Here is a 56,344-nt window from a genome sequence, read left to right as displayed (position 1 = left end):
TCGACATTCATCACCATCGCGCCGACGCCGTCGTCGAGCCGCACCGGCTGGAGTCCGAGGCCGAGATATCCGCGCGCGATGCGGCCGCGCGCCTCGAGCTGCGGCGCGACGCGCTCGATGGTCGCCGTCGGAATGACGAGCACCCGCCGCGGTCCGAGCACCGCCATGCCGAAGGCGTCGCCCGATGCATCGAGCGCGAGGCCGCCCTCCTGGCTGGGACGCAGGCGAATGTCGAGCTCGATCCGCGCATCGATGTCGCCGCCGCGCAGGGAACGCCAGCCCTTGCCGGATGCTGACACCATCCCGAGCGCGGCGCTCGGCGTCTCGCGGTTGGTGGCAACGACGACCGACAACGTGCCGAGCGGCGGGACCGTTTCGGCGAGCTTGACCGGCGCGACGGCGGCCTCGGTACGCAGCAGCGCGATGTCGGTGGTGTGGTCACGGCCGACGATCGTGGCGGCCACACGGCTGCCGTCGGGAAGGCCGACCTCGACCTGGCCCTCGTCGGCCAGCGCTTCGTCGGCGGTGACGATCAGGCCGTCCTTCCAGACGAAGCCGGTTGAGCGGGCGCGATGCGAGTGCACGGAGACGACGGACGGCGCGGCGCGCGCCACGACGTCCACGAGCGCGGACGACAATGAGGACAGGGCGGTCAAATCGGGCATGGCAGGCTCCTGTAAGCTGTCCTCAATCTGGGATGTTGCAGGCGATTGCGAAACTGGCCGGGTGGCCAGGACAAGCCAAAGGGACGGCCGGCCCCCGTAGGACCACGGCCGACGAACATGTGATTGGGAGCCGCTCACGGGAACGTGTAGCAATCCCGAAATTGCGCCCCATGGCCTCAAGGATTTCAGCGAGACCCGACCGATGACCATCGACCTCACCCGCCGCACCCTGCTGCAACTCGCCGGCGCGACGTCGCTTGCGATGGCGGCGGCTGCCGCCGCGCGCGCCGAGGGTATTCCGCAAGGCGGCGGGCCCACCTATGCCAGCCGGACACCGATGCATGTCGGCATGGTGACGCTCCGGGTCAAGAACCTCGACACGGTGGCGGACTACTACCGCGACGTGATCGGGCTCACCGTGATGGAGCGTTCGGCCACCGCCGCAAAGCTCGGCACGGCCGGCATCACGCTGCTGGTGCTCGAGGCGCGCCCCGATGCCGCGATCGAGCCGCGCAATGCCGCCGGCCTCTATCATACCGCCTTCCTGATGCCGACCCGCAAGGATCTCGCGCGCTGGCTGGTCCATGCCGCCTCACATCGCGTGAAGCTGTCAGGCTTTGCCGACCACCTCGTCAGCGAGTCCGTCTATCTCGATGACCCCGAAGGCAACGGCATCGAGGTCTATGCCGACCGCGCCCCCTCGCAATGGCAGTGGAGCGAGGGCAGCGTGAAGATGGCGAGCGACGAGCTCAACATCCCCGATCTGCTGTCGCTGACCAATACGCGCGTCGCCGATTATGCCAGGGCGCCGGACGGACTACGCATCGGTCACATGCATCTGCGCGTCGGTGATCTCTCGGAAGCCGAGCGCTTCTATCACGGCACGGTCGGCCTCGACCCGACCCGCAAGCGCAATGGCGCCGCGTTCCTGTCGTCGGGCCGCTATCACCATCACCTCGGCATGAATATCTGGCAGAGCGAGGGCGCCGGCCAGCGCGACGACCAGGCCACGGGTCTCGCCTGGTTCTCGCTGGTGACGGAGAAGCAGGACATTCTCGCCGCCCAGGAGGAGCGCCTGCGCAAGGGCGGCGCGAAGGTCACGGCGCTCGCGGACGGCGTCGAGGCGATCGATCCCTGGGGAACGCGGGTGCGGCTGCTCAAGGTTTGATCGCCGGCGCAGGCATTGCTAAGACCTGTCGGGCTAGCCAGTCTCGGGGGACACCTGACATGACCGACTTCCACGGCGTCTTCCCTTATCTCGTCTCGCCCGTCGATGCCGACGGCGCGGTGCGCACGAACGTGCTTGCCAAGCTCTGCGACGATCTGATCGGCGCCGGCGTGCATGGTCTAACCCCGCTTGGCTCGACCGGCGAGTTTGCCTATCTCAGCGCCGCGCAACGCATGGCGATCGTGCAGACCACCATCGAGGCCGCGAAGGGCCGCGTGCCGGTCGTAGCCGGCGTCGCCTCGACCTCGACGGCGGATGCGGTGGCGCAGGCGAGGGCCTATCAGAAGTGTGGTGCCAACGGCATCCTGGCGATCCTGGAGGCGTACTTTCCGCTCGCCGATGCCCAGATCGAATCCTTTTTCCGCAGCATCGCGGACGCGGTGGACATTCCCGTCGTCATCTACACCAACCCGCAATTCCAGCGCTCCGATCTCACCCTTGACGTGATCGCGCGCCTCGCCGAACATCCGCGCATCGGCTACATCAAGGATGCCTCGACCAACACCGGCCGGCTGCTCTCGATCATGAACCGCTGCGGCGATGCCTTGCGCGTGTTCTCGGCCTCCGCCCATATCCCGGCCGCGGTGATGCTGATTGGCGGCCAAGGCTGGATGGCGGGGCCCGCCTGCATCATTCCGCGCCAGAGCGTCGCGCTCTACGATCTCTGCAAGGCCGGCCGCTGGGACGAGGCCGTGGTGCTCCAGCGCAGGCTGTGGCGCATCAACGAAGCCTTCGCCCGCTTCAATCTCGCCGCTTGCATCAAGGCGGGGCTGGCCATCCAGGGCTACGACGTCGGCGATCCCGTCCCGCCGCAGGCCCCACTGACGGCCGATGGGCGCAAGGTCGTGGAGGCGGCGCTAAGGGAGCTCGCTCCGTAGTCGTCATGGCCGGCTTGACCCGGCCATCCACGTCTTATCGCGCAGAAGCAAGTGCCGTAGGGTGGGCAAAGCGTAGCGTGCCCACCATCCTGAGCGCGTCCGTTGAGCGATGGTGGGCACGGCGCAAGCGCGCCTTTGCCCACCCTGCGGAATCACGGATTTGCGGGACGGCATGCCGAAATCGTGGATATACCGCCCAAATCCGCGGCTGGCCTCGCATGCCTCGATCCGCTAAAAGGCTGCCCGCACTTTGAGGCTTAGAGGACCCCACGGAATGAACATTCTTCCCGGCAATTTGCGTTTCGGAGCGGGCCAGCCCGTCAAGCGTTTGGAAGACCAGCGGCTGCTGACCGGGAAGGGGCAATTCATCGACGACAAACCGCAAGACGGCGCGCTGTGGTTGCACGTGCTGCGCTCGCCGCACGCCCACGCGAAGATCGTCTCGATCGACACCAGCGCGGCAGCCGCGATGCCGGGCGTCACTGCGATCTACACCGGCGCGGACCTCGTCAAGGACGATATCGGGACCATTCCGACGCTGAGCATTTTCAAGCGCCCCGACGGCAAGCCGATGACAGTGCCGCCGCGCCGCCTGCTTGCCCATGAGATCGTGCGCTACACCGGCGAGGCGGTGGCGGCGGTGGTGGCGTCCTCGCGTGCAGAGGCCCAGAGCGCAGCCGAAGCGATCGTGGTCGAATACGACGTGCAGCCCGCGGTGGTCGATCCTGTCGAAGCCGTCAAGCCCGGCGCGCCCGTGGTGTGGCCTGAGGCGCCCGACAACATCGTCGGCGCGATGGCTTACGGTGATGCCGCCAAGGTCGACGAGGCCTTTGCCAAGGCCGCGCATACGGTCGAGCTCGACATCGTCAGCCAGCGTCTGGTGCCCTCCGCGATGGAGCCGCGCTCGACCATTGCCGAGATCGATAAGGCGACCGGCCGTCTCCTCCTGCATGTGCAGTCGCAGACCCCGGCCTCCACCCGCGACGTGCTGGCGGAAGCCGTTCTCAAGCGCCCCAAGGACAGCGTGCGCGTGCTGGTCGGCGACATCGGCGGCGGCTTTGGCCAGAAGACCAACCTCTATCCGGAAGATGGTATCGTCGCTTACGCGGCAACCAAGCTGAACAAGAAGATCCGCTGGCGCGGCGATCGCACCGACGAGTTCGTCGGCGGGACCCATGGCCGCGATCTGACCTCGACGGCGTCCTTCGCGCTGGACGAGAAAGGCAAGGTGCTGGCCTATCGCGTCAAGTCGATCGGCTGCACGGGTGCGTACTCCTCGGGTGCTGCCAACATCATCCCGCTGGTGCTCGGGCCATTCGTGCAGACCGGCGTCTACGATTTGCCGCTGGTGCATTTCGAGGTCAAGTCGGTGATGACCCACACCGCGCCGGTCGGCGCCTATCGCGGCGCAGGCCGTCCTGAGGCCGTCTTCATCGTCGAGCGCCTGTTCGACGCTGCCGCGCGAAAAATCGGCATGGATCCGCGCGCAATCCGCAAAGCCAACTACATCAAGCCCGCGCAGCTGCCCTACACCAACGCCGCGGGGCAAGTTTACGATTCCGGCGCGTTCGCCCACATGCTCGATCGCGCCGTGAAGCTTGCCGACTGGGACGGCTTTGCCGCGCGCAAGAAGGCGGCGAAGAAGAAGGGCCTGCTCTACGGACGCGGGCTCACCTCCTACATCGAATGGACCGGCGGCCGCGCCCACACCGAGAAGGTCAGCCTGCACGCGACCTCGCAGGGCCGCGTCGTTCTGCATTCCGGCACCATGGCGATGGGCCAGGGGCTGCAGACCACCTATACGCAGATGATCTCCGATACGCTCGGTATTGCCATGGACAAGATCGACGTCGTCCAGGGCGACACGGATCTCGCTATGGGCTTTGGCAGCGTCGGTTCGCGCTCGCTGTTCGTCGGCGGGACGGCGGTCGCGGTCTCCTCTAACGATTTGATCCAGAAAGCTCGTGAGAAAGCCGCGAACGTGCTGGAGACCTCGGTCGAGGACATCGAATATCAGGGCGGCATGCTCACCGTGGTCGGCACCGATCGCCGCATCAGCCTGTTCGACATCGCCGAGAAGGAAGGCGGCTCCAAGCTCAGCGTCGATTCCGAAGGCGAGGTCGACGGCCCGAGCTGGCCGAACGGCACGCATATCTGCGAGGTCGAGATTGATCCCGAGACCGGCGTCTCCAAGGTCGTGCGCTACACCACCGTCGACGACGTCGGCGTCGCCGTGAACCCGATGCTGGTCACGGGCCAGATCCATGGCGGTGTCGCGCAGGGCATTGGCCAGGCGCTGTATGAAGGCGTCTCCTACGATGCTGACGGCCAGCTTCTCACCGCGAGCTACCAGGACTATTGCATCCCGCGTGCCGACGACGTGCCGCCGATCGTGGTGACGCTGGATGATTCCGCGCCCTGCCGCACCAATCCGCTGGGCGCCAAGGGCTGCGGCGAATCCGGCGCCATCGGCGGCCCGCCCTGCGTCACCAACGGCGTGATGGACGCACTCGCCGAGCTCGGCATCACCCAGCTGAATACGCCGCTGACGCCGCAGAAGATATGGCAGGCGATCAGGGATGCGAAGGTGGGCTAAGGCATTCAGTCGCGCCGTCATTGCGAGCGTAGCGAAGCAATCCAGAATCTCTCCGCGGAGGCAGCCTGGATTGCTTCGTCGCAAGGGCTCCTCGCAATGACGGCTGAGAGAGCCGCCGCTAAATCCCCAGCATCATCTTCGCAATGATGTCGCGCTGGATCTCCGAAGTGCCGCCGAAGATCGTGTAGGCACGCCCGTTGAGATATTCCGGCACCACCGTCAGCACGTCCTCAGGCAGCGCCGGCTCGTGGTTGAGCTTGTAGAGCGGCCGCATCGGTTCGACGGCAAGCGCATCGTGGCCGATCACGTCGACGCCGAGCCGCGTCACGGCCTGCCGGATCTCGCTGTTGCGCAGCTTCAGGATCGACGACACCGCGCCGGGATTTTGTCCGGTCTGCAGCGCGGAGAGCACGCGCAGCTCGGTCATCTCCAGCGCGTCGATGTCAACCTCGACCTCGGAGATGCGCGTCGCGATGTCAGGGCTGTCGATGGCGCGGCCGGTCAAGTCGGACTCGGCGAGCTCGGCGATCGCCTTCAATCCCTCGCGCAGCTTGGCTGACGCGATCCCCGAGCCACGCTCGAATTCGAGCAGATATTTGCCGTAGGTCCAGCCCTTGCCTTCGTCGCCGACACGGTTGGCCACGGGCACGCGGACATCGTCGAAGAACACCTGGTTGACCTCGTGGTCGCCGCCGATGGTGAGGATCGGGCGCGTGGTGATGCCCGGCGTTGTCATGTCGATCAGCACAAAACTGATGCCGTCCTGCTGCCGCGGCCCGTCACTGGTGCGCACCAGCGCGAACATGCGGTTGGCGTGATGGGCATGCGTGGTCCAGATTTTGGTGCCGTTGATGATGTAATCGTCACCGTCACGCACCGCGCGCGTCTTCAGCGAGGACAGGTCGGAGCCGGAGCCCGGCTCGGAATAACCCTGGCACCAATAGTCTTCGCCGGAGAGAATGCGCGGCAGGTAAAAATTCTTCTGCTCAAGGCTGCCGAAGCCGATGATGACGGGGCCGACCATCTTCACGCCCATCACGTTGACATTGGGCACGCCGGCCCGCGCGCTTTCGGTCTCGAAAATCCAGCGCTGCGCCGGCGTCCAGTCCGGGCCGCCGTGCTCGACCGGCCAGCCCGGCGCGCCCCAGCCCTGCCGGTGCAGTACGCGCTGCCAGGCCATGCCGATATCGGGGTCGGAGAACACCGACGGCGTCAGCGCGGTGGCGCGCTTCATTTCCTCGGTGAGGTTCTTGGCGATGAAGCCGCGCACCTCGTCCTGGAAGGCACGCTCCTCGGCATTGAACGACAGGTCCATGATGCGCTCCCTTCAGGCTGAAACGGCGGTGCGGCCAAGCCGGGCGTGGCGGGCATAGTGATGCGCGCTGCCGCCGAACAACGTGTCGAAGGCGACCAGCCGCTTGAAATAGGCGCCGACCTCGAGCTCCTCGGTGACACCCATGCCGCCGTGCAGCTGGATCGATTGCTCGCCGACGAAGCGCGCGCATTTGCCGATCTTTGCTTTCGCGCCCGAAGCAGCGCGTGCGCGCTCGACCCGCATGCTATCCACCTTCAGTGCGGCGCGCAGCGCCATCGAGCGTGACTCGTCGACCTGCATCGCCATGTCGGCGAGGCGATGGCGGATCACCTGGTTGGCGGAGAGCGGCCGACCGAATTGCTTGCGGATCTTGGTGTATTCCAGCGTGGTGTCGAGCAGCGTCTGCATGATGCCGACGGCTTCTGCACCGAGCGCAGCCATGGCGCGATCGACGGCCCATTCGATCGTGGGCAGCGCGTCGCTGCCGTCACCAAGGATAGCGTCCTCCGGCAGCTCTACGCCTGACAGCTCGATGTTGCAGGCCCGTCCGCCGCCGAGGCGCTCATAGTCACTGATCGCAACGCTCGGCGTCTTCACCGGCATCAAAAACAGGCCGATCCGTCCCGATGGCCCCTGATGATCATGAATATGCGCGGAGACGATGATCTCGTCGGCAGCGTGGCCGTCGAGCACTGCGATCTTGCTGCCGGCGAGGCGCCATCCCTCCGCCGTCTTATGAGCGACGGTCGCGACCTTGGCGAGATCGAACCGCGCCGCACGCTCGGAATGCGCGAACGCGAGTTTTAGCGATCCGTTCGCAACCTTCGGCAGCCGCGCCTGCTTCTGCGCCGTAGTGCCGCTCTTCTCGATCAGCCCAGTTCCGAGCACCACGGTCGCGACATACGGCTCGGACACCAGCCCGCGGCCAAAGGCTTCCATCAAGATCCCGGTCTCGACCGCGCCGCCGCCGAGCCCGTCAAACTCTTCCGGGATCGGCAGCGCCAGCCAGCCGAGCTCGGCGAACTGCTTCCACACATCAGGGCTGAAGCCGAGCGGATCCTTCGCCATCTTGCGGCGATGGTCGGCATCATAGCTTTCGGCCACGAAACGTTCCGCGCTTTCGCGGAGCAGTCGTTGCTCGTCACTGAGATTGAGATCCATGCTATTGCTCCGCGGCCGCCGGCGGCTTGCGCACGGAGGGATGCAGCCCGGAGGGATCGACCACCATGCCGAACTCCTGAAGGTTATGGGCGTGACACAATTGATGCAGCGCAAAGGCCTGGTCGATCGCGGCCGGCTGGCCCATCACGTCGACCGAGCGGTTCACCGCCTCCTTGGTCAGTTTTAACGCAAACGACGGCTTTGATGCGATCCGGCGTGCCAGCTCCATCACGGACGCCGAGAGTTCAGTGCGCGGTACGACGCGATTGACCATGCCAAGCTGATGCGCCTCTTGCGCGCTCCAGCTATCGGCGGTGAACAGAAACTCCTTGGCCTTGCGCGGCCCGAGCTCCCAGGGATGCACGAACCATTCGACGCCGCAGACGCCCATCGTCACCACGGGATCGCAAAATTGCGCATCGTCGCTGGCGACGATGAGGTCGCAGGCCCAGGCCAGCATCAGCCCGCCCGCGATGCACTTGCCGTGCACCTCGGCGATCATGGGCTTGGCGAGGTTGCGCCAGCGCCGCGTGATCTGGAGATATATTTCCTGTTCGCGCGCGAAACGGCCATGCGCGTTGGGTTCGGCAAAACCGCCCCAATTTCCAATCGGCGGAAAATCAACGCCGGCCGCATTCTTGCCACCGGGGCGCAGGTCATGGCCCGAAGAAAAGTGCGGCCCGTTGCCGGCGAGGATGATGACCTTGACCGTGTCGTCCTGCACCGCCGCATCGAAGGCGGTGTTGAGGTCGTAGGTCATTTGCAGGTTTTGCGCGTTGCGCGCATCGGGCCGGTTCATCACGATCCGGACAATCGCCGGCTCGGGCCGCTCCACGAGGATGGTCTCGAACGAGGACATCGCGCTCCCCCTGGCGTTTCCAGTTTGATCTTGTTATTTGGCCAAGTTGACTATGTCGGCCAGGGATAGGCAAGAGGCTTGCGTAAATCGGCTGCTTTTCGCGCGCAATCTGATAGTTTCCGCACGATTCCACCGGGAGAAATTTGATGCGCAAGATCCTGACCGTGCTGGCGGCGCTGGCCTCGCTGAGCCTGACCAATTGCGGCTATAACGCGATCCAGGGCGAGGACGAGCAGATCAAGGCCAATTGGTCCGAGGTCGTCAACCAGTATCAGCGCCGCGCCGATCTCGTGCCCAATCTCGTCAACTCGGTGAAGGGCTTTGCGCAGCAGGAAAAGGACGTGCTGCTCGGGGTCACCAATGCCCGCGCCAAGGTCGGCAGCATCCAGGCGACGCCGGAGGTGCTGAACGATCCGGCTGCCTTCCAGAAATTTCAGGCCGCCCAGGGCGAGCTCTCCAGCGCGCTGTCACGGTTGCTCGTCGTCACCGAAAACTACCCGCAGCTCAAGTCGGATGCGTTGTTCAAGGATTTGATGTCGCAGCTCGAAGGCACCGAGAACCGCATCACGGTGGCGCGCAAGCGTTACATCGAGGCGGTGCAGGCGTACAACGTCACCATCCGCTCGTTCCCGAGCAACCTCACCGCGATGATGTTTGGCTACAAGGAGAAGCCGAATTTCACGGTCGAGAACGAGAAGGAAATCTCGACCGCGCCGAAGGTCGATTTCAACCCGGCGCCGTCGAAGTAAGCGCGCGTCGTTTTGCGAATGCGCTCTATTGCACGCACCACTGTCATTCCCCGCGAAGGCGGGGAATCCAGCACGCCGCGGCTTCTCCGCATCTCGTTGGCGTCTCTGGAATACTGGATCGCCCGGTCAAGCCGGGCGATGACACTGAGTGTGTGGTGTGCAGCCATCATTGCAGCGCTCGTCCTAGCCTTCGTCGTTCCCGCCTCAGCCGACGTCGCCATCCCGCAACTCACCGGCCGCGTGGTCGACCAGACCGGCACGCTCTCCAGCGGCGACATCGCCGCGCTCACGCAAAAGCTGCGCGACTTCGAGGCGCGCAAGGGCAGCCAGATCGCCGTGCTGATCGTGCCGACCACGCAGCCGGAGACGATCGAGCAGTTCTCGATCCGCGTCGCGGAGGCCTGGAAGATCGGGCGCAAGAAGGTTGACGACGGCGCGATCCTGGTCGTTGCCAAGAACGACCGGCATCTGCGCGTCGAGGTCGGCTACGGCCTCGAAGGCGCGCTCACCGACGTAACCTCGCGCCGGATCATCGACGAGGTCATCACGCCGAAATTCAGGGACGGCGATTTCGCCGGCGGCATATCCGCCGGCGTCGACCGGATCATCCGCATCATCGACGGCGAGCCGCTGCCGGTGCCCTCGCGCAGCGTGAATTTTGGCAGTCTCGACGACATCGGCCCGCTGCTCCCGGTCACGCTGTTCGGCTCGCTGATCATCGGCGGCTTCCTGCGCACGCTGCTGGGGCGGTTGCTGGGCTCGGCCGCGACCGGCGGCCTGATCGCCATCCTGGCCTTGCTGTTGATCGGATCGGCGGGGATCGCCTTGCTCGCAGGAGCGATCGGCTTTGTCCTCGCCTTCATCGCCGACCTGTTTCCGGCCTCGACGGGACGATCAGGCGGCGGCTCATGGTCGAGCGGCTCCTCGTCCGGCGGCTGGAGCAGCGGCTCGTCGTCCAGCGACAGCGGCAGTTTTAGCGGCGGTGGCGGTAGCTTTGGTGGCGGCGGCGCCTCGGGGAGCTGGTAGTCATGAGCCTCAAACGCATCACCCGGCATCTCCTGCAACATCATTGGCGCGCGAAGCGCGTGTTTCCGCAAAGCGTGCTTGACCGCATCGAGCAGGCGATCCGGCAAGGCGAGGCCACGCATTCGGGCCAGGTCCGCTTCGTCGTCGAAGGCGCGCTCGATGGCCGTCCGCTGTTCAGCGATCAGCATGCCCGCGAGCGCGCGCTCGACGTGTTTTCGCATCTGCGCATCTGGGACACCGCGCACAACAACGGCGTCCTGATCTATCTGCTGCTCGCCGACCGCGACGTCGAGATCATCGCCGACCGCGGCATCAATGCGAAGGTGGGGGCGGAAGGCTGGGAGACGATCTGCCGCGCGATGGAGGCCGAATTCAGGTCGGGCCGATTCGAGCACGGCGCAATCTCCGGGATCACGGCAGTGTCGCGCGAGCTGGCCAAGCACTTCCCGCCGGGTGGGGAGCATCCGAATGAGCTGCCGGATGCGCCGGTGGTGATGTAGCCTCGCTAGTGCCACCGACTCCGTCATTGCTTCGCTGCGCTCGCAATGACGATGTTGAGGCAACGAGCCCAGCTGTCTCGCCGTCACCCTGAGGTGGCCGCTTCTTCAGCGGCCCTCGAAGGGCGACGGCCCGGCTGCAGCAACGCGGCCGCTCATCCTTCGAGGCTCCCGGCGCGATGCTTTGCATCGCGCCACTCGCGCCTCAGGATGACGGGTTTGATAGAGGCGTGCCCTGCGCCCTCAATCATCCAGCTTGTTCAAATCCCTTACCGACTGCATGATCGGCTCGAAGTTCGAACGCGCATCCAGCGCGTCGAACAATTGCGCGGTGTCCTCCAGCAGGCCATGCGACCGCGCAATGGCGGTGCGGACGTCCTCCTGCGGCGTGTCCGACAGCCGCCCGTGGCCAGACAGCAGGATCTTCGCCTCCAGCCCCTTCAGGCGCTCGAGCGACTGGATGTAGTCGGAGATGCTGCCCGAGCCGAACACGCCGCCCATCACGCCGCCGGGCATCAAGGTGTCAGCGGCGAACAGCAGGCCCTTGTCCTGCTCGAACAGCGTGATGCAGGCCGAGGTGTGGCCCGGCGTGTACATCACGTTGAGACGGAAATTGCCGAGATCGATCAGATTGCCTTCCTCCAACCAGATGTCGATATTGATGGGCACGTTCGGCTCGTTGAACATCTTTCGCAGCATCGAGAAATCGTCGCGCAGCATGATCTTGTTGGCGGCGAGGCGATGGGCGGCGACGAAGGTGCGGCGCTCGTTGAAGTGCCAGGCGGCGCCGATATGGTCGAGATGCTCGTGGCTCAGCACCACCATGTCGATCTTTTCCGGCGGACAGTCCGCGAAGTTCAGGCACTCCACCATCGCCGGATAGTTCGAGGACAGCCCGACATCGATCAGGATCGTGCGCGCCGAGCCGCGCACGAGATAGGCGTTGGCGGCGCGGTTGGCGAAGCGGAGCTGGTAGACGTCATCGGCCGCCTGGATCAGCGAGCAGGTGTCGTTCTTCATCAGGACCGGAAACGAAGTCGGCTTGCGGTCGCTCATGATTGCGCCGCCCGGTAGGTGACGGCGTTGGAGGCGCGCAGGCGTTTCGAGAGCGCGTCCATCACCATCAGCGCGAACGCCGGCTGCTGGCTGACGAGATAGACGAAGCGGGCATGGTTGATCCGCATCACCTTGGTGTCCGGCGCCGCGGCGATCGCGGTTGCCGAGCGTGCCGAGCCGTCGATCACGGCCATCTCGCCGAAGAACTCGCCCTTGCCGAGCTTGATGATGCTGGTCTTGCTGGCGCCGTTCATCTTGGCGATCTCGACCTCGCCGTCGAGCACGACGAACAGCTCGCGGCCGGTCGAACCCTCCTCGAAGATGACGTCATCGACACCAAATTCGTTGATGCACTTCTCGATCGTCATGGCACCCCCAAACGCCTTCTGGCTGACGGGATGGGTCATGTTAGCCGGGGAACGGTGACGGGCAAACAGCCGGTTTGTCCGGCCGTTGCTCCGCCGTTCATCTTCACCCGGTTACGAATTGTTTCACGCCCGCCACGCCGGTTCCACTTTCCCGACCCAATTCGGCCCCGGATGACTTCCTAAAATTTCGGTAAGCGGGACCAAGGGTAAGGATTTCGCAAGCAATGAAAGTTACCAAAAAGTCAACCGAGACTGGAGTATTTGAGCCGTGAGCGAACCAATGGCTGAGCAGCCTACGCAGGATACTGGCGTCGTTGACGCCGCAGCGACCGCGCCGCAGGCCGTCGAGGCCACCGGCATCGAGGCCCCCTCGATTGCCCCCGACCACGAGACGCTGCCCAAGCCTGATCCGGTGAAAGCAGAGGCCCCCAAGGTCGAGCCGTCCTCGATCGCGGTGCCGAAGTTTGAAACCAAGGCCGAGACAAAGGCTGAGACCAAGCCTGAGCCGAAGCTCGGCAAGCTCATCGTCATGGCGCCGTCAGAGCGCGCCTGGGACCGCGAGGAGTTTGCCCCGCATGTGAAGGCGGACGAGCCGCGCGAGACCGGCAGCAAGCGCCGCCTGTCGGCGATGGCCGCGGTGGTGGCGATTGCGGCCAGCGTCGGCGCCATCAGCGGCGCGCTTGCGACCGCGGGCATGATGCATTTCGCTAGCCCGGCTGCCGCGCCGGCGCAGGTCGCTGACACCAGCGCACTGGATGCCTCCGTCGCCCGGATCGATGCCGATCTGGTCGCGCTCAAGGCGAATGTCGAGCACACCTCCAAGACCGGGCTCAGCCAGTCCAACCGCGCCAACGACCGTCTCGACAAGCTCGAGAAGGCGCAGGCCGAGCCGATGGCCAAAATCGCAAAGCTGTCCGAGACCGTGGACAAGCTCCGCACCACGCCGCCCGCCGCTGCCGTGCAGGCCGCGGCAGCGCCCGCGCCCGCCAAGGAGACCACCGGCTCGATCGCACCGACCCAGGTTGCGACCGCTGCGGCCGTGCCGGCTCCCGCGCCCGCCGCGCCGAAGACCGAAATTGGCCGTCTGCCGACGATCGATGGCTGGCGGCTGCGCAATGCGGCCAATGGCGGCGCGCTGATCGAGGGTCGCGACGGCCTCTACGAGGTCTATCCCGGCGATCCCATCCCGGGCCTCGGCCGTGTCGATGCCATCCGCCGCCAGGACGGCCGCTGGGTGGTCGTCACCAGCAAGGGCCTGATCGTCTCGCGCTGAGCGTTCGATATCCGACTTCCAAAGAGGCGCTTCACCACCATGTGAAGCGCCTTTTTGCTTGAATAGGTGTCGCCGCGCGGTGTTACCTCAGGCATGAGCCGCGTATTGCGAATTCTCCTAGCTGTCGTCGTATTGTTTGGCGTCGTCGTGTCGCCTTTGGCCGCGGAGAACGCACAGCTGGCGCGCGGCGCCGCCATCACCGATCCCGATGTTCTCGGCAAGCTCGACCGGAACGACACGCTGACGATCTCGCGGTTGCTATGGCCGGAGCGCAACGCGAATTTTCCCCTGACGACCGATATGCTGTTCTCACAGCTGCCGCAGCTTGCGCCAATTCCACCGGCGATCGAGGCGGAGTTCGATCGCTACATCTTACAGCAGAAGGCGGCCTGGCCGACCGAGACCATCGGCGTCGGCGAAGGCTTTGACGTGCAGCTGTTCGATCGGGCCAATCTAAATTCCCCCAACACGCGCTTTGTGCTCGCCGGCATCGTCAATCGCATGGACCGGGCCTATGTGTCCGAAGAGTCCTGCGGCGAGATCCGGCTGATCTACCGTCTCGCGCGTTTCGAGACCAGGCCCGATGGCAGCACGAGCGCGACGCGCCTGCCAATGACCTTCAATCTGGTGATGAAAGCCAGAGATGCGCGCCAGGCGGATGCGAGCGCCAAGCCGGTCACCTGCGCCGATATCGCGCGGCGCTGGCTCGACAATGGCGACTGGCAGGGGCTGATCGGCGGCGGCCTCTCCCCTCACGATGCGATGCTCGACCGCATCGAGACCAACATCCAGATCTCCATCGCGCCGAAATCGGCACTGCACGATTTTCGTTCCGATTATCTGCTCAAGGTGTTCAAGTATAATGGCGCCACCAAGCAGTTCGAGGAATCGACGCTGGAGAACCAGATCGACAGTAACAGGATCTTTGCGGACAATGATCTCCGGCGCGACTTCAAGGCGTGGCTGCTTGCGCCGGAAAATCTTCGCGAGTTCGATCGCGGCACGGTGCTGATCCCCGAGAAGTTTCTCGCCAAGGCCGCGGTGGTGCCCACGCCCGCCGGCCTCGATGCTTCCTCCTTGCAGCCGGAGTTCGGCATGATGCAAGGGGAGGGGAAGGGCGATCCCGTCTTCACCGACAGTGACGTAGTCGGCGCGCTGAAGCAGGCCGCGGCGCGCGGTGATATGCAGAACATCCGCTCGGTCGCGGGCTTCCAGCGCCGTCTCAACGACGTCACCTGTGCCGGCTGCCACCAGACCCGCGGCATTGGCGGCTTCCATTTCCCGGGCGTCGACTGGCTGGCCGACAAGCCGTCGAATTCCACCATCGTGCCGGCCTCGCCGCATTTCCTCGGCGACCAGGTCCGCCGCCGCGACATCCTGACGGCGTTCGCCGCCGGCAAACGCCCTGATTTCTCACGCGGATTTGCCAGCCGGCCGCAGACCCGCGGCAGCGAGGAACTCGCCGGCACCGAATATCAGGATGGCTGGGGCGCACATTGTTCCCTGCAAAATGCGGGATCGGGAACGCCGGACAGGAGTTTTACGTCATGGAGCTGTGCTAAAGGTCTGACCTGTCAGGCTGCCGCGGCCTCGAGCCGCATCGGCATGTGCTTCATCAAGACGCGTTAGCGTGTGATCCGGAAAGTTTTCCGAAGAGATCATGTGCAAGATAAGACTGATAGCGATTTGGATGACCCATGACGGACACGAGCGAAGCCGACAATGAGCGCAATCGCGAGATCGCGCGCAATGAGGAAGACAAGCAGATCACCGGCAGCATCCGCGTCAGCACCTGGGCGGTCGCGGTGGTCGTCATCGTCGGCGGGATCTTGTTCACGCTGGGATGGCTGGCGCTGCGGTAGCAGGCGCCCTCACTTCGCGTAATTCGTCATCCTTTTTCCCGGCAGCAGCTCGTACGCCGGCTTCCAACCGGGCAGTGCGGCCATGCGGCCGAGCCAGGCGTGGATGGCGGGGTGGCTCTGCGCGAAATCAAAGCCGTGCTCGTCGCTCGGATAGTGCAGATAGGCCATCATCGAGATATCGGCGACGGTCGGCCTCGTGCCGATCGCAAAAGCATCGTGCTGGAGATGGCGATCGAGAATGCCGAGAAAATCCTCGAGCCGCCGGCGGAAATGCTTCAGCACCTGCGGATCATTCTTTTCAGTGAAGGCCCGCATGAAGCGGTAGGTAGCCATGTAGCCGGTGAGCTTGTGGTTGTCCCAGAACAGCCAGCGCAGCAGTTCGAATTTTTCCTCCTCCGTCTCGGCGCCAAAACGCTTGTACTGATCGGCAAGCTTGAGCAGGAGCGGCGCGGTCTGCGTCATCTTCACGCCGTCGACCTCGAGCACCGGAATCTCGCCCATCTCGTTGACGGCCTTGCGCCATTCCGCCGTGCGCGTGAGGCCGCCGCCAAAGTCGGTCCAGACCGGCTCGAATCTCTCGCCGCAAAGCGTGAGCATCAGCGCCAGCTTGTAGCTGTTGCCGGATTCGGGGAAGTAGTGCAGGCGGTAGCTGGGCATGGGACCTCACGAGACGCGATGTTGCTGTGAGCTTATAGCGAGATCGCTCCGCGTCGTCATTGCGAGCGTAGCGAAGCAATCCAGCAATGCATCCGCGGTGGGATTCTGGATTGCTTCGCTGCGCTCGCAATGACGGGGTTAGAGCGGTGCGCTCCTAACCAACCGCCCCCGACGACTTCAACTGCTTGATCGCGGCCTCGTCGTATCCCGCGCCACGCAAAATCTCGTCACTGTGCTCGCCCACGCCCGGCGGCTTGCGCGGCTGGACCTTCTTGGCGCCGTCGATCCAGATCGGGCTGGAGATGGTGAGCATGGTGTCGTTCTCGAACGGCACCAGTACCTCGTTGTCGAGCATCTGCTTGTCGTTCGGGATGTCGTCCAAAATGCCGACGATACCGAACACGAGGCCGTTGCCGTCGAGAATCTTGCGCCATTCGGCAAGGTCCCTCGTGGCAAACGTCTCGTCAAAGATCTTGATCAGCTCGATTGAGCGGGCGTGCCGGTCGGGCTTGGTGGCGAAGCGCGGGTCGGTGATGAGGTCCTCGCGTCCAAGGCACTTGGCCAGTGTCGGAAACTGCTTCTCCTCGCTCAGCAGCGACAGGATCAGCCAGCGGCCGTCCTTGCACTGGTAGTGGTTGGCGACCGCATTCAGCGCGCGTTCGCGCGGCCGTCGCTCGGCGAACTTGGCGCCGCAGAGTTTGGCCTGTGCCAGCACGCTCGCCGCCCACACGCCGTTCGCCATCAGATTGGAGGCGACATGCGAGCCCTTGCCGGTCTTCTCGCGCTGATACAGCGCGGTGACGATGGCGCCGTAGAACGCCATGGCACAGGGATGATCGCCCATGCCGGCGACCGAGCGGGCCGGCGTGGTGTCGGTGTCGGCGCGGACGAGGTCCATCAGGCCCGAGCGCGCCCAATAGGCATTGCTGTCGAAGCCGGGCTTGTTGGCTTCCTCGCCCTTTTCGCCGTAGCCGGTGAAGGAGGCGTAGATCAGGCGGTCGTTGAGATGGGCGAGATGGTCATAGGTGATGCCGAGCTTGTTGCGCACCGGTGGCGGCATGTTGGTGATGAAGACGTCGGCCTCTTCCACCAGCTTGTAGAGCACGGCCTGCGCCTCGGGTTTTGCGAGGTCGAGCGCGATGCTCTTCTTGTTGCGGGCCTCCAGCAGCCAGGCGAAATTGTGCTCGCTGGTCGGATAGCCCGGAATGTTGGGCAGATTGCGGTAGGGATCGCCGGCGCCGGGCGGCTCGATCTTGATGACATCGGCGCCGAAATCCGACAGCACGGTCGCGGCGGCAGGGGCGGCGATGAAGCTCGCGCAGTCCAGAACCTTGAGCCCTGCAAAAATGCCTTTTTCCATCGCGGCGTTGCTCCCTCGCTCTTGTTGTTTCCGTTGACTGGAACTTCATAATCCCTGACGGCACAACCATTTGACCGATGTTTTGCCGGGATGCAACGGCTTCCACCCGGCGCTTTCCCGGGGGCGGCATGCCAGACGGTTATGGCAATCCGCTCGCCCCGGTTGTACAGCTTCTCCGCCTGCCAGATCGTCCCGGGCCGGCGCATTTTCGCCTCAAGGATCTGCCGGTCATGTCGATGCCGTTCGTCCGCCTGATGGCAGCAGCCGCGTTCATGATGTCATGCGGCGTGCCAGGTTCGGCCCGGGCGGGCGACCTCGAAGATTGCAATGGCCCGCTGCCTGCGAAGATAGAGCCCGCCTGCACCGCCATCATCAACGACCAGTCGCGTCCCGCCGATGAACGGCTGCGCGCTCATGTGAGCAGATCGCGCCTGTTCATGAGCCGGTCCAATCTCGACGCTGGTCTGGCCGATGCGGATGCGGCCGTGCAGCTCGACCCAACATCCGTGCCGGCCCTGGTGGCGCGCGGCTATGCGCGGCAGCGCAAGGGAAATTTCGACGGCGGGCTGGCTGACATGAACCAGGCGATCGAGCTCGATCCCAACAGTCCGAACGCCTATGCGGCGCGGGGCGGGCTGAAGCTCGACCGGAAGCAATGGACGGATGCGACCGCGGATTTCACCAAGGCGATCGGGCTGAAGCAGGATTATGCCATGGCCTATGTCGGGCGCGCGCGAGCCTCCATCGAGACCTCGCAGCTCGATCCGGCCATGAGCGACGTCAACACCGCGATCTCGCTGAATGCGAGCCTGCCCGGCGCCTTTTTCTGGCGCGGCCAGGTCTATCGCCGCAAGGGCGACCTCGACCACGCCATCGAGGACTTTTCGCGCGCGATCGCGCAGTCGCCGCAACCCGATCGCGGCGCCTATTTCGCGCGCGGGCAGAGCTTCAGCTCCAAGGGCGACTATGCGCGTGCGATCGCGGATTTCGACAAGGTGCTGTCGATCGCTCCGAACGACCAGATGGCCCAGCAGCAGCGGCACGCTGCGGTTGCGATGCAGGCCGAGCTTGCGAAAGTGCAGGGCACACCGACGCCTGCGCCTGTCGCGCCCAAGCAGGCCGTCGCAGCGCCGCCGCCGGTAGCTCCGGCACCTGCGATCCCGCCGGCCGCGGTGCCGATGGCGACGATACCGCAAGGGACATTCCCGGCGCCGCCTCCGGGCCTGAGCGAGGCGCAGCAATTGGTGGCACAGAAGAAGTACGCCGAAGCGATCCCGAAGCTGAACACCATCCTGTCGGGCAATCCGCGTAACGAGACCGCACTCAAGCTGCGCGTCGCCGCACTGCTGTCGACGGCCCGGTTCGCGGAGGCGCGCAACGACCTCGATGCGCTGCTCAGGATGAAGCCGAACGACTCGCAATTGCTGGCCTCGCGCTCCGTCGCCTCCACCGGCATGAGGCAGTTTGACCAGGGCTTGATCGACGCCAATCAGGCCATCCGCGCCAATCCGAACAATGCGGGGGCCTATGTCTGCCGCGGCATGGCGAACCGCCTGACCGGCAAATTCCAGGACGCGATCGCCGATCTCGACCGCGCGATCTCGCTCAACGACAAGGATTTCATGGCGTATTCCGAGCGCGGTCAGGCCTATATGGGCCTGAACCAGAACGACAAGGCCGTCGTCGATTTCGACCGGTCGCTGGTGCTCAATCCCGTCAACGACGCGGCGCGCGCCTCGCGCGGGCTCGTATTGCTGCTGAAGGGGAATAGCGCGGAAGGCCTGGTCGACGTCAAGAACGCGCTCGATCGCAATCCCAACAACCAGGTCGCCGAGCTCGGTCAGGGCTTGGCGATGCTGCTGTCAGGACAATATGATCGCGCGATCGTGGCGCTCGATCAGCTCGTCGGCAAGACGCCCGCCTCCGACGGGTTCGTGCGCACGCTGCGTGCGCGCGCCTATCTCGGCAAGAAGGACGCGGCCGGCGCCATGACCGACCTCAATCTGGTGCTGGAGGCGCGGCCGAACGATCCGGATGCGCTCAGCCTGCGCGGGATCGCCTACACCTCGATGAAGCAATACGACAAGGCGCTGGACGATCTCGGCAAGGCGATCGCGCAGAAGCCGATGATCGAGCGCTATTTCGCGCGCGCGGGCGTCTACGAGGCCAAGGGCGATGTGGACAAGGCCGCGGACGATTATCGCAGCGCGATCCAGATGACGCCGGCGAACGTGTTCGATATCGCGGCCCAGACCCAATCCAAGCTGAAGATCCAGCAGCTCTCGAAGCGCACGCCCTGCGGCAGCTCCGGGCGCGGCGACAAGGACGACACCTGTCTGTGAGCTATTCCTCGCCCGCGAGCAGCGCGGCGTTACCGCCGGCTGCGGCCGTGTTGATCGTCACGGTCTGCTCGGTCGCAAACCGCGCGAGGTAATGCGGGCCGCCGGCCTTAGGGCCGGTTCCGGACAGGCCGTGACCGCCGAACGGCTGCACGCCGACCACGGCGCCGATCATGTTGCGGTTGACATAGATGTTGCCGACCTGGACGCGGTCGATGATGGCCTCGACGGTGTCGTCGATGCGGGAGTGGATTCCGAGCGTGAGCCCGTAGCCGGTGCGCTCGATCGCTTGCAGCACGCGTTCGAGAGTCTCGGCACGATAGCGCACCACATGCAGGATCGGGCCAAACACCTCTTCGGTGAGCTCTGCGGTATCCCTGAGCTCGAAGATATGCGGCGCGACGAAGCAGCCCTCCGGCGCGGTGCCCGCAAAGTGCAGCCGCGCCTCGCTCTTCATCCGCGCGATATGCGCATCGAGCCGTTGCTTGGCCTCAACGTCGATCACAGGCCCGACATGGGTTGCGACATCGGAGGGATCGCCAATCTTCAACTCGCGGGCCGCGCCCGCGATCATCTCGATCATGCGGTCCGCAACGTCCTCCTGCACGAACAGCAGCCGCAGCGCCGAGCAACGCTGGCCGGCGGAGCGGAAAGCCGACATCACGACATCATCGGCGACCTGCTCGGGCAGCGCGGTCGCATCCGCGATCATGGCGTTGATGCCGCCGGTCTCCGCGATCAGCGGCACGATCGGCCCGTCCTTGGCGGCAAGCGTCCGGTTGATCAGGCGCGCAACCTCGGTCGAGCCGGTAAAGACGACGCCGGCAATGTGCTCGTGCGCGGTCAGGACAGCGCCGATGCGGCCGTCGCCGGTGACGAGATGCAGCGCGCTTGTGGGGATGCCGGCCTCGTGCAGCAGGGCCACCGCTTCGCGCGCGATGCGCGGCGTCTGCTCGGCGGGTTTTGCCACGACACTATTGCCGGCCATCAGCGCCGCCGTGACCTGGCCGAGGAAGATCGCCAGTGGAAAATTCCACGGCGAGATCGCCACGAATACGCCGCGGCCGCGCATGGCGAGCGCATTGCTCTCGCCGGTCGGACCCGGCATCGCCGTCTCGCTGCCGAACAGTCTTCGGCCTTGTGCGGCATAATAGCGGCAGAAATCGGCGGCCTCGCGCAGCTCCGAGAGCGCGTCGTCGAGCGTCTTGCCGCCCTCGGATTGCAGCAGCGCGATGAAATGCGCACCACGGCTCTCCAGCAGATGCGCGGCCTGCTCCAGCGCCGCGGCGCGGATAGCTGCCGGCGTCCGGCTCCAGGCGGCAAAGCCCGCGCGTGCAGCAGCCACTGCCGCATTGGCCTGATCCGGCGTTGCGTCGGCGATGAGTTTGAGGCTGGGCGTCGCGGCCTTGACGTCCGTCAGCAACTGTTCGAGCGCGGCGCGTGCGCCGAATTCAACGCCGCGTGAATTGCGACGCTCCGGCGCGAACAGATCGCCCGGCAGCGGGATCTTGGGATGCGCCGCCGCTTGCGGCCGGACGATGGCATCCGCCGGACGCTGCAACAGCGCCGTAACAGGTACCCGATAATCGGCGGCCTGCGCCACGAACGATGAATTGGCGCCGTTCTCCAGCAGACGCCGCACCAGATAAGCGAGCAAATCGCGATGGCTGCCGACCGGCGCATAGGTGCGGTAGGCGATCTCAGGATGATCCTTGGCGAGCTGCTCGTAGAGCGCCTCGCCCATGCCGTGCAGGCGCTGGAATTCGAAACCGCCGCTATTCCCGGCCAGCTCCAGCACGGTCGCGACCGTCAGTGCGTTGTGAGTGGCGAATTGCGGGAAGATGCGCGGCCGCAGACTCAAGAGCTTCGAGGCGCAGGCGACGTAGTTCAGATCCGTCATCGCTTTGCGCGTGAACACGGGATAGCCGTCGAGCCCGCGCTCCTGCGCGCGCTTGATCTCGGTGTCCCAATAGGCGCCCTTGACCAGCCGCACCATCAGCTTGCGGTCATGCGCGCGCGCGAGCGCATCGACATGGTCGATCACCGCGCTCGCGCGCTTCTGATAGGCCTGGATCGCCAGGCCAAATCCGTCCCAGCCGGCAAGCGATGGATCGGCGAGCGTTGCCGCGATCACGTCGAGCGACAGCTCCAGCCGGTCGGCCTCCTCGGCATCGACGGTGAAGTTGAGGTCATGGGCCTTGGCGCGCTGTGCGAGGTCCAGCAATTGCGGCACCAGCTCGGCCACCACGCGCGCGTGGCTGATCGCCTCGAAGCGCGGATGCAGTGCCGAGAGCTTTACGGAGATGCCGGGCCGGTCGGGCAGGGGATGGTTGCCTGCCGCCTTGCCGATGGTTTCGATCGCGCTGGCATAGGCATCGAAATAGCGTTTTGCATCCGCGGCCGTGCGCGCGCCTTCGCCGAGCATGTCGAAGGAGTAGCGCGGCCTTTCACCGGAGCGCGGCTTGCCCCGCTCCAGTGCCTGCTCGATGGTCTCGCCCAGTACGAAATGATTGCCCATCAGCCGCATCGCCTGCCGCGTGGCGGTGCGCACTGCGGGTGCCCCAAGCCGCTTCACGAGGCGGCCGATGGTGCCATCAGGCGTCTCGCCCGGCTGAATCACCCGCGCCGACAGTCCGAGCGCCCAGGCCGAGGCGTTGACCAGGAAGGCGGTGGACTTGGTCTCGTGGCGGATGAAGTCGCCCTCGCCGAGCTTGTCCTCGATGAACTGGTCGGCGGTGCGGGCATCAGGCACGCGCAGCAGCGCCTCGGCCAGCACCATCAGTGCCAGTCCTTCCTTGGTCGAGAGTGCGAACTCCCGCAGCATGTCCTCGACCCCGCCGAAGCGGTCGTCGCGCTTGCGGATCGCCTCGATCAGCCGCGTCGCGGTCTTGTCGATCCGCGCCTCCTGCGGCGGGGCGAGATGCGAGGCCGGCAACAGGCGCGCGGCAATCTCGGCATCATCGGGCGCGTAAGGTGCCGTGAAGGGCGGCGGGATGTTCGACATGGCGTGTCCTGTGGCTGAAATCCACGATAAAGCCCGCGTGACCGTAGTTCGATAGACAAATTAGCCAACTTGCCTTAGGAAATGAAGGTAAGTATCGCTCTAACCAGATAAACTATGGAACTCGATCGAATCGACCGGAAAATCCTCGCAATTTTGCAGGAAGATGGGCGAATCGCCAATGTCGAGCTCGCCGAGCGCATCGGCCTGTCCCCGACCTCGATCGGCGAGCGGCTGAAGCGGTTGCAGCGGGAGGGCTTTGTCGAAGGCTACGGCGCGCGGCTCAATCCGCACCGGCTTGGCCTCGGTCTGCTGGTGTTCGTCGAGGTGCTGCTCGACAAGACCACGCCGGACAATTTCGAGCGCTTCGCGCGCGCGGTGAAACTCGCGCCTGAAGTACTGGAGTGTCACATGGTTGCAGGCGGCTTCGATTATCTTGTGAAGGCGCGGCTTGCGGACATGACGGCGTATCGACGCTTCCTCGGCGAGACCCTGCTGTCGATGCCGGGCGTGCGCGAGACGCGGACCTATGCGGTGATGGAAGAGATCAAGCGCGACGCACCGTTGCCGGTGGGCTAGGGAAATGCTGTCGCGATTGTCATTGCTGCGGCGTTGAACAAGCGGTCTTCGCGGGAAAACAGCTCTCCGTGTGCAGTCGCAACGCCCGTCGTCGAATGCACTGGCCGTCTTCTAAAATTTTCTTGGCCCGGCTCCCGGATCGATCCGGGAGGCAGCAAAAGCTGGCGGGCTTATACTTTGAGGTTCTCTGCGGAGGTCTTGCCCCGGTTTGCGATCTCTTCGTATTCCACCGTCTGTCCTTCGTTCAGCGACGACAGACCGGCTTTCTGCACTGCCGAGATATGCACGAACACATCCTTGCCGCCCGACGCAGGCTGGATAAATCCATATCCCTTCGTCGGGTTGAACCACTTGACCGTACCTTTAGCCATCACGTCTTCTCCGCGGGTCTTCCTCCGAGATCTCGAACCGCCAGTCCCCGCCAACCGGCCGGTTCGGTCCTAATAAGATACGCGGAATGTGGCAGCCTTCATAGATCAAACCACATCGGCATTTCGCCGAATTCCGCTCAACTTCGCGGCGTTTTTGCCGATTTTGCCCGTTTCGCGGTCAATTGATCCGCACGCCGCGCGCCATCCGTCAATACGTCGTGGCCAGATAATCGACGATCTTGCCGATATCGGCATCGTCGATCGGCGCGCCATAGACCTTGATCATCTTGGTCACCTCGGCCTGCCAGAAGGCCTTCTTGTCCTTCATCGGCGGCTGCGTGTTGATGTAGTCGGACGAATGGCAGGCGCTGCAATTGCCCTGCACCACCTCGAGATTGGGCCCGGGCTTGAAGGCGGCGACCTCGTCGGGGGTCTTGTAATTGACCGGTGCCGCAAGTGCCGAACTTAACCAGGCGGCGAAGGCGAGCGTGCTGGCGAGGAGAACGGTGCGCTGCATGATCATTCTCCCTCAGGCCACGCTGACGCGGACGGTTTCGACGACGTTGCGCAAATAACCCGCCGGATTCCAGCGCGGCGTATCCGGCTGCGTCTCGCCGCCATTGCCGGTGGCGCGGACCTTGAGCTCGACGGTGCCTGCCGCGAGCTTCACCGGCAGCTTCCATTCGCGGAACGCGTATTTGCCGAGATCCTTGCCGAGATTGGCGCTGGTCCAGGTTTTGCCGCCATCGGTCGAGACCTGGACTTCCTTGATGCCCTTGCCGCCGTCGAAGGCGATGCCGCGCAGCGTCGTGCGCCCCGCCTTCAGCTTGGCGCCATCAGGAACGCTGGTGATGAAGGAGCGGATGGTGAAGCGGTTGATCGGGATCGTCGCCTTCGGCGCGGTGCCGGGTTCGATCGCGTTGTTCGGCGTGTCGGGAATGCGATAGGCCGACTTCATCCAGAAGCCGTCAAAGACATTGTCGATGACGGTGATCTCGTTGAGGTGCTTGAGCCAGTAGGTGCCGTAATAGCCGGGTACGACCAGGCGCAGCGGAAAGCCGTTGAGGAACGGCAGATCCTCGCCGTTCATGCCATAGGCCAGCATCACCTCGCCGTCGGTGGCATGATCGAGATCGAGCGCCTTGACGAAGTCGGGCGTCTTGTCGCTGACCGGGCCGTCCATGCCGCCAAACGTGACCTGCCTGGCGCCGGCCTGCACGCCTGCCATCTCCAGCACGGCCTTGAGCGGCACACCGCGCCAGCGCGCACAGCCCATCGCGCCATTGGCGAGCTGGCCGCCGGCAACGCGCGGCTCGACGAGGCCGCGGCTGTTGCCGGAGCATTGATTGACGGCGACGATCTCCGTCGCCTTCATCTTCCTGATGTCCTTGAGCGACAGCTTCAGCGGCTTGTCGACCTTGCCCTTGACCTCAAGCGTGAACTTGTCGGGGTCGAGATCGTAGGGGAGGTCAGCGAGGTGATAGCGCACGAAGAACGCGTTGTTCGGCGTGATCGGGCCGCCGTTGAAGATCGCAAACGGCGTCTCGAGCTGCGGCGGCCGGCTGGTCAGCCCGATCATCGGCCGCTTCTGCGGATATTTCACCAGCGGTCGTTCGCCATTGGCGAAGGGCAGCGTCACGGTGTCGAGTGCCAGCGCCTTGGTGGAATTCAGTGAGGCCGCAATGGCGGCAAGGCCCGCTCCTTTGAGCAGGTCGCGTCGATCGAACATTGGTTCTCCTCCCGGAGCTTTTCGTTGGACCAGCGGTCATCACCGCGGTCCCGCGCTCATCTGTCGCAACGAACGCTGCGAAGTCAATTCGTGCTTTCGCAGCAAGCCCATGCCATTGCATTGCAGCAAGCCGGTGTTACGCGATGATGACTCCCGTGGGGCGGATCAAGGGAGCCGCAGACTCGCTGCACCTCGCCCGCAAGCGGGAGAGGGAGCGCATCTTTCGCGTGTTGACTCACGCCGCGACACGCTCGCTTCGACCGACCAGCGCCGCCAGCCCCCTTGCATCCGCGACCACGCGCACGGCCATCGGCTCGTCGCGGCCGCGGATCGCGACCTCCTGCTGCGGCAGCGCATCGTCGGCAAGGCCGGCGGTGCGGCGGACTTCCTCGGAGACGATGGCCTCGCAGGCCAGCATCTTGGTCATGTCCTGGAGCCGGGCGGCGACGTTGACGGCGTCGCCCAGCGCCGTAAACACGATGTGATCGCGATAGCCGATATCGCCGATGATCACCTCGCCGCCGTGAATGCCGATGCCGAAGCGGATCGGCTGGCGCAGATCGTGGCTCAGGAGCTCGTTGAGCTCGTCGATATTCGCGGCGATGCTGGCGGCAGCCTTCAATGCCTGCCGGCAGGCGGTTTGCGGATCGGCCGTGAGACCGAACAGCGCCAGCATGCCGTCGCCGACGAACTGGTTCGGCTGGCCGCCATTCTCGATGACGGCCTGCGAGACCGCACCGAGGAAACGGTTGACGATGAAGACGGTGTCGAACGGCAGCCGTTTCTCGGCAAGCTGCGTCGAGCCGCGCATGTCCACGAACAGGCTGACGAGATAGCGCTCCTGGCCAATCCTGGCTGATGTCGAGGCCTGCCCGTCCGCCGACAGCGTCTGCGGCGTGAACAGCTGGAAGAACGACAGATCGGAGTCCGGTCGCAGCTGGCAGGCAAGCCGGATCGAGGGGTCAGTGGTGCCGACGCGCGTCAGCACGAAAGCCTCGCGCTGCGACGGCTCGGGCAGGGCGCCATGGTCGCCGATGACGCGGATCCGGCAGGTCGAGCAACGCGCGCGGCCGCCGCAGACGCTGGCATGCGGTACGTTGTGGCGCAGGCTCGCTTCCAGCACGGACAGGCCCTTGGGGACCCGCACCGTCTTGCCGTTGCCGTAGGACAGCGCGATCATGCCGCCGCGCCGTTCGCGCCAGGCACGCACGCCGCGCGCCGCCAGCACCAGCGCGAGCACGCCGACATAGCTGATGGTGAGGCCGCCGGTGATGCGGTCGAGCGTCTCGGCTTCAGCCGTCGTGCCGAGCTGGCGGCGGGTGAGATTATGCGTGCGCCACTCTCCGTCGTCGGCCTCGATCTGGATGCTGCGGCCACCCTGGTAGACGCCGAGCAGCGCCAGGGTCGGGATCAGGACGGCGGCCGCGAGCAGATAGGGCGCCGCGCGCTTGAAGAACGGTTTCAGGCGAAGCCAGAAATAGATGCCGATGCAGCCGTGGATCCACGCGATGATCAGCAGGATCGTCATGGTCCAGATGCGGTTCGACGCGACGAAGAACAGATAGAGTTCCTGCGGATAGAGCTTTTGGTGTCCGTACAGCGTCTGGCCGAGCCGCACGCCGATCACATGCGCCATGACGAGAGCGGGGATGCTCAAGCCCAGCACGAGCTGGAGCGGCTCGACCGTCCGCCACCGGAACTGCCGGCGCTGATACAGCGCGTAGACGCCCAGCCCCATGTGGGTCAGCGCGGCCGCGTAAAACACGATCGCGACAGGGAGGAACTGCCAGAACAGCGTGTGGTAGTAGACCCCGATCTCCATGGCATCGACCGAGATGTTGCCGAGCGCATGGTTGAGGAAATGGCTGACCACGTAAGCGAACAGGATGATTCCGCAGCCCAGCCGCACCTGCCGCACGCTGGTGGCGCGGGAAAGTTCGGAGAATCGTGAGGATGCGGTGGCGGCCATGATTCGCTTGTATCAGTTCAAGAAGGAGAACAGCCAGCGTAGCGTTTAATTCCGCCGGCGGACAGGTTGTGAGATCACATGCGCGGCAGGTTGCGAAATCGTAGGGTGGGCAAAGGCGCGCCCTTCCGCGCCGTGCCCACCACTTCTGAATGGTGGGCACGCTCCGCTTTGCCCACCCTACGGCTTCTGCCCCCGGGGTTACGATTCCCCCGACATTGACTCCCCCTCCCAGGTTGGCGAAAAGCGCGGCCGTGACGACAGCCCCCGACATCACCATGCCCCCCGCCGGCGCCGCGCGCCGGTCCCTCGTCATCGCCGTGCTGGTCATTGCCGCGATGACGCTGCTGCGCATCGTCTATGCCTCGGCGATCGAGCTGCGCACCGACGAGGCCTATTACTGGACCTGGTCGAAGGAGGGAGCGCTCAGCTTCCTCGATCATCCGCCCATGATCGCCTGGCTCATCCGCTTCGGCACCGCGATCTTCGGCGACACCGTGCTCGGCGTCCGCTTCGGCGGCATCGTTGCGATGCTGGTGACGCAGCTGCTGCTCGCCGACATCGTCCGCCGCCTCACTCATGACGTGCGTGCCGTGATGTTCGCGGTGCTGATGCCGGAGGCTGCGCTCTATTACGGCCTGCTGATGGCCAAGGTCGCGCCCGACGTCGCCATGATCCCGTTCGCGGTGGCAATGATGTGGTCGCTGGTGCGGCTCGCGCAGAGCGGCGACGGACGCTGGTGGCTCGCGGCGGGTCTGTTCGCCGGACTGTCGATGCTGTCGAAATTCACCGCGATCATGTTCGCGCCCGCGGTGGCCGCCTTCCTGCTGGTGCCGGACTGGCGCGGGCGCTGGTTGCGCAGCCCTTACCCTTACCTCGCTGTGCTGGTCGCGATCGCTGTGTTCTCGCCGGTGCTGATCTGGAACGCGCAGCACGACTGGGCCTCGTTCCGTTTCCAGGGCGTGCGCGCCACCGCCAATTACGGCATCTCATGGCGGACCGTCGGCGACTACATCGGGCTTCAGTTCGGTCTCGTTGGCTTCGTGATGCTGCCGGTGGTGCTGTTGGGTTTGATGATGACGGCATGGCGCGGCTATCGCACGCGCGAGCCGGTCGCGATCCTGTTGTCCACCGCGGTGCTGGTGCCGTTTCTCTATTTCCTCTTCAAGTCGCTGACGCTCAGGGTCGGCGACACTTGGCCGATGTTCATGTGGCCAGTCGGCTTCGCCGCCGCCGCCGTCAACCTCGTGATGCTGTCGCGTGAAAACTGGCCGGCGCCGTTGATCCGGTCGAGCCTGTTCTGGCTCAACACGGCGGTCGTCTCGGGCATCGCTTTCGTCGTCATCGTGTTTCTCTACTACGTCGCCGCGCCCTGGAATCTCCTCGGCAAGATCGACCCTGTAGGCGCCGAGGCCGGTTACGAGCAGGTCGCGCTACGCGCGCTGGCGGCGCTGGATGAGACCGGCGCGACCTGGATCGCCACCACGGACTATCGCACCTACGCCATGATGCGCTGGCTGTTCAGGGGGCGCGTGCCCGTCATCGAGATCAACGAACGCGGCCGCTTCCAGGAGTTTGCCGATCCCGGCATCGACAAGATCAAGGGGCATGCGGGCATCTATGTCGGCCGCGAGCCGGACAATCGTTCATCCCTATGGGAGAACATCCCCGCCAAGCGCGAGCAGCTCGGCCAGGTCGAACGCCGCTGGCGCGGCGTTCTGACGGATACCTATGTGATTGAAAAGCTTACCGGCTGGACGCCAGAACTCTCGCCGCCAAAGGACTCGCCGCTGTTCCAGTGGCGCGTGCTGGCGGGGGAATTCGAAATGCATTCGCTCGCCTAGCGCGGCGAGCCACCCTCTCCCACAAGGGACGAGGGTGCAGCGTGCGCGTGGCGCGAAGAACTACTCCTCGTCGTCCTTCTTCCGCAACAAATCCGTCGCGAGGTCCGACAATTTTGGCGGCGGCAGCGCCGCGAACGGCAGCGGCCGTGTCACGTCGATCGCAGCCAAGCCAAGCCGCGCCGTCAGCAATCCGTTCAGCATGCCTTCGCCCAGCCGTTGCGACAGCTTTGCCGCGATCCCGTGGCCGAGCATCTGCTGTACCAGGCTGTCGCTTGCGGCCATGCCGCCGGTGATGGCGAGATGGGCGATGACGTGGCGGAGCAGGCGGATCATGCCGAGCGCGCCGGGGCGGCCGCCGTAGAGATAGGCAAGCTGGCGGATCAGGCGGAGCGACGCCACGAACACGAACAGCACGTCGATCAGCGCGCGCGGCGACACCGCGGTCACGATAGAGACTTTTTGCGCGGCCGACGACACCAGCCGCCGCGCCTCCGCATCCAGCGGCGACATCAATTCGCGCTCGGCCAGGCGAATCATGTCGGCGCCGTCGATAATCTCGCCGGTGTGGCTCTCCAGCGTGCCGCGGGCGCGCGCGAGCTGCGGATTTTGGTGTGCGATCTTCAGGAGGTCCTGCACGATGATCCGGCTCTCCTTGCGATCGTCGCTTGCAAGGACGGCGGCTGCGCGCTGATGCAGTTTTTCGATGGTCGCAAGGCGCGCCAGCCCAAACGCCTCGCGCCCGATCACCACTGCGAGTGCGAGCGTGGTGACGAAGGCGAAGGCAACGCCGACGAAGCCGAGGCTTTCGCTGCGCGCGAACAGATCCTCGATCAGATGCACGACGCCGAGTCCGGTGCCGAGCAGCGTCAGCCCGGCGAGGCCGCCCCAGAACAGCGTCCCCCAGGGAAAGCCACGTCGTGCCGGCAGCGCGGGATCGATCGGCACCGGCAGAGCCTGAGGATCGTGCTCCGGCGTGATCTGGATGGTGGTGCGGCCGAGCCGGGCCGTCTCGTCGGCCTCGGTGACGACGACGCCGGGATCATCGAGTCGGAACGTCGCCGGCCGCCGTGGCTTCGATCGGTCGTTCATGACAGTCTGTCTCCGATCAGGAACTGCAAGGCACGGTCGAGGCGGATGTGTGGCAGCGTCGGCTCGTCATTTCCCTCGCGTTCGAGTTTTGGCGGACGGAAGCGCAGGAAGCGGAAATCGCTCTTCTCCGCGGCCTCTGTAGACAATCCGCGGAACGCATTCGTGCCGTTGAACAGCGGCTCGGGATCGAGTGGCAAATCGCCCGGAAAGGTCGCCACTTCGGTGTTGCCGTCGAAGAATTCGCCGCCGGCGCTTTCGCCGGCCGCCGGCGTTCCCAGGATGGAGGGCAATTTGTCGCGGCCATGCGCGACCTGCGCCTCGCGCGTGGCGCGGACGGCGGCGAGCGCAACGACGTCGATCTGCGCGCCGGTATCTTCCGCGCGGGCCACGGCACGCGAGACCGTACGGCGCAGCACGGCCTCGAGCCGGTCGTGGCTGGAACGGTGCAGATGATCCGCCTTGGTCGCCGCGAACAGAATGCGGTCGATGCGCGGTCGGAACAGGCTGGAGAGGATCGTGCTACGGCCGATCCTGAAGCAATCGAGAATGCCGGCAAGCGCGGCTTCGAGATCGTGCAGCGCCTCGGGTCCGGCGTTGAACGCGGCGAGCGCATCGGCCAGCACGATCTGGCGATCGAGCCGCGCAAAGTGATCGCGAAAGAACGGCCGCACCACCACGTCCTTGTAGGCCTCATAGCGGCGCACCATCATCGCCCACAGCGATCCCTCCGGCGCCTGCCCACCGACCGGTACGTCGAGCGGCGCAAAGGTTAGCGCCGGCGTGTCGGCGAGATTGCCGGGCATCAGAAAGCGGCCGGGCGGCAGCAGGCTCATTGCAAAGCGCTCGTCGCGGCAGGCTTGCAGATAACCCCTGAACAGCTTTGCGGCTGTGAGCGTGGCCTGCTCGTCCTCACGCGCCTCGGGCTTCAGCGTTGCAAGATGCGCGTGCCAGTCCGCGGCAAGATGCGCGCGCGGCGCCTCGCGCGACAGCGCCAAGCTTTCAGCCGACCATTGCTCAAAACTCTTTTGCAGCAGCGGCAGGTCGAGCAGCCACTCGCCGGGATAATCGACGATGTCGAGCGTCAGGGTGCGGTCGGCGCCGTTCGGGCGCTGGTAGTCGATGACGAGGCGCAGCTCGCTGATGTCGACCGTCGAGTTCGGCCAGCGCCGCTCCTCGATCAGCGCGCGCAGATGGTTCTCATAGGCAAAGCGCGGCACGGCATCGTCGGGCTGCGGCGCAAGATTTGCCCGCGCGATCCGGCCCGAGGCATAGGCCTCGAACACCGGAAAACGGCCGCCGCGTGTCAGGCCATGGATCAGCGCGGTGATGAATACGGTCTTACCGGCGCGCGACAGGCCGGTGACGCCAAGCCGCACCGTCGGGTTGAAGAAGTGCTCGCCATAGTCGATCAGCGCCCGGGCCGACAGGCGCGCCTCTTCGACCATATCCTGGAAACTGAATGCCATATGAACGTTAGGGGATCTCGGGCGGGCGGAATGTGCGACTGTTCACAAAAGTGGCAATTGCGCGAAGAAAATCAAGCTTCATACTTCCACCGCCTTTGTCGGTAAATCAGCCGATTGAACGACGCGCCGGTCCCGAATGACCCATAGAAGAGGCCATTGTCTCAGCCTTTGCGGATTGCCATGACCGTCTTCCAACTGAAACAGCTTGCGTCCACCTCCGTTCACGCCGCCGCCGATGCCGTCGGCTGGAACTACGATCGCGCCGAGATCATTGCCGACGGAATCATCCACGCCATCGGCGTGCTCTCAGGTATCATTGCCGCGACCGTCCTGGTGGTGCTTGCGGTGGTCTATGCCAACACGATCGACATCGTCGGTGTCTCGATCTATGTCGCCGGCCTGCTCTCGATGCTGGTGCTGTCGGCGACCTATAATCTCTGGCCGGTCTCGCCGATCAAATGGGCGCTGCGGCGGTTCGACCATTCCGCGATCTACCTGCTGATCGCCGCGACCTACACGCCATTCATTCTGGAAGTGAAGGACAGCGTGTTCGCGCTGGCGCTGCTGGTCTGTGTCTGGTGCGTGGCGATCGTCGGCATCGTCTTGAAGCTTCGCTATCCCGGCCGGTTCGACCGCGTTGCGGTCGGCATCTATCTCGCCATGGGCTGGAGCGGCGTGATGCTCTACGACGCCGTGGTCAAGGCGCTGCCCGCCTTGGTGCTTGACTTCATCCTTGCCGGCGGGCTCCTCTACAGCCTTGGCGTGATCTTCCATGCCTGGCGGCGGCTGCGCTTCCAGAATGCGATCTGGCACGGCTTTGTCTTGGCCGGCGCGGCATGCCATTATACCGCGGTGCTCGACCTCGTGTTGAGCTGAGCACGACCCGCGAAGCGGAATAAGAAGCCAAGACAAGAGGAGACGTCGCATGCAGGTGACCGGCAAGGTCGTGGTCGTCACGGGCGGCGCTAACGGCATCGGCAAGGCGCTGTGCGAAGCGTTTCACAAGGCGGGTGCCGCCAAGGTCGTGGTCGCGGACATGGATGCCGCCAACGCGCGGGCCGTTGCCGCCACGGTGGATGGCGCGGCATTCAGATGCGACGTCGCGCAGGAAAAGGAAGTTTCCCACGTCATCGAGGAGACGGAGCGGCAGTTCGGTCCGATCGAACTGTTTTGCTCCAACGCCGGCATCGGCGGCGGCTTCGATCCGATGTCGGTGAATGCCGGCGGTAATTCGGACGAGCCCTGGCAGCGCAGCTGGGCGATCCACGTCATGGCCCATGTCTATGCGGCGCGGCATCTCATCCCCCGCATGAAGGCGCGCGGCGGCGGCTATTTCCTCAACACCATCTCGGCCGCAGGCCTGCTGTCGCAGGTCGGCAGCCCCGCTTATTCCACCACCAAGCACGCCGCGGTCGGCTTTGCGGAGAATCTCGCGATCTCACACAAGGCTGATAACATCAAGGTCTCGATCCTCTGCCCGCAGGGCGTCGACACCAACATGCTGCGCTCGATTCCGAAGGGCCCGCAATCCGGCGACGGCGACCTCACGCCCGAGCAGGTCGCGAAAGACGTGCTCGCCGGCCTCGAGCAAGAGACGTTCCTGATCCTGCCGCACCCCCAGGTGCTCGGCTACATGCGCAAGAAGACCGAGAACTACGACCGCTGGATCGGCGGCATGGCCAAGATCCAGGCGAAAATGCGGGAGGAGTTCGGGAAGTAGCCGACGGTGCTTCCACGGTTGACGCTGTCATGCTCCGCGAAAGCGGGGCATCCAGTACGCCGCGGCCCAACGGTTCAATCACAGTCGTCACGGAGTACTGGATCGCCCGGTCAAGCCGAGCGATGACACCGAGAGTGCGGCTACGCCGCCGCCTCTTCCTCCCCCCGGCTCTGCCGCAACGCCCGCGCATAGAGCATCATCCCCTCGCGCACTTTGCGCTGCTCGGCGTCCGTCAACGCCGCCAGCGCGCCGCTCACCTGCTGCCGACCAAATGCATGCAGCGCCTCCAGCGTGCGCCGCCCCTTTGCCGTCAGTGACAGCAGCTTGCTGCGGGCATCAAGCTCGTCCGGCGTCTCCCGCAGCTCACCGCAATCGATCAGCTTGCGCACCATCCGGCTGACGCTGGATTTTTCCAACCGCAGGAATTCGCCGAGCTCGCCCGAAGTCAGCGGACCGCGGATGCCGATCTCCAGAATGGTGTGCACGGCCGAGGGCGGATAATCCGAGGCCGCCACCGTCGCATCCATGAAGCCGAGTTCCCGCACCATCAGGCGCGAGGCGGCGCGGATGTCGTCGATCAGTGCAAGCTCAGCCATGCCTTGACTCCCGGCATATAGTTGTATCATACAACTATATGCGCGCAGCGCCGCGCGCAAGCGTCTCGGAGTGGGTCATGAGCGGAACTTTGCCTGCAGGTCAGCGGATGAGAGGCAAGGTCTGCCTCGTCACGGGCGGCGGCAGCGGCATCGGCCGCGCCACCGCGCTGCGGATGGCGTCAGAGGGTGCTGAGGCGGTCATCGTTGCGGGCCGGCGCGAAGCCGAGATCGAAGGGACGGCCTCGGCGTGCCGCGCGCTCGGTGCGGAGGCGATCGCGCTCAAGACCGACATTACGCGCGAGGATGACGTGGCGCGTCTCGTCGGCACCGCGGTCGAGCGCTGCGGACGGCTCGACGTCGCCTTCAACAATGCCGGGTTCCAGGAGCGCCGCGCGCCGCTGGAAGAGCAGGGCATGGATATCTACGACAGCGTGTTCGACACCAATGTCCGCGCGTTGTTCCTGTGCTTGCGCCACCAATTGCCGGCGATGCTGGCGAAAGGCAGTGGCAGCATCGTGGTCAACGCCTCCGTCAGCGGCGTGCGCAATCCCAATCCCGGCTTCTCGCTCTATTCGGCCTCGAAGGCGGCCGCGATCTCGCTGACGCGCTCGGCGGCGATGGAGAACGCCCCGCGCGGCATCCGCATCAATGCCATCGCGCCTGGCCGCGTCGTCACCGACATGATGCTGCGCGCCGGCGTCGGCGATATCGCAACCGTCAGCGCCGGCCTGCCGCTGCGGCGGATGGGGAGCCCGGAAGAGGTCGCGGAAGCCGTGGTGTGGCTGTCGTCCGACGCGTCATCCTACATCGTCGGGCATGTGCTCGCGGCGGATGGGGGATTTTTGGCGTCGTAGCCCTAATGCTTCTGCCCGTACAGCACCGGCACCGCCGAATCCACGACGACCTCGATGAGGCTCGTGCCCTCAAACGCCATCCCGCGCTTGAGCGCCTCCCCTAGCTCCGCCGCCTTCGTCACGCGCACCGCATCGCACCCCATGCCTTCGGCGAGCCGGACGAAATCGATCCCAGGCAGCTCCAGCCCGGGCACATTGCGCACCTGCATTACCTTGCTGAACGAGCGCATCGCGCCATAGCCAGAATTGTTGATGACGACGATGGTGAGCGGCAGCTTGCGTTGCGCCGCGGTCCACAGCGCCTGGATCGAATACATCGCCGAGCCGTCGCCGATCAGGCAGACGGTGCGGCTGTTCGGCTTGCCGAGCGCCATCCCGACCGCGGCGGGCAGGGAGTAGCCGAGGCCGCCGCTCGACATCGTGTAAAAACTGTCCTGGCCGCGCATCGGCAAAAACTTCTGCATCGCAGGCCGGTGCGAGGGTACTTCCTCGACCAGCGAGGCGCCATCCGGCATGGCCTGCGACAGCGCATGCAGCAGGAAGTCGACCGGCAGCGGATCGGCGGCTTGCGGCGCCGGCGGCAGCGTGCGGCCTTTCGGCGTCGCGCGCTTGCTCTCCGGCAGGAGGTCGAGCAGCAGGCTCAGTGCCGGCTTCATCGTCGCGATGATACTGGTGCCGACGGGCGTCACCGCTGCCGCATCCGGATCGTCCGTGATCTGGAAGATCGTCGCGCCGCCGTCGAAGATCGCGGCATGGCCTTCGACGTGGAAGGTGAACACCGGCGCGCCGATGACGACGACAACGTCATGCTCGCGCAGCGCGTCGGAGAGTTGCGCCGGCGAGGCGTGCAGGAAGCCTGCGAATTGCGGGTGCCGCTCGGGGAACGAGCAGCGCGCCGAGAACGGGCTCACCCAGACGCTCGCCTTAGCCTTCTCGGCGACGCGCACCATCAGGTCGACCGCGCCGGCACGATCGACACCGGGGCCGACGACGAGGGCAGGGTGTTTTGCCGAACCGAGCGCTGCGACGAGTGCCTTCATGGCGTCGGGCTCGGGACCGATTTCGCGGCTGACCTTGCGCGCCTCGATCGGCGCGGTCGCGTGCGCCCAGTCGTCGATCGGGATCGACACGAAGGTTGGCCCGCAGGGCGGCTGCATCGCGGTGTAATAGGCGCGCGCGATCGCGGCCGGCACGTCTTCGGGCCGCGCCGGCTCGACGCTGTATTTCACATAGGGCCGCGGAAATTCAGAGGCACGCTCGGCGTAGAGAAACGCCTGCAACGGCAGGATCGAGCGGGCCTGCTGGCCTGCGGTGATCACGAGCGGCGTCTGGTTGCGATGCGCGGTGTAGATATTGCCGAGCGCATTGCCGACGCCGGCCGCCGAATGCAAATTGACGAAGCCGGCATTGCGCGTGGCCTGCGCGTAACCATCGGCCATGCCGACGGCCGAGGCTTCCTGCAGCGCCAGCACGTAGTCGATGTCGTCGGGCCAGTCGCTCAGGAACGGCAGCTCGGTCGAGCCGGGATTGCCGAAGACTTTTTTGATGCCGAACCAGCGCAGCAGGTCGAGGGTCGCCTGCTTGACGGTGACGGACTTGCTGCCGGTCTTGCCGTTCTTGGACATGGTTTCCGTCCCCTGTGTTGATCGACGCTATCAGCCCCATCCCGTCATTGCGAGCGCAGCGAAGCAATCCAGAATGCCGCCGCGGTGCCAGTCTGGATTGCTTCGTCGCAAGAGCTCCTCGCAATGACGAGGAGAGAGGCTCACCACACCGCCGTGCCCTTCATCGTCGGCTGCCCTTCCGCGTTCGCGGTCCACAGCTCCATGCCGGCCTCGGTCTCATTGGCGTTGACGGAAAACTCCGTGCCCTCGAACAACGGCTGCAAGCCGCGATAGGTGAACTTCTTCGGCGCCCTGCCGCGATGCAGCTTCGCCGCCATCTCGATGATCAGCGCCGCCTGCAGCGGGCCATGGAAGATCAGGCCCGGATAGCCCTCGACCTTGGTCACGTAATCGCGGTCGTAGTGGATGCGGTGGCCGTTGAACGTCAGCGCGGAATAACGAAACAGCAGCACGGGGTCCGACACATGCGTCTCGCGGTGCTGCGCGGTCGGCGGCGGAGGCGAGGCCTTGCCGCCAGCGGGCGCGCTGCCAGTCATCTCGCGATAGACGATGTCCTGCCGCTCGCGGATGGCGGTGCCGCGCGGCGAGGAGATGCTGTGCTCGACAGAGACGAAGCAGAGCGTGCCGGTCGAACCTGATTTCACCTGCACATCGGCGATCCGCGAAGTCCGCGTCGATTCATCGCCAACCTGTAACGGCTGCAAAAACTCGATCTCGCCGCCGGCCCACATCCGGCGCGGCAGCGGCACCGGCGGCAGGAAGCCGCCGCGGGTCGGGTGGCCGTCGGGACCGAGCATCGACATCGGAAACACCGGCTGCGCCAGGCACCAATGCACCGTCAGCGGCGCGGCATCGCCCTTTTTGGGTTCGCCGACCTCCTGGAACAGCGTCGCGCGAAGACCCATCACGAGCTGCGCGGTGACGATGTCGGTGGCCTCGGTGCTGCGGCCGATCCACTGCCTGAGATGATCGATGTCGAGCTTCTCGGTCATGACGCCTCGCTCTGTTATTTCTTGGGTCGTTCGCCGATCGCCGGCACGGCACCATAGCTGCGGGTCTCGCCGACGATGATCGGCGCCGGTGCGGGATAACTGACCCGACCGTTCGGCGTATCCACTTCAATACGACGCAGATGCGGATGGTTGGTGAGGTCAGCCATGGTGTTGACCTCGGCAAAGGCGATGTCGGCGTCCGACAACCGTTTCAACAGCTCGTCGCGCGTCATCCTGCCGAAGGCATCCGCAACCGTCGTGTCGGTGAAATCGCGATTGCGCACGCGCTCGACCATGTTGGCGACGCGCGGATCGGCCGGCAGATCCGGCTGATCGAGCACCTTGACGCACAGCGTCTTCCACTCGCGCTCGCTCTGGATCGAGATCAGAATATCCTTGCCGTCCTTTGAGGTGAACACGCCATAGGGCGCGATCGAGGGATGCCGCAGGCCCATGCGCTTGGGCGGATTGCCGGCCTCGGAGTTGAGCAGCGGCACCGTGCACCAGTCCGCCATCACGTCGAACATGGAGATGCGGATGTCGGCACCCTTGCCGGTGCGGCCGCGCCCGATCAGCGCTTCGAGAATGGCGGCATGCGCGGTCGCGCCGGTTGCGACGTCGACGATCGACATGCCGACGCGCGAGGCGCCGTCAGGATTGCCGGTGATCGAAGCCAACCCGCTCTCGGCCTGGATCAGCAGATCATAGGCCTTGCGGTGGGCGTAGGGACCGTCGTCGCCATAGCCGGTGATCGTGCACGAGATCAGTTTTGGATAGTCCTTCAGCAGCCGCTCGCGCGAAAAGCCGAGCTTGTCCATCGAGCCCGGCTTGAGGTTCTGGATCAGCACGTCCGCGCTCGCGATCAGCTTCTCCAGCTCGGCGCAGCCTTCTTTCGTGGCGAGATCGACCACCGCCGATTGCTTGCCGCGATTGAGCCAGACGAAATAGCTGCTCTGCCCCTTGGCCGCCGCGTCATAGCCGCGGGCGAAATCGCCCTCGGGTCGCTCGATCTTGATCACCTCGGCGCCGGCATCCGCCAGCCGCGACGAGCAGAACGGCGCCGCCACCGCCTGCTCCACCGCAATCACCCTGATCCCGTCAAGAGCTCCCATGATGCTGCCTCAGTACGAGCGGGGCATGCCGAGCACATGCTCGGCGATGAAGGACAGCACGAGGTTGGTCGAGATCGGCGCCACCTGGTAGAGCCGCGTCTCGCGGAATTTGCGCTCGACGTCGTATTCCTCGGCAAAGCCGAAGCCGCCATGGGTCTGGACGCAGGCATTCGCCGCCTCCCACGACGCATCCGCCGCCAGCATTTTTGCCATGTTGGCTTCCGCGCCGCAGTCGAGCCCGGCCTCGTATTTGCGCGTGGCTTCCTTCACCATCAGTTCGGCCGCGCGCATCGCGGCATAGGCCTTGGCGATCGGGAACTGAATGCCTTGATTCTGGCCGATCGGCCGGCCGAACACCGCACGCTCCTTGGCGTAAGCAGTGGCCTTGGCGATGAACCACTTGGCGTCGCCGACGCATTCGGCGGCGATCAGGATACGCTCGGCGTTCATGCCGGAGAGGATGTAGCGAAAGCCCTTGCCTTCCTCGCCGATCAGATTTTCCGCCGGTACCTTCATGTCGGTGAAGAACACCTCGGTGGTGGCATGGTTCATCATGGTGCGGATCGGGCGGATCTCCAGGCCCTTGTTCTTGGCCTCGCGCATGTCGACGATGAACACGGAGAGCCCATCCGTGCGCTTCTTGACCTCGTCCTTCGGCGTGGTGCGTGCCAGCAGCAGCATCAAATCGGAATGCTCGGCGCGGCTGGTCCAGATCTTCTGGCCGTTGACGATGTAACCGGCATTGCCGTCCTTGCGCGCAAACGTCTTCAGTGAGGTCGTGTCGGTGCCGCTGGTCGGCTCGGTGACGCCGAAGGCCTGCAGCCGCAATTCGCCGCTCGCGACCTTCGGCAGATATTTTGCCTTCTGCTCGTCGTTGCCGTGCCGCAGCACGGTGCCCATGGTGTACATCTGGGCATGGCAGCCGCCGCCGTTGCAGCCGGCGCGCTGGATCTCTTCGAGGATCGCGGCTGCCGCAGAAAGCTTCAGGCCCGCGCCGCCATACTCCTCGGGGATCAGCACCGAGAGATAGCCGGCCTCAGTCAGGGCGTCGACGAAGGCTTTTGGATAGGCCATCTCGCGATCGAGCTTGCGCCAGTATTCGCCGGGAAACTGCGCGCACAGCTTTGCGACGGCTTCGCGGATGTCGGCATGATCTTCGGTGTGGTGGTCTTCACTCATGGCGTTTCCCGTCTCTCGCGGCTGTTAAGATAACGCCGGCCGTTCCTCTGGCGTTGTGAAAACATCGCCAGCCCCCTATGCTCATTTGCTATAGCGTATGAAGTAGCCTTCCAGGATTGGCAAGCATGGATTTCCGGCAGCTCAGGACCTTCAGTTGCGTGGCGGAGCTCGGCAGTCTGAGCAAGGCGTCCGACACGTTGCGTGTGGCGCAGCCGGCGCTGAGCCGGCAAATCAAGCTGCTGGAACACGAGCTGCGCGCCGAACTGTTCACGCGCAACGGCCGCGGCATGGTGCTGACCGAGGCCGGGCACCTCTTGCTGGCGCGCACCTCCGGCATCGTTCGGCAACTCGACCAGATCCGCGACGACATCCAGTCGGCCAAGGGGCCGCCGTCGGGCCAGGTCGTGCTCGGCTTGGTTCCGACCGTGAGCTGCGTGCTGTCGGCGCGGTTTGCGCGGCGCTGCGTCGAAAAATATCCGGGCATCTCGCTGCGCATCGTCGAGAGCTACAGCGGACATATCGTCGAATGGCTGCATCGCGGCGAAATGGACCTTGCCATCCTCTACGGCCGCTCGGCCGATCTCCATCTCAATGTGCAGAGCCTCGGCCGCGACAACATCGTCGCGGTCGGCCCGCGCGGCTGCGGCCTCGCGCGCAAGAAGAACGTCGACATCGGCTGGCTGCTGCGGCAGCGGCTGGTGCTGCCCAGTCACTCGCACGGCCTCCGCGCGCTGATCGAGCACGCCGCCGCCCAGCGCAAGATCAAGCTCAACGTCCAGCTCGAGGCGGATTCGTTTCGCGTGCTGACGAGCCTGGTCGAGGAAGGCCTCGGCTTTGCGCTGTTGCCGCCCTCCTCGGTCCACGGCGAGGTCGCGGACGGCCGGCTGGAAACGGCAATGGTGTCCAAGCCGATGACGCGCGAGCTCATTTTCGCCTCTCCGATCGACCGCCCGGCCTCGACGGCGTCGCTGGCCGTCACCGCGCTCTTGCGCGAGGAAGTCGCCGCCTGCCGCAAGGAAGGCGTGTGGGACATCAAGTTGAGTTAGATGCCGTCGTAGAACAGTCAGGCGCCATCTTGCCTTCGCATCTGGCGCGAGCTGTCATGCCGGAATTTTATAGCTGGTAATGACGCCGCGCGTGCCTGTCTATCACCGTCACCCTGAGGCGGCCGCTTCTTCAGCGGCCCTCGAAGGGCGGCGGCCCGGCTGTCGCTACATCCCGGCCGCTCATCCTTCGAGGCTCCCCCTGCGGTGCTTTGCACCGCAGGCCTCGCACCTCAGGATGACGGACTGATGGTTTCGCCGTGTGATGGGCCAAGGTGAGTCCGCTCCTCGCAATGACGGCGGATGGAGCCGTCACCCCGGAATCCGCACCGGCAGCGACTCATATCCTTTGATAAAACTCGAATAGATCCGCTTCGGCTCGCCGACCACTTCGATCCGGTCGAACCGCTTCAGCATCTCCTCCCAGACGATCTTCAACTGCAGCTCGGCCAGCCGCATGCCGACGCAGCGGTGGATGCCGAAGCCGAAGGAAAGATGTGTGCGTGGGCGCGGGCGGTCGATGATGAAGTCGTTCGGCTTCTCGAACATCTCCTCGTCGCGGTTGCCCGAGACGTACCACATCACGACGCGGTCGCCCTTCTTGATTTGCTTGCCGCCGATCTCGGTGTCGGCAAGCGCCGTGCGCCGCATATGCGCCAGCGGCGTCTGCCAGCGGATCACCTCGGGCACCATGGAATCGATCAGCTCCGGATTGGCGCGCAGCTTATCGAATTGGTCCGGGTTCTCGTTCAGCGCCAGCACCGAACCGGTCATGGTGTTGCGCGTGGTGTCGTTGCCGCCGACGATGAGCAGGATGATATTGCCCATCAAATTGTCGGGGTCCATGAAACGCGTGGCATCGTTGTGCGCCATCAGCGACAGCAGATCGTTGCGCGGTGCCGCGTTGACGCGCTCGTTCCACAGCTTCGACATGTAGGCGTAGCATTCGTCCATCTCGCGGCGGCGCTCTTCGGCCGAGGCGACGATGCCGCTCTTGGGCAGCGCGGTCGCGACATCCGACCAGCGCGTCAGCTTGCGGCGCTCTTCCCAGGGGAAGTCGAACAGGGTCGCCAGCATTTGCGTCGTCAGCTCGATCGAGACGCGTTCGACGAAATTGAAGGTCTCGTTACGCGGCAGATTGTCCAGCACGGTCTGCGAGCGCTGCCGGATCAGCTTTGCCAGTTCGTCCAGATGCGTCGGCGTGAACATCGGCGACACCGTCTTTCGCTGCGACGAATGCCTGGGCTGGTCCATCGCGATGAAGCTCGGCCAGTCATAGCCCTCCGGCACGTCGCGGATCCCGATGCCGCCGAGCGTCGAGTCCGAGGAGAAGAGGCCGTGATTGGTGTCGACATGCATGATGTCGTTGTATTTCACCACCGACCAATACGGCTCGATCGGCGCGTTGGTGCAGTAATGCACCGGCTCTTCCTTGCGCAGCCGCTCGAACCACGGCCACAGCGTGTCGTCCTGGAACAGCCTGGGCGCGCCGGGGTGGAATTGCGAAAGCGGCGTCGCATAGGCCTCCTCGCGGGCCCTGCGCATGCGTTCGGCCTTGTCCACTTTAACCGGCGCTTGAACGTTCATGGCGGTAGCTCCAGTGTTTGCTTCTAACCTCTCCCGCTTGCGGGAGAGGTCGCGCCGAAGGCGCGGGTGAGGGCTCTTTCCTCTTGGGGGCTCTCGCTCGCGGAGATGCCCCCACCCCAGCCCTTCCCCGCAAGCGGGAGAGGGGGCGCAGCTTCCTCGTGGATGTCGTAAGAACTCATCTTACTGCGATCTCACGCCGTAATCTTCACCGGCAGCGTCTCGAGACCTTTTACGAAACTCGAATAGACCCGCTTGGGTTCGCCGACCACGTCAATATGGTCGAATCGTTTGAGGATCTCCTCCCAAATAATCTTGAGCTGGAGTTCAGCAAGCCGCAGACCGACGCAGCGGTGGATGCCGAAGCCGAAGGAGATATGCGTGCGCGGGCGGGCGCGGTCGATGATGAAATCGTAGGGCTTTTCGATCACTTCTTCGTCGCGGTTGCCCGAGACGTACCACATCACGACTTTGTCACCTTTCTTGATCCGCTTGCCGCGGAACTCGAAATCAGCGAGTGCGGTGCGGCGCATATGCGCCAGCGGCGTCTGCCAGCGGATCACTTCGGGCACGAAGCTGTCGATCAGCGCGGGGTTCTCGCGCAGCTTGCGATATTGCTCCGGATGCTGGCTCAGCGCATGGATCGCACCCGACATCGTGTTGCGGGTGGTGTCGTTGCCGCCAACGATCAAAAGGATGAGATTGCCGAGGAAGTTCCTGGCATCCATGTCGCGCGTGGCGGGGCCATGCGCCATCATCGAGAGCAGGTCGCTCTTCGGCGGTTGCGCGATGCGCTCCTTCCAGAGGCGCGCGAAATAGCCGGCGCATTCCGCAAGCTCGGCCTGGCGCTCGTCTTCGGTGGCGACGACGCCGTCGGGGCCGGGAATGGTGGTGGCGATGTCAGACCAGCGCGTCAGCTTGCGACGATCCTCCCAGGGGAAATCGAACAGCACCGCCAGCATCTGTGTGGTCAGCTCGATCGAGACCTGGTCGACCCAGTCGAACACTTCGCCGCGGGGAAGGTTGTCCAGGCACTCGGCGGAGCGCTTGCGGATGTTGAGGGCGAGATTGTCCAGATGCGTCGGCGTGAACATCGGCGCCACGGTCTTGCGCTGCGCCGCATGGCGCGGCGGGTCCATCGAGATGAAACTCTCGCGGCGCAGATCCGGATCGATGTCGCGGATGGTGATGCCGCCAAGCGAGGAGGCCGAGGAGAACACCGAATGATTGGTCTCGATCTCCATGATGTCGTTGTAGCGCGTCACTGACCAGTACGGCCCGAACATCGAGTCCTTGCAATAGTGCACGGGGTCTTCGCGGCGCAGCCGATCGAAATAGGGCCAGAACGTATCGGTCCTGAACAGCTCAGGATCGCCCGGATCGAACTGCTCCAGCGGCAATGACGACGCGCGCTCGCGCAACGCGTCGAGCTTGGCCGCGCTCTCGATGGTCCCATGCATGACCGTTCTCCCTGACCTTCCCGCGCGCGTTTTTTGTGAATTCTGCGCTGCGGTATTTGATTTGCAATTACAGCCCGTTGTCTGCGCCGGAGCAAGGGAGAGTTTTGCTGCATCCAACCTTTGCGAGAGGGCGGGCGGCCGTCACGCGGATCGGTCAACGTGACCTCCCGCACGCCTTTGCCTACGGAATCGTGCAACAAATCGACTGGAATCGAGGTAAATCGAACCCGGCCATCTTGGGGATCGACTAACCTCTGATCTATAGTTTGATTGGATCAGGTCAGCATCCCGAGGTTGCCGTGAACGACATGCAATGGGCCCCGATCGGCTCAGAACCCTTACCCCCGCCGCTGCCGCCGACGCGGGTCGATTTCACCGGCAATCGCACCGAGTTCCGCAAAATGGTCACCAAGGGTGCCATGCTGGAGCTGGTCACCTTCGGCTTCTACCGGTTCTGGCTGGTCACCGACATCCGCCGTCATCTGTGGTCGAGCACCGCGATCGACGGCGATGCTGCCGAATATACCGGCCGGGCCAAGGAGCTCCTGATCGGCTTCCTGGTCGCGCTCGCGATCCTGGTGCCGATCTATCTGGCTTACTTCCTGGTCGGTATCGAGTTCGAACGCTGGCAGGGCTTTGCCTCGACGCCGCTGTTCATCAGCTTCTACGCCTTCGGCCAGTTCGCGATCTTTCGCGCACGGCGCTATCGGCTGACGCGGACAGTCTGGCGCGGCGTGCGCTTCTGGATGGACGGTTCGGGTTGGGCCTATTCGTTCCGCGCGATGGCGTGGGGCCTGCTGGTGTTCCTCACCCTCGGCCTGGCGCTGCCGTGGCGCGAGGCTTCGCTCGAACGTTACAAGATGCGGCACACCCATTACGGCGATTTGCAGGGCGACTTCGAAGCCGACGGCTGGACCTTCTTCAAGCGCGGCTGGTGGCTGTGGCTGCTCAGCCCGATCGCGATCGTGATCTTCCCGCTCGCGCCATTTTTCTATGCCGAGTTCAAGGCGCGCGAGTGGCGCTGGTGGCTCGACGGCATCCGCATCGGCGGCGTGAGCCTGTCCTCGCAGTTGCCGCACAACGCGTTCTACGGCCTGTATTGGAAGGTGGTCGGTTGGTGGCTGCTGCTGAGCGTCGTCTATAGCGCCTATCTCGCCGGAGCCATCGCGCTCGCCGTGAAGCTCAGCGATCTTCCGGTCGCGCAGGCGCTTGGCCCCGGAAATGCCGGCAAAAGCATCCCGATGCTGGTGATGATGGTGATCGGCTATTTCGCTCTGGCGCTTGCGGTCAACATCATCATGCGCGTCTATCTTCAGCGTGATCTCTGGGCCAAGGTGCTGGAAACCGTCGAGGTGCACAACATCGGGGTCGCGGCGGACGTGCGCGGCAGCGGTGAGCTTGCCAACGCGCTCGGCGAAGGTTTTGCCGATGGTCTTGACGTAGCGGGATTCTGATCTGTGAGTGAGTTGTCCACCGAGGCCCCGGCGCAGCCTGACAAGCCGACGATCTTCTTCGACGGCGTGTCGAGCCGCAGGCGGCAGGTGACGCTGACGCTCGGTGATGCGCTCGAGATCGCCGAGGAGGGCGGGGCGCCCGTCAGCTGGGTCTATGCCGATATCCGCCGTGCCGACAGTCCGGCGGGGATCTTGCGCCTGGCCTCGACATCGGCGCCATCGCTGGCGCGGCTCGAAATCCGCGACGCCGCGCTCGCCGCTGACCTAACCATTCGCTGCATGCGTCTGGACGAGCACCAGACCTCGCGCCGCGGTGTTGCAAAAATCGTCGGCTGGTCAGTGGCCGCGGCCGCCTCCATCGTTTGCGTCGTGCTGTTCGGCGTGCCGCTCGCTGCCGATCGTCTCGCGCCGCTGGTGCCGAAACCGATCGAGCGGCGCATCGGCGATGCGTCGGAGGTCCAGGTGAAGACCATCTTCGGCCGCAGCATATGCGAAGGCCCCGCCGGGAAAGCCGCGTTCACAAAGCTCGTCAATCGCCTGCGCGACGCCGCCGGGCTTGACGACGACGCGATGACGGCGGGCGTGCTGCCAAGCCCGGTGCCGAATGCGTTTGCGCTGCCGGGCGGCAAGGTGTTCGTGCTGAACGCCCTGATCGACAAGGCGGAAAGCCCCGACGAGCTCGCCGGCATCCTCGCCCACGAGCTTGGTCATCTCAAGCATCACGACAACATGCGCGGCCTGATTTACAATGGCGGCACCTCGTTCCTGATCGGCCTGCTGTTCGGCGACGTCACCGGCTCGTCCGCCGTGATCTTCGCCTCGCGCAGCGTGGTCGAAGCCTCCTATTCGCGCGAGGCCGAGACCGCTGCCGACACGTTCGCGATCGAGATCATGCACAAGCTCGGCCGCTCGCCGAAGCCCGCGGCCGAATTGATGTTCCGCATCACCGGCAAGGAAGGCGGCGGCCTCACGTCGATCCTCGCCAGCCATCCGCTGACCGAGGATCGCCTCGCCCGCATGACCAAGGAGGATCGTCCCGCCAGCGGCCCGCCGCTGCTGACTGACACGGAGTGGCAGGCGCTGAAGGGGATTTGCGGCAGCGGGAAGATTTGAGCTATCGCGTCCCGTAGGCGCGGTCGCCGGCGTCGCCGAGGCCCGGCAGGATAAAGCCGTTCTCGTCGAGGCCTTCGTCGACCGCCGCGGTCCAGATCGGGACATCAGGATGCAATCCGCGCAGCCGCTCCAGTCCTTCAGGCGCGGCAATCAGGCAGGCGAGGCGGATGTCTTTCGCGCCGCGCTCCTTCAGGCGATCGATTGCGGCGACAGCGGTGTTGGCGGTGGCGACGACAGGCGTCACCACGATCGCCAGGCGCTCGCCGAGGTCGGATGGCGATTTGAAGAAATACTCGACCGCGGCAAAGCTGTGCGGCTCGCGATAGAGCCCGATATGCGCGACGCGCGCGGTCGGCACCAGATCCATCATGCCGTCGACGAAGGTTGTGCCGGCGCGCAGCATCGGCACGAACACCAGCTTCTTGCCGGCGATCTTGGCCGAGTGCATCGTCGCCAGCGGAGTCTCGATCACGGTGTCAGCGAGCGGCAGATCGCGCGTCACCTCGTAGCACAACAGCATGCCGATCTCCTTGATCAGCTCTCGGAACGACTTTGTCGAGATGGATTTGTCTCGCACCAGCGTCAGCTTGTGCTGCACCAGCGGATGATCGACGATCGTGACGCCTTCCATGATCGGATGCTCCTGAAATGATCGATGCGCGATGCGCTAGAAAACCGTACCGTCGCTGATCACCTTGAGCGGCGGTGCGCCATCGGGACGGCGCGAGAATGCGATGGCGCGGCCCGCGGCCCAGGTGCCGCCTTCGAGAATGCTCGCGAGCGGCAATGTGTCAGGCGTGCGGCCAAGCTTGGCGCGAACCAGTTCGGCAAGCCGGTCGAGCAACGCCACAGTGAGCGCGCGCCACTCCACGACAAGCAGCGAATCCACCGCATGCGCGCGCTCGGCGTCGGCGGCGTCGCGCAGGCGCAGCACCTCGTGATCGACGAACAGGCCGCCATTGCGGTATTCGGCAAGCCCCGTGAGCCCGTCGATGTCGGTGATCTCGAAGCCCGCGCGCTGAAGCGGCTCGATCAGCGAATAGCTCAGCCATTGCGACAGCTTGTGCAGCGGCACGAAACCGGCAGTTGCGTCATCCGTCCTCAGCGCGGGGTGCCGCCAGCAATCGCCGAGCGGAACGCCGGCAAGCTCAAGCCGCGACGGCCAGATCGGTCCGAGCTGATTCAGCACCGCCGACAGAATGGCGGGCGCCGCGATGGCGCCGCCCACAGCCTGCGCCGCGATGTGATCGAACAAGCCGCCCGGGCGCGGCGTGTCGTGCAGGCCGAACACGTCCGCGCGTTCGGCGACCAGCTTGCCGAGGCGCCGCAGCAGATCGGTACGCCCCTCAAGGCCGAGCAACGGATTGGCATCGCTGACCTGAAACGCAGCGGTGAGAGCGGCGAGGGGCAGTTGCGCGAGCACGTCCGCATCGGCCCTGAACGGCGCGCTTGCATCGCGGGAAAAGAGTCCGCTTGCGAACATGTCGAGGCTCGCGATCGCAAGCCCCTCCGATCGTCCGATCCCCTGTCCCGTCACCGCGTCACGATAACGCCAGGCAGCACCCGCACCGGCGTCGAGCAGCACGCTGACAATGGCGAGGTCGAACTCTGCCCGCGCCCGCGCGGCGCGATCCGGCCATGATGCAGCATTCGCCAGCCGCGCCCAGCGATCGACGCCGCCAAGCACAAAATGCCGCCACCGCGCGTGGAAGGGCACGTCCAGCGTCGGATAGGCTTTTCGCGTGACCGTAAGCACGGCCTCCGCAACAGCATCCATGCGACCGAGATCGATCGTGAAGTGGCTCAGCCCGCCGGCAAGGCCGATATCGAGCATCTCGCCAGCACGCGCGCGAACCGCTCCTGCGCTGAGCAGGGAGCGGGCCTGTTGTTCCAATGCGTCCGCCATCGCGCGATCAGTATTTTTCCAGCGAACGGCCGACCACGCCGTTCACGTCCTTCTCGGGCGCGATGTCGGTCGTGTAATAGCCGGCGGCCTTCTTCGCGGCGATCTCGACATGGGCGTCGGCCGGGATCAGCTCCAGCGGGATCGGCACGCGCTCGACGATGTCGATGCCCTGCGAGGTCAGCGCGTCGTATTTCATGTCGCTCATCGACAAAAAGCGGTCGATGCGCTTCAGGCCGAGCCAGTGGATGGTATCCGGCATCAATTGCTGGAAGCGTGCGTCCTGGACGCCAGCGACGCATTCGGTGCGCTCGAAATAGGCGGCGGCCGCGTCACCGTCCTCCTGGCGCTTGCGCGCATTGTAGACCAAAAATTTCGTGACCTCGCCGAGCGCGCGGCCTTCCTTGCGGTTGTAGATGACGAGCCCGAGCCCGCCTTCCTGCGCGCCGCGCGCGGATTCCTCGATGCCGTGAATGAGATAGGGCCTGCAGGTGCAGATGTCGGAGCCGAACACGTCGGAGCCGTTGCACTCGTCATGCACGCGGCAGGTGATCTTGGTGCGATGATCAGGCAGTTTTGTCACATCGCCGAACATGTAAACGGTGGTGCCGCCGATCGGCGGCAGAAACACCTTCAAGTCCGGCCGTGTCACCAGCTCGGGGAACATGCCGGCGGTTTGCTCGAACAGCGTGCGGCGCAGCTCGGTCTCGTTGGTCCCGAACCGCTCGGCAAGGCCCGGCAGATACCAGACCGGATCAATCGCGATCTTCACCACCGAGACGCTGCCATTGGCATGCACGACCTCGCCGTCGTCGCGCAGCCGTTTTGCGGCGAGCGCCTCGCGGATCTCGGGCAGGTCGAGCCGCGCCCGCGTCACCGCGATGCTCGGGCGGATGTCGATGCCCTCGGCGATGTCCTTGCCGAAATTCTCCGCGACCAGATGCCCCCACGGGTCGAGCGCGACGATCTTTGCGGGATCGCGCCATTGCTCGAACGGGCCGATGGTCGCCGCCGGAAAGGTGTTGGTGAGATCGGGCCTACGAATCGGATCGAGCGCGCCAGCGGACACCGCGAGCGCGCGGTACATCGCGTAGGAGCCGCCATGGCTGCCGATCACGTTGCGATCCCCGGCGCGCGACACCGTGCCGATGATTGGCCCGCGTGCGCGTGCATCGGCGGCGCCCCAATGGATCGGGAAGGCGGCCTTCCGGCCCGGCTCCGGATGGGAGGTCAGGCGGATGTGATCGGTACGGTTCGCGCGGCTCATGTCCAGGCTCCCAAAAAGCCAACGGCCCGCCGCTCGGACGGGCCTGGCTCACTTGCGTTGCCGGTGCGGACCACCGGCGGCGCAAGCTCAATCCAACATATTGTAGCGGGCAGTCGCGACAGACAAGTTAATCGTGCGGGGCGGCCAGCGGCCGGTCCCGTGCTCGTCCCGAACGACGCCAGAACTCGCCCTATATCTATGTAATCGTTGTAATTTTTAAAGGGCGCGCCTCCCGCCTCCAAACAGCTGACTGGATAAAATCTGCATATTCAGACATATCGACCGGATCGGCCCCGCCCCGGAGAACGCCATGCCCACCGCCAGCTATATCGATCCCCGCAACGGAAAGCTCTATCCGCTGGACCCGCCGCGCTGGTGCTCGGACGAGCGCACGCCGCTGCTGGTGACGCCGGGGGCGGGGATGTCGCGCGAGGACATCGAGCCCCGCACGCGCTCACTGTGGCGCTACCGGGCGGCGCTGCCGGTCGCGATCAAAAATCCCATCACGCTCGGCGAAGGCTGCACGCCGCTGGTCCAGCAGGCTTGGGGCGATTTGCGGCCACACTTCAAGCTGGAATGGTTCAACCCGACCGGGAGCTTCAAGGACCGCGGCTCGGCGGTGATGCTGTCGTTCCTGCGCCAGATCGGCGTCGACGCGATCCTGGAAGATTCCTCCGGCAATGGCGGCTCGTCGATGGCGGGGCTGGGTGCTGCAGGCCTCATGCGCGTGAAGATTCTCGCGCCGGCCTCGACCTCGCCGGCCAAGATCGCGCAGGTGCGCGCCTATGGCGCGACGGTTCAACTCGTCGAGGGGCCGCGCGAGGAGTCGGAGGCGGAAGCCATCCGCCAGTCGAGCCAGACCTTTTACGCCAGCCACAACTGGCAGCCGTTCTTCCTCGAAGGCACCAAATCGCTCGCCTATGAGATCTGGGAAGATCTCGGCTTTCGCGCGCCCGACAACGTCATCGTCCCCGTCGGTGCCGGCAGTAGTCTTTTGGGTTGCGCCTTCGGCTTCCGCGAGTTGCTGAAGGCGGGCCAGATCGCGAAGCTGCCGCGCCTGTTCGCAGCACAACCGCTCAACTGCTCGCCGATCGATGCGAGCTTTCAGGCCGGCGTCGATACGCCTGTCGCCCGCGAGGTCAACAAGACCATCGCCGAGGGCACCGCGATCAAGAACCCGCTGCGCCTGCGCGAGATCATCGCCGCCTTGCGCGAGAGCGGCGGCGGCACCGTTGCGCTCACCGAGGACGAGATCGTCGCCGCCTTGCGTCGCCTCGCGCGCCAGGGCCTGTTCGCCGAGCCGACCAGCGCCAGCGCAGCGGCGGCACTGGAGAAATTCGCCAGTGCGGGATCGATCAAGGCGAACGAGACCACGGTGGCGGTTCTCACCGGCACGGGGCTGAAGGCCGCGACCACGGTTGCCGATCTCGTGCAGTAATGCACCGCTCTTTCCTCCGTCATTGCGAGCGCAGCGAAGCAATCCAGAATCCCTCTGCGGAAAGACTCTGGATTGCTTCGCTGCGCTCGCAATGACGGGCTCTCACTCCTTCAAATCATTCACGCGCCTCACCCAGACGCGTACATCCGCAAGCACTTCGGGCAGCACCGCCTTGACCTCAGCCACGGTCATCCCCGCCTTGATGCGGGGGTCGTAGAGCAGATTGAGGATGTACTGGTCGTAGACGTCGAAAAAGCCCATCGAGACGTTGTCGTTGAACATGGTCCACGGCACGCTCGTGGTGTCGTTGATGGGCCCGAGCGATTGCAGCAGCTCCTCATAGGCGCAGTCGAGGAAGGTGAAGTCGCCATTGTCGACGGTGAGGATGACGTCGGAATGCTCGATCTCGAAATTGTCGTTCTTGCGGAAGCCTGACAGGCATTGCGGATCGAGCGAGGTGCGGATCTCGCGCGCCTTGTCCACGCCGTAGAAGCTCGAAATGGTGCGGAACAGATCGCGGTCGCGCACCAGCTTCACCCGCAGATTCGCCGCTTCGCTCGAGTCGATCATGGCGATGTCGAGATGCTGCACGCGCTTGCCGATGTCGATGACGACCTTTGCGAGCTGCGTCTTGCGGTCGGTTCGGTCGCTGTCGGCGAACACGCGCACCGGCCCGTCGAACTTGCGGATGCGGTCGACCCGGCCGGCGAGGTGGTATTCGGCGCCGAACGCCGTCTTCAGAAAGCCTTCGACGATCTCGCCGTCGGTAAAGCTCTTCTTCTCGATGCGCTGGCGCGAGGCGATCGCGGGCAGCTCGCCCGCGTCGGCCATGGTAGCGGTGTCAGGGACAAACGCGACGGTAGCGAGCGCCAGCAGGGCGATGCGAAAGCCGGACGAAGGCGGGGCCAATGCGCTCATTGCCAGGCGACGCTGCCGTATTCGCGTCGCGCACACAAGTCCGCATATTCACGCGCCCTGCGGGTTCCCGCAATTCGCTGCCGGCTAGTTGTTCAGCACCACCACGGTGGTGCCGACCCCGACGCGGCCGTAGAGGTCGCTGACGTCGTCATTGGTCATGCGGAAGCAGCCCGAGGAGACCGCCTGGCCGATCGTCTCCGGCTCGTTGGAGCCGTGGATGCGGTAGAGCGTCGAGCCCAGATACATCGCGCGCGCGCCGAGCGGATTCTCGATGCCGCCCTTCATGTGGCGCGGCAGGTCCGGCCGGCGGGCGATCATCTGCGATGGCGGCGTCCAATCCGGCCATTCCTTTTTGGCGGTGATCCTGTGCACCCCGCCCCAGCGGAAGCCGTCGCGGCCGACGCCGATGCCGTAGCGCAGCGCCTGGCCGTTCTGGAGGACCAGATAGAGCCGGCGCTCGCTGGTGTTGACCACGATCGTGCCGGGGGCATAGTTGCCGTTGTACATGACGGTGGTGCGGGGGATCGGACTGGAGCCGCCGCTGAAGAAGTTCGGGCCGCCGCCCATGATGTCGCGCGCGTCAGCCCCTTCGGCGAATGCGCCGCCGGCCATGGTCGTCAGCAACGCAATGGCGGCAATCGGCGCGGCAAAAAATCGGGTCATTGTTTCCCCCAGCAAATATTCGATTCAACCCATGCCAGAGGCCATATTTGCGGGCTTTTCGCAAGCCACGGCCCCGTGAGAAGCGCCATGCTTAACGGTTTCCGTTACCAAATCGGCAACCCCGCCAATTTGCCTGAAAGCGTTAGCCAAACCGGCGCTTCGTCCTGCGGGGCAGGGCCGCGATGCCGCCTATTGCTTTGACGAGGGCCGCGAACAATGATTGATCGGACGGATATCTGAACATGGCGGGTTGCGGGAGCAGATAGAATGAACGGTGCGGAAAGCCTGGTGCGGACGATGGTCAAGGGTGGGGTGGATGTCTGCTTCACCAACCCAGGCACCTCCGAGATGCATTTTGTCGCAGCGCTCGACCGGGTGCCGGGCATGCGCTGCGTGCTCGGCCTGTTCGAAGGCGTGGTGACGGGCGCCGCCGACGGCTATTTCCGCATGAAGGGCACGCCTGCCTCGACCCTGCTGCATCTCGGCCCCGGGCTGGCCAACGGCCTTGCCAATCTGCACAACGCCAAGAAAGCCAATTCCGGCATCGTCAACATCGTCGGCCAGCACGCGATCTACCACATCGGCTACAACGCGCCGTTGACCTCCGACATCGAGGGTCTGGCCCGGCCGATGTCGTCCTGGGTCCGCACCTCGCCGGATTCCAAGTCGATCGCCGCTGACGGTGCCGCGGCGATTGCCGCCGCGAAAAGCGCGCCGCCGCAGATCGCGACCCTGATCCTGCCCGCCGACACCGCCTGGAACGAGGCCGACGGCATCGCCGAGGTGCCGGCCGAGCAGCAGCGCGCCAGTTACTCGCCGCAGGCGGTCGAGCAGGCCGCAAAAATCCTGCACGGCGATGGCGAGGGCACGCTGCTGCTGATGACCGGCAGCGCGCTGAGCGAGCAGGGCCTCGCGCTGGCCGAGCGCATCGCCGCCAGGACCGGCTGCACCGTGATGGGCCCGACCTTCCGCCCGAAGATGGCGCGCGGCCGCGGCCGCTTCTCGATCGATCGCATTCATTACGTCATCGAGAACGCGCTGCCGATGCTGGCAAAATTCCGTCACATCGTGTTGGTCGAGTCCGACGATCCCGTGGCGTTCTTCGCCTATCCGAACAAGCCGAGCATGCTCAAGCCCGAGGGCTGCGACGTCCATCGCATGACCTCCTGGGGCGAGAATTCGGTCGCGGCCCTCGAAGCGCTCGCCAGCGCGGTGAAGGCCAGCGCCAAGGACGTCAAGCCGCAGGCGTTGCAGGAGCTCATCAAGCCGACCGGCGCGCTGACCCACGCGTCCATCGCGCAGGCGATCGCCTACGCGATTCCCGAGAACGCGATCATGGTCGACGAGTCGCTCACAACCGGCCGCGCCTTCTTCCCGCCGACGGCGGCCGCGGCCCCGCACGACTGGCTCCAGAACATGGGCGGCTCGATCGGCTTCTCGACGCCGCTCTCGATCGGCGCCGCGATCGCCTGCCCGGACCGCAAGGTGATCTGCATGGTCGGCGACGGCAGCGCGATGTACACGATCCAGTCGTTGTGGACGCAGGCCCGCGAAAACCTCAACATCGTCACCATCGTGTTCGCCAACCGCATCTACCAGATCCTGCGCGGCGAATTCGACAATGTCGGCGCCGGCGAGCCCGGCCAGCGTGCCAACGATATGCTCCGGCTCGACCGGCCGACGCTCGATTTCGTGGCGCTGGCCAAGGGCATGGGCGTGCCCGGCCGTGCCGTCACCAATGCCGACGAGTTCAACAAGGCGCTGGCCGAAGCCGTCGCCGAGCCTGGACCGCGGCTGATCGAAGTCCAGATGTAAGGGCGCGCATACAACGGAGCGCCGAGGGTCGGGAGGCACGATGCAGACCGAGCTGAACAAGGTGATCGCGGCGCTCCGGGACTTCTACGCCCACGAAGGATTTTTGTTCGAGAAAGACGTCGGCGAGCGGGCGGTGACGCACCGCTTCGCCGTGCATCTGGAGAAGCAATTCGCCGGCTGGTCGGTCGATTGCAATTACGACCGGCTCGGCGAGCGCACGCTGCATCTGCCGCACGGCACCATCATCTCGACCGACGACCATCTCGGCAAGTCGATCTACCCCGACGTCGTCGTGCATCAGCGCGAGATCCCGAACAATCTGCTCACTGTGGAGATCCGCAAGGCCAGCAATCACACGCCGCTCGAGCACGACCAGCACAAGCTGAGGGCGCTCACCGACGTGCACGTCTGGTTTCCCTACTGGATCGGTGTGCTGCTGGTGCTGGACCGGCGGCATGTGACGGTCTCGGAAGTCTATGTCAGTGGCGTCGTCGATGAATCGCTGTCGCGCTGGTTCGCGACACGGCTGGATGAGACCGGCCTCGGGACCGCTCACTAAGGGGATACTAAACGTCAAATCTCGGGGACAAGCGGAAGTCGCCCCGCTGGGCCAGCATCGACTGCTTCTGACCCATAGCAGTCTTAATCGAACGACCGCAGTCACATTCGGGGTCAGCGCGCCAATTGTGCATAAGACTCCATGATTGACCGGGGCCCGGTGACAGCGCATTCGTGGCTTGTTGTCGGCCTGGCCGGATCATCCGCAACGCCAATCCAGGTCAGCAATCGCTTGCGCTCATCCCAGACGAGATCAAATTGGCTGCCTGAGCGACCAGCGACCGCAAATCTAATAGAGCCATCGTTGGCTCCAGTGACGTTGCCCGACATGGTCTCGGCCGCGGATTGGGTCTCTAGAACGACTGTTTTTGTAGAGCGATCCAGAGTGACGAAATATGGACCATATTGGCCTGGACAGGTGAGCGAAAAGGCATCAACCGGGTCGAGACGTTTCGGGTCAAATTGCTCAGGCTGCGAGAATGCTGACAGCATCGTTCTGCCAGTAACCACCGTGCAGGCGTGTTGCAATAAAGTTCTTCCCAGTTCATTGCCGGGCATTCCCGGCCACGTCATCACGTTGCGCGTGCGATCGAAGGAAAGAAGAATACGGCCGCCATCTGCCCTCAGGCTGAGGTCCATTTGTGCGTCGCTTACCCCGATGATTTCGCCAGGTAGTCTGTTTCCACCGGGGTTCTCAAATACGAAGTGATTTGTCTTGAGGTCATAGGTTACGAAGTAAGCTTGCTGCCGCTGATAATATTTGCCGTCGCAGCGAATGGATGTTGGTGCGGCTTCCGCCTGCATGGCGGAAGCGAGAATCATGAACAGTAAAAGCGTGAGATGCCGCATTTGATCACCAGCTTAAGTTGCGACTTTATCACGTCTCAATCGTTTATGCCTTGCTAACACGACACCGGGCTTTCAGGCGATTTCCACATTTCGTGTTGCAGAACGCAGGATTGGACCAAAGCGAGACTTCTGCAATCGGCCGATTGTGTTGAAAAAGGCGACTGTTGCGACGCAGAGGGATCAGTGATTCAGTCAGTCTAATTGGCAGGACTGAAGATCATGATGGGACATCGGCAAGTCGAACAGGCTGCGTTGTTCTACGAGTTC

General features: G+C 64.7%; 49 protein-coding genes (1 of these 49 cut by a window edge). 21 read left to right on the top strand and 28 right to left on the bottom strand.

Annotated features, from left to right (window positions below):
* Positions 1-665, bottom strand: the 5' portion of a protein-coding gene (locus B5V03_RS31340; protein WP_129274262.1) for a S1C family serine protease. It extends 202 nt beyond the left edge of the window; the window shows 665 of its 867 coding nt (coding positions 1-665); the start codon lies at positions 663-665; its stop codon lies beyond the left edge, outside the window.
* Positions 666-867: 202 nt separating this feature from the next.
* Between B5V03_RS31340 and B5V03_RS31335 the strand changes: the two genes are divergently transcribed.
* From B5V03_RS31335 to B5V03_RS31325, 3 genes are all read left to right on the top strand, one after another.
* Complete coding sequence (locus B5V03_RS31335; RefSeq protein ID WP_129274261.1) at positions 868-1,833, top strand: VOC family protein; 966 nt, start codon at positions 868-870, stop codon at positions 1,831-1,833.
* Positions 1,834-1,892: 59 nt separating this feature from the next.
* The gene (locus B5V03_RS31330; RefSeq protein WP_129274260.1) at positions 1,893-2,771 is read left to right on the top strand and encodes a dihydrodipicolinate synthase family protein; all 879 of its coding nucleotides are present in this window, start codon (positions 1,893-1,895) and stop codon (positions 2,769-2,771) included.
* Positions 2,772-3,045: 274 nt separating this feature from the next.
* Positions 3,046-5,367, top strand: coding sequence for a xanthine dehydrogenase family protein molybdopterin-binding subunit (locus B5V03_RS31325; protein WP_129274259.1), 2,322 nt, complete (start codon positions 3,046-3,048; stop codon positions 5,365-5,367).
* A gap of 118 nt (positions 5,368-5,485) precedes the next feature.
* On the opposite strand, the gene B5V03_RS31320 is transcribed toward B5V03_RS31325, so the two are convergent.
* The 3 genes from B5V03_RS31320 to B5V03_RS31310 are packed head-to-tail and all read right to left on the bottom strand — an operon-like array spanning position 5,486 to position 8,702.
* The gene (locus tag B5V03_RS31320) at positions 5,486-6,682 is read right to left on the bottom strand and encodes an acyl-CoA dehydrogenase family protein (RefSeq protein WP_129274258.1); all 1,197 of its coding nucleotides are present in this window, start codon (positions 6,680-6,682) and stop codon (positions 5,486-5,488) included.
* Between the two features lie 12 nt (positions 6,683-6,694).
* A complete protein-coding gene (locus B5V03_RS31315; protein WP_129274257.1) occupies positions 6,695-7,843 on the bottom strand; it encodes an acyl-CoA dehydrogenase family protein in 1,149 nt (382 codons plus the stop codon).
* A 1-nt stretch (position 7,844) separates the two neighbouring features.
* On the bottom strand, positions 7,845-8,702 hold the full coding sequence (locus B5V03_RS31310; protein WP_129274256.1) for an enoyl-CoA hydratase: 858 nt from the start codon (positions 8,700-8,702) through the stop codon (positions 7,845-7,847).
* Between the two features lie 146 nt (positions 8,703-8,848).
* Between B5V03_RS31310 and B5V03_RS31305 the strand changes: the two genes are divergently transcribed.
* From B5V03_RS31305 to B5V03_RS31290, 3 genes are all read left to right on the top strand, one after another.
* Positions 8,849-9,451: a LemA family protein gene (locus tag B5V03_RS31305; RefSeq protein WP_129274255.1), complete on the top strand. Its 603-nt coding sequence runs from the start codon at positions 8,849-8,851 to the stop codon at positions 9,449-9,451.
* 138 nt (positions 9,452-9,589) lie between these two features.
* Positions 9,590-10,477, top strand: a complete 888-nt coding sequence (locus B5V03_RS31295) for a TPM domain-containing protein (protein ID WP_164988416.1) — start codon at positions 9,590-9,592, stop codon at positions 10,475-10,477.
* 2 nt (positions 10,478-10,479) lie between these two features.
* Positions 10,480-10,977 (top strand): TPM domain-containing protein, encoded by a 498-nt coding sequence (locus tag B5V03_RS31290; protein ID WP_129274253.1) that lies wholly within the window; start codon positions 10,480-10,482, stop codon positions 10,975-10,977.
* Between the two features lie 240 nt (positions 10,978-11,217).
* Here the strand turns inward: B5V03_RS31290 and B5V03_RS31285 are convergent, their stop codons facing one another.
* Together B5V03_RS31285 and B5V03_RS31280 are read right to left on the bottom strand one after the other, a co-directional pair.
* Positions 11,218-12,030 carry an MBL fold metallo-hydrolase gene (locus tag B5V03_RS31285; protein ID WP_129274252.1) on the bottom strand — a complete coding sequence of 271 codons (813 nt, stop codon included), beginning with the start codon at positions 12,028-12,030 and terminating at the stop codon, positions 11,218-11,220.
* Positions 12,027-12,398, bottom strand: a complete 372-nt coding sequence (locus B5V03_RS31280) for a Crp/Fnr family transcriptional regulator (RefSeq protein WP_129274251.1) — start codon at positions 12,396-12,398, stop codon at positions 12,027-12,029. The genes B5V03_RS31285 and B5V03_RS31280 overlap by 4 nt, the downstream gene beginning before the upstream one ends.
* 280 nt (positions 12,399-12,678) lie before the next feature.
* Here B5V03_RS31280 and B5V03_RS31275 point away from each other — a divergent pair, with 280 nt between their 5' ends.
* The 3 genes from B5V03_RS31275 (at position 12,679) to B5V03_RS41770 (ending at position 15,533) form a co-directional block, all read left to right on the top strand.
* Positions 12,679-13,671, top strand: coding sequence for a hypothetical protein (locus tag B5V03_RS31275; RefSeq protein ID WP_164988415.1), 993 nt, complete (start codon positions 12,679-12,681; stop codon positions 13,669-13,671).
* 93 nt (positions 13,672-13,764) lie between these two features.
* A complete protein-coding gene (locus tag B5V03_RS31270) occupies positions 13,765-15,300 on the top strand; it encodes a hypothetical protein (RefSeq protein WP_129274249.1) in 1,536 nt (511 codons plus the stop codon).
* A 68-nt stretch (positions 15,301-15,368) separates the two neighbouring features.
* The gene (locus tag B5V03_RS41770; RefSeq protein WP_164988414.1) at positions 15,369-15,533 is read left to right on the top strand and encodes a hypothetical protein; all 165 of its coding nucleotides are present in this window, start codon (positions 15,369-15,371) and stop codon (positions 15,531-15,533) included.
* A 9-nt stretch (positions 15,534-15,542) separates the two neighbouring features.
* On the opposite strand, the gene B5V03_RS31265 is transcribed toward B5V03_RS41770, so the two are convergent.
* A complete protein-coding gene (locus B5V03_RS31265; protein WP_129274248.1) occupies positions 15,543-16,190 on the bottom strand; it encodes a glutathione S-transferase family protein in 648 nt (215 codons plus the stop codon).
* 154 nt (positions 16,191-16,344) lie between these two features.
* Positions 16,345-17,550 (bottom strand): CaiB/BaiF CoA transferase family protein, encoded by a 1,206-nt coding sequence (locus B5V03_RS31260; RefSeq protein WP_129274247.1) that lies wholly within the window; start codon positions 17,548-17,550, stop codon positions 16,345-16,347.
* Positions 17,551-17,678: 128 nt separating this feature from the next.
* On the opposite strand from B5V03_RS31260, the gene B5V03_RS31255 reads away from it, so the two are divergent.
* Complete coding sequence (locus B5V03_RS31255; RefSeq protein ID WP_164988413.1) at positions 17,679-19,892, top strand: tetratricopeptide repeat protein; 2,214 nt, start codon at positions 17,679-17,681, stop codon at positions 19,890-19,892.
* Position 19,893: 1 nt separating this feature from the next.
* Here the strand turns inward: B5V03_RS31255 and putA are convergent, their stop codons facing one another.
* Positions 19,894-22,893 carry a bifunctional proline dehydrogenase/L-glutamate gamma-semialdehyde dehydrogenase PutA gene (putA, locus tag B5V03_RS31250; protein ID WP_129274245.1) on the bottom strand — a complete coding sequence of 1,000 codons (3,000 nt, stop codon included), beginning with the start codon at positions 22,891-22,893 and terminating at the stop codon, positions 19,894-19,896.
* A 114-nt stretch (positions 22,894-23,007) separates the two neighbouring features.
* Between putA and B5V03_RS31245 the strand changes: the two genes are divergently transcribed.
* Positions 23,008-23,469 (top strand): Lrp/AsnC ligand binding domain-containing protein, encoded by a 462-nt coding sequence (locus B5V03_RS31245; protein WP_129274244.1) that lies wholly within the window; start codon positions 23,008-23,010, stop codon positions 23,467-23,469.
* Positions 23,470-23,639: 170 nt separating this feature from the next.
* Here B5V03_RS31245 and B5V03_RS31240 read toward each other — a convergent pair whose 3' ends face one another.
* The 4 genes from B5V03_RS31240 to B5V03_RS31225 all read right to left on the bottom strand — a co-directional run bounded on the left by B5V03_RS31240 (position 23,640) and on the right by B5V03_RS31225 (position 27,538).
* Complete coding sequence (locus tag B5V03_RS31240; protein WP_008134691.1) at positions 23,640-23,840, bottom strand: cold-shock protein; 201 nt, start codon at positions 23,838-23,840, stop codon at positions 23,640-23,642.
* 208 nt (positions 23,841-24,048) lie between these two features.
* A complete protein-coding gene (locus tag B5V03_RS31235; protein ID WP_164988412.1) occupies positions 24,049-24,357 on the bottom strand; it encodes a c-type cytochrome in 309 nt (102 codons plus the stop codon).
* A gap of 12 nt (positions 24,358-24,369) precedes the next feature.
* A complete protein-coding gene (locus B5V03_RS31230) occupies positions 24,370-25,569 on the bottom strand; it encodes a molybdopterin-dependent oxidoreductase (RefSeq protein ID WP_129274242.1) in 1,200 nt (399 codons plus the stop codon).
* Between the two features lie 235 nt (positions 25,570-25,804).
* Complete coding sequence (locus tag B5V03_RS31225; RefSeq protein WP_129274241.1) at positions 25,805-27,538, bottom strand: adenylate/guanylate cyclase domain-containing protein; 1,734 nt, start codon at positions 27,536-27,538, stop codon at positions 25,805-25,807.
* A gap of 275 nt (positions 27,539-27,813) precedes the next feature.
* On the opposite strand from B5V03_RS31225, the gene B5V03_RS31220 reads away from it, so the two are divergent.
* On the top strand, positions 27,814-29,379 hold the full coding sequence (locus B5V03_RS31220; RefSeq protein WP_129274269.1) for a glycosyltransferase family 39 protein: 1,566 nt from the start codon (positions 27,814-27,816) through the stop codon (positions 29,377-29,379).
* A gap of 60 nt (positions 29,380-29,439) precedes the next feature.
* Here the strand turns inward: B5V03_RS31220 and B5V03_RS31215 are convergent, their stop codons facing one another.
* Together B5V03_RS31215 and B5V03_RS31210 are read right to left on the bottom strand one after the other, a co-directional pair.
* Positions 29,440-30,468 (bottom strand): YcjF family protein, encoded by a 1,029-nt coding sequence (locus B5V03_RS31215; RefSeq protein WP_129274240.1) that lies wholly within the window; start codon positions 30,466-30,468, stop codon positions 29,440-29,442.
* A complete protein-coding gene (locus B5V03_RS31210) occupies positions 30,465-31,934 on the bottom strand; it encodes a YcjX family protein (protein WP_129274239.1) in 1,470 nt (489 codons plus the stop codon). Before B5V03_RS31210 ends, B5V03_RS31215 begins: the two co-directional genes overlap by 4 nt.
* Positions 31,935-32,114: 180 nt before the next feature.
* Between B5V03_RS31210 and trhA the strand changes: the two genes are divergently transcribed.
* A complete protein-coding gene (gene trhA / locus B5V03_RS31205; RefSeq protein WP_129274238.1) occupies positions 32,115-32,810 on the top strand; it encodes a PAQR family membrane homeostasis protein TrhA in 696 nt (231 codons plus the stop codon).
* Positions 32,811-32,859: 49 nt separating this feature from the next.
* Positions 32,860-33,654 carry an SDR family oxidoreductase gene (locus B5V03_RS31200; RefSeq protein WP_129274237.1) on the top strand — a complete coding sequence of 265 codons (795 nt, stop codon included), beginning with the start codon at positions 32,860-32,862 and terminating at the stop codon, positions 33,652-33,654.
* Positions 33,655-33,794: 140 nt separating this feature from the next.
* Here B5V03_RS31200 and B5V03_RS31195 read toward each other — a convergent pair whose 3' ends face one another.
* Positions 33,795-34,250, bottom strand: coding sequence for a MarR family winged helix-turn-helix transcriptional regulator (locus B5V03_RS31195; protein ID WP_129274236.1), 456 nt, complete (start codon positions 34,248-34,250; stop codon positions 33,795-33,797).
* Between the two features lie 77 nt (positions 34,251-34,327).
* Here B5V03_RS31195 and B5V03_RS31190 point away from each other — a divergent pair, with 77 nt between their 5' ends.
* A complete protein-coding gene (locus tag B5V03_RS31190) occupies positions 34,328-35,104 on the top strand; it encodes an SDR family NAD(P)-dependent oxidoreductase (RefSeq protein WP_129274235.1) in 777 nt (258 codons plus the stop codon).
* Positions 35,105-35,106: 2 nt separating this feature from the next.
* Here the strand turns inward: B5V03_RS31190 and mdlC are convergent, their stop codons facing one another.
* The 4 genes from mdlC to B5V03_RS31170 form a co-directional block, all read right to left on the bottom strand.
* The gene (mdlC, locus tag B5V03_RS31185) at positions 35,107-36,729 is read right to left on the bottom strand and encodes a benzoylformate decarboxylase (protein WP_129274234.1); all 1,623 of its coding nucleotides are present in this window, start codon (positions 36,727-36,729) and stop codon (positions 35,107-35,109) included.
* Between the two features lie 140 nt (positions 36,730-36,869).
* Positions 36,870-37,721: an FAS1-like dehydratase domain-containing protein gene (locus B5V03_RS31180; protein ID WP_129274233.1), complete on the bottom strand. Its 852-nt coding sequence runs from the start codon at positions 37,719-37,721 to the stop codon at positions 36,870-36,872.
* A gap of 14 nt (positions 37,722-37,735) precedes the next feature.
* Positions 37,736-38,833: a CaiB/BaiF CoA transferase family protein gene (locus tag B5V03_RS31175; RefSeq protein ID WP_129274232.1), complete on the bottom strand. Its 1,098-nt coding sequence runs from the start codon at positions 38,831-38,833 to the stop codon at positions 37,736-37,738.
* Positions 38,834-38,842: 9 nt separating this feature from the next.
* Positions 38,843-40,012: an acyl-CoA dehydrogenase family protein gene (locus B5V03_RS31170; protein WP_129274231.1), complete on the bottom strand. Its 1,170-nt coding sequence runs from the start codon at positions 40,010-40,012 to the stop codon at positions 38,843-38,845.
* A gap of 125 nt (positions 40,013-40,137) precedes the next feature.
* On the opposite strand from B5V03_RS31170, the gene B5V03_RS31165 reads away from it, so the two are divergent.
* Entirely contained in the window at positions 40,138-41,058 is a 921-nt protein-coding gene (locus tag B5V03_RS31165; protein ID WP_129274230.1) for a LysR substrate-binding domain-containing protein, read from the top strand.
* A gap of 309 nt (positions 41,059-41,367) precedes the next feature.
* On the opposite strand, the gene B5V03_RS31160 is transcribed toward B5V03_RS31165, so the two are convergent.
* The gene (locus B5V03_RS31160) at positions 41,368-42,642 is read right to left on the bottom strand and encodes a cytochrome P450 (RefSeq protein WP_129274268.1); all 1,275 of its coding nucleotides are present in this window, start codon (positions 42,640-42,642) and stop codon (positions 41,368-41,370) included.
* Between the two features lie 191 nt (positions 42,643-42,833).
* Positions 42,834-44,099, bottom strand: coding sequence for a cytochrome P450 (locus B5V03_RS31155; protein WP_129274229.1), 1,266 nt, complete (start codon positions 44,097-44,099; stop codon positions 42,834-42,836).
* Between the two features lie 308 nt (positions 44,100-44,407).
* On the opposite strand from B5V03_RS31155, the gene B5V03_RS31150 reads away from it, so the two are divergent.
* On the top strand, positions 44,408-45,553 hold the full coding sequence (locus tag B5V03_RS31150) for a YjgN family protein (RefSeq protein ID WP_206736209.1): 1,146 nt from the start codon (positions 44,408-44,410) through the stop codon (positions 45,551-45,553).
* A gap of 3 nt (positions 45,554-45,556) precedes the next feature.
* Positions 45,557-46,666 carry a M48 family metallopeptidase gene (locus B5V03_RS31145; RefSeq protein ID WP_129274227.1) on the top strand — a complete coding sequence of 370 codons (1,110 nt, stop codon included), beginning with the start codon at positions 45,557-45,559 and terminating at the stop codon, positions 46,664-46,666.
* A gap of 1 nt (position 46,667) precedes the next feature.
* On the opposite strand, the gene upp is transcribed toward B5V03_RS31145, so the two are convergent.
* The 3 genes from upp to B5V03_RS31130 are packed head-to-tail and all read right to left on the bottom strand — an operon-like array spanning position 46,668 to position 49,836.
* Positions 46,668-47,297, bottom strand: coding sequence for a uracil phosphoribosyltransferase (upp, locus tag B5V03_RS31140; protein ID WP_011089974.1), 630 nt, complete (start codon positions 47,295-47,297; stop codon positions 46,668-46,670).
* A 36-nt stretch (positions 47,298-47,333) separates the two neighbouring features.
* Entirely contained in the window at positions 47,334-48,572 is a 1,239-nt protein-coding gene (locus B5V03_RS31135; protein ID WP_129274226.1) for a URC4/urg3 family protein, read from the bottom strand.
* A gap of 7 nt (positions 48,573-48,579) precedes the next feature.
* A complete protein-coding gene (locus B5V03_RS31130) occupies positions 48,580-49,836 on the bottom strand; it encodes a GTP cyclohydrolase II (protein WP_129274225.1) in 1,257 nt (418 codons plus the stop codon).
* Positions 49,837-50,146: 310 nt separating this feature from the next.
* Between B5V03_RS31130 and B5V03_RS31125 the strand changes: the two genes are divergently transcribed.
* A complete protein-coding gene (locus tag B5V03_RS31125) occupies positions 50,147-51,274 on the top strand; it encodes a threonine synthase (RefSeq protein WP_129274224.1) in 1,128 nt (375 codons plus the stop codon).
* 102 nt (positions 51,275-51,376) lie between these two features.
* Here the strand turns inward: B5V03_RS31125 and B5V03_RS31115 are convergent, their stop codons facing one another.
* Together B5V03_RS31115 and B5V03_RS31110 are read right to left on the bottom strand one after the other, a co-directional pair.
* Complete coding sequence (locus tag B5V03_RS31115) at positions 51,377-52,192, bottom strand: DUF2927 domain-containing protein (protein WP_164988411.1); 816 nt, start codon at positions 52,190-52,192, stop codon at positions 51,377-51,379.
* Positions 52,193-52,276: 84 nt separating this feature from the next.
* The gene (locus B5V03_RS31110) at positions 52,277-52,855 is read right to left on the bottom strand and encodes a L,D-transpeptidase (protein ID WP_129274221.1); all 579 of its coding nucleotides are present in this window, start codon (positions 52,853-52,855) and stop codon (positions 52,277-52,279) included.
* A gap of 267 nt (positions 52,856-53,122) precedes the next feature.
* Between B5V03_RS31110 and B5V03_RS31105 the strand changes: the two genes are divergently transcribed.
* Both B5V03_RS31105 and B5V03_RS31100 read left to right on the top strand, forming a co-directional pair.
* On the top strand, positions 53,123-54,670 hold the full coding sequence (locus B5V03_RS31105) for an acetolactate synthase large subunit (RefSeq protein WP_129274220.1): 1,548 nt from the start codon (positions 53,123-53,125) through the stop codon (positions 54,668-54,670).
* Between the two features lie 40 nt (positions 54,671-54,710).
* Positions 54,711-55,229, top strand: a complete 519-nt coding sequence (locus B5V03_RS31100) for a hypothetical protein (RefSeq protein WP_129274219.1) — start codon at positions 54,711-54,713, stop codon at positions 55,227-55,229.
* A gap of 113 nt (positions 55,230-55,342) precedes the next feature.
* On the opposite strand, the gene B5V03_RS31095 is transcribed toward B5V03_RS31100, so the two are convergent.
* Positions 55,343-56,077, bottom strand: a complete 735-nt coding sequence (locus B5V03_RS31095; RefSeq protein WP_129274218.1) for a hypothetical protein — start codon at positions 56,075-56,077, stop codon at positions 55,343-55,345.
* Between the last annotated feature and the right edge of the window lie 267 nt (positions 56,078-56,344).

The organism is Bradyrhizobium betae (genome assembly GCF_004123905.1).
Classification (GTDB): Bacteria; Pseudomonadota; Alphaproteobacteria; order Rhizobiales; family Xanthobacteraceae; genus Bradyrhizobium; species Bradyrhizobium betae_A.
The sequence above is the reverse complement of the archived record's forward strand: the minus strand, read 5'-3'. Positions and strand labels throughout refer to the sequence as shown.

What these genes read in the sequence shown, in the direction of transcription:
- B5V03_RS31330 (WP_129274260.1), top strand. Translation starts at nt 1,893, where the DNA reads ATGACCGACTTCCACGGCGTCTTCCCTTATCTCGTCTCGCCCGTCGAT.
- B5V03_RS31210 (WP_129274239.1), bottom strand. Translation starts at nt 31,934, where the DNA reads ATGGCATTCAGTTTCCAGGATATGGTCGAAGAGGCGCGCCTGTCGGCC.
- B5V03_RS41770 (WP_164988414.1), top strand. Translation starts at nt 15,369, where the DNA reads ATGACGGACACGAGCGAAGCCGACAATGAGCGCAATCGCGAGATCGCG.
- B5V03_RS31290 (WP_129274253.1), top strand. Translation starts at nt 10,480, where the DNA reads ATGAGCCTCAAACGCATCACCCGGCATCTCCTGCAACATCATTGGCGC.
- upp (WP_011089974.1), bottom strand. Translation starts at nt 47,297, where the DNA reads ATGGAAGGCGTCACGATCGTCGATCATCCGCTGGTGCAGCACAAGCTG.
- B5V03_RS31275 (WP_164988415.1), top strand. Translation starts at nt 12,679, where the DNA reads ATGGCTGAGCAGCCTACGCAGGATACTGGCGTCGTTGACGCCGCAGCG.
- B5V03_RS31125 (WP_129274224.1), top strand. Translation starts at nt 50,147, where the DNA reads ATGCCCACCGCCAGCTATATCGATCCCCGCAACGGAAAGCTCTATCCG.
- B5V03_RS31305 (WP_129274255.1), top strand. Translation starts at nt 8,849, where the DNA reads ATGCGCAAGATCCTGACCGTGCTGGCGGCGCTGGCCTCGCTGAGCCTG.
- B5V03_RS31095 (WP_129274218.1), bottom strand. Translation starts at nt 56,077, where the DNA reads ATGCGGCATCTCACGCTTTTACTGTTCATGATTCTCGCTTCCGCCATG.
- B5V03_RS31170 (WP_129274231.1), bottom strand. Translation starts at nt 40,012, where the DNA reads ATGAGTGAAGACCACCACACCGAAGATCATGCCGACATCCGCGAAGCC.
- B5V03_RS31200 (WP_129274237.1), top strand. Translation starts at nt 32,860, where the DNA reads ATGCAGGTGACCGGCAAGGTCGTGGTCGTCACGGGCGGCGCTAACGGC.
- B5V03_RS31115 (WP_164988411.1), bottom strand. Translation starts at nt 52,192, where the DNA reads ATGAGCGCATTGGCCCCGCCTTCGTCCGGCTTTCGCATCGCCCTGCTG.
- B5V03_RS31100 (WP_129274219.1), top strand. Translation starts at nt 54,711, where the DNA reads ATGCAGACCGAGCTGAACAAGGTGATCGCGGCGCTCCGGGACTTCTAC.
- B5V03_RS31110 (WP_129274221.1), bottom strand. Translation starts at nt 52,855, where the DNA reads ATGACCCGATTTTTTGCCGCGCCGATTGCCGCCATTGCGTTGCTGACG.
- B5V03_RS31245 (WP_129274244.1), top strand. Translation starts at nt 23,008, where the DNA reads ATGGAACTCGATCGAATCGACCGGAAAATCCTCGCAATTTTGCAGGAA.
- B5V03_RS31195 (WP_129274236.1), bottom strand. Translation starts at nt 34,250, where the DNA reads ATGGCTGAGCTTGCACTGATCGACGACATCCGCGCCGCCTCGCGCCTG.
- mdlC (WP_129274234.1), bottom strand. Translation starts at nt 36,729, where the DNA reads ATGTCCAAGAACGGCAAGACCGGCAGCAAGTCCGTCACCGTCAAGCAG.
- trhA (WP_129274238.1), top strand. Translation starts at nt 32,115, where the DNA reads ATGACCGTCTTCCAACTGAAACAGCTTGCGTCCACCTCCGTTCACGCC.
- B5V03_RS31240 (WP_008134691.1), bottom strand. Translation starts at nt 23,840, where the DNA reads ATGGCTAAAGGTACGGTCAAGTGGTTCAACCCGACGAAGGGATATGGA.
- B5V03_RS31160 (WP_129274268.1), bottom strand. Translation starts at nt 42,642, where the DNA reads ATGAACGTTCAAGCGCCGGTTAAAGTGGACAAGGCCGAACGCATGCGC.
- B5V03_RS31180 (WP_129274233.1), bottom strand. Translation starts at nt 37,721, where the DNA reads ATGACCGAGAAGCTCGACATCGATCATCTCAGGCAGTGGATCGGCCGC.
- B5V03_RS31190 (WP_129274235.1), top strand. Translation starts at nt 34,328, where the DNA reads ATGAGCGGAACTTTGCCTGCAGGTCAGCGGATGAGAGGCAAGGTCTGC.
- B5V03_RS31320 (WP_129274258.1), bottom strand. Translation starts at nt 6,682, where the DNA reads ATGGACCTGTCGTTCAATGCCGAGGAGCGTGCCTTCCAGGACGAGGTG.
- B5V03_RS31315 (WP_129274257.1), bottom strand. Translation starts at nt 7,843, where the DNA reads ATGGATCTCAATCTCAGTGACGAGCAACGACTGCTCCGCGAAAGCGCG.
- B5V03_RS31265 (WP_129274248.1), bottom strand. Translation starts at nt 16,190, where the DNA reads ATGCCCAGCTACCGCCTGCACTACTTCCCCGAATCCGGCAACAGCTAC.
- B5V03_RS31255 (WP_164988413.1), top strand. Translation starts at nt 17,679, where the DNA reads ATGCCAGACGGTTATGGCAATCCGCTCGCCCCGGTTGTACAGCTTCTC.
- B5V03_RS31220 (WP_129274269.1), top strand. Translation starts at nt 27,814, where the DNA reads ATGCCCCCCGCCGGCGCCGCGCGCCGGTCCCTCGTCATCGCCGTGCTG.
- B5V03_RS31135 (WP_129274226.1), bottom strand. Translation starts at nt 48,572, where the DNA reads ATGGCGGACGCATTGGAACAACAGGCCCGCTCCCTGCTCAGCGCAGGA.
- B5V03_RS31215 (WP_129274240.1), bottom strand. Translation starts at nt 30,468, where the DNA reads ATGAACGACCGATCGAAGCCACGGCGGCCGGCGACGTTCCGACTCGAT.
- B5V03_RS31230 (WP_129274242.1), bottom strand. Translation starts at nt 25,569, where the DNA reads ATGTTCGATCGACGCGACCTGCTCAAAGGAGCGGGCCTTGCCGCCATT.
- B5V03_RS31270 (WP_129274249.1), top strand. Translation starts at nt 13,765, where the DNA reads ATGAGCCGCGTATTGCGAATTCTCCTAGCTGTCGTCGTATTGTTTGGC.
- B5V03_RS31285 (WP_129274252.1), bottom strand. Translation starts at nt 12,030, where the DNA reads ATGAGCGACCGCAAGCCGACTTCGTTTCCGGTCCTGATGAAGAACGAC.
- B5V03_RS31165 (WP_129274230.1), top strand. Translation starts at nt 40,138, where the DNA reads ATGGATTTCCGGCAGCTCAGGACCTTCAGTTGCGTGGCGGAGCTCGGC.
- B5V03_RS31260 (WP_129274247.1), bottom strand. Translation starts at nt 17,550, where the DNA reads ATGGAAAAAGGCATTTTTGCAGGGCTCAAGGTTCTGGACTGCGCGAGC.
- B5V03_RS31235 (WP_164988412.1), bottom strand. Translation starts at nt 24,357, where the DNA reads ATGCAGCGCACCGTTCTCCTCGCCAGCACGCTCGCCTTCGCCGCCTGG.
- B5V03_RS31155 (WP_129274229.1), bottom strand. Translation starts at nt 44,099, where the DNA reads ATGCATGGGACCATCGAGAGCGCGGCCAAGCTCGACGCGTTGCGCGAG.
- B5V03_RS31105 (WP_129274220.1), top strand. Translation starts at nt 53,123, where the DNA reads ATGAACGGTGCGGAAAGCCTGGTGCGGACGATGGTCAAGGGTGGGGTG.
- B5V03_RS31295 (WP_164988416.1), top strand. Translation starts at nt 9,590, where the DNA reads ATGACACTGAGTGTGTGGTGTGCAGCCATCATTGCAGCGCTCGTCCTA.
- B5V03_RS31130 (WP_129274225.1), bottom strand. Translation starts at nt 49,836, where the DNA reads ATGAGCCGCGCGAACCGTACCGATCACATCCGCCTGACCTCCCATCCG.
- B5V03_RS31225 (WP_129274241.1), bottom strand. Translation starts at nt 27,538, where the DNA reads ATGGCCGCCACCGCATCCTCACGATTCTCCGAACTTTCCCGCGCCACC.
- B5V03_RS31325 (WP_129274259.1), top strand. Translation starts at nt 3,046, where the DNA reads ATGAACATTCTTCCCGGCAATTTGCGTTTCGGAGCGGGCCAGCCCGTC.
- putA (WP_129274245.1), bottom strand. Translation starts at nt 22,893, where the DNA reads ATGTCGAACATCCCGCCGCCCTTCACGGCACCTTACGCGCCCGATGAT.
- B5V03_RS31310 (WP_129274256.1), bottom strand. Translation starts at nt 8,702, where the DNA reads ATGTCCTCGTTCGAGACCATCCTCGTGGAGCGGCCCGAGCCGGCGATT.
- B5V03_RS31280 (WP_129274251.1), bottom strand. Translation starts at nt 12,398, where the DNA reads ATGACGATCGAGAAGTGCATCAACGAATTTGGTGTCGATGACGTCATC.
- B5V03_RS31335 (WP_129274261.1), top strand. Translation starts at nt 868, where the DNA reads ATGACCATCGACCTCACCCGCCGCACCCTGCTGCAACTCGCCGGCGCG.
- B5V03_RS31150 (WP_206736209.1), top strand. Translation starts at nt 44,408, where the DNA reads ATGCAATGGGCCCCGATCGGCTCAGAACCCTTACCCCCGCCGCTGCCG.
- B5V03_RS31175 (WP_129274232.1), bottom strand. Translation starts at nt 38,833, where the DNA reads ATGGGAGCTCTTGACGGGATCAGGGTGATTGCGGTGGAGCAGGCGGTG.